Source organism: Lentzea sp. NPDC058436 (assembly GCF_042721515.1).
GTDB lineage: Bacteria > Actinomycetota > Actinomycetes > Mycobacteriales > Pseudonocardiaceae > Lentzea.
This window is the reverse complement of record NZ_JBHXLF010000011.1, coordinates 1-54406: the sequence shown is the minus strand read 5'-3', so window position 1 is coordinate 54406 and position 54406 is coordinate 1. Positions and strand designations below refer to the sequence as shown.

Below are 54406 nucleotides of genomic sequence, written 5' to 3'. Positions count from 1 at the left end.
CAGAACCGGGCGGGTGGGAACAGGTCCGCGTTGGAGTGCCTCTGACCTTGGGACACCACCTCCGTTTCCCGTCGTGCAACGGGGTCTTGCGAAATCACCGCACCGGTCGTCGCGGGCGGAGTACTCGGAGCAGGAGCACGGTGAGGACGGCTCCCGCGGCGGTGACCGAGATGATCACCCACATGTTCGGCCCCTCACCGGAGGCCAAAGTCGCGTTGATGATGCCGCCGGCGGGCTGCGGTTCCGCGAACGACGAGTCGCCCGCGAGACCGGTGCTCTCCAGCAACGTCATGTGCTTCATCACCACGTCGATGCCGGCCTGCGCGAACCCGCGGACCACGTCGTTGCGCGTTCCTGAACGGACCTTCGCGATGAAGGGGAAGATCTGGCCGTGCGCGGCGCGCAACCGGGCGACGAACGCCTGGTCGAACGCGTCGCCTTCGAGCGCGTTGATCTCTTCCATCCACGACTGCTGCGCCGGGTTCGGCACGTCGGGCGTGGTCAGCCCGAATCCCGCGGCCGTCTTCTTGGTCAGCGCGTCCAGCATCATGTGGTCGAGCATGATCATCTTGCCGATCTGCTTGACCCTGGCGTTCGACGCCTTGGTGGCCGTGAGCTCGCCCATGGGCATCTCCCACAGGCCGGCGAGCCGCACCCTGTTGAGCAGTTCGCGGTCGTTCGCGGTGAGCGGTCCGCTCGGGGTGTCCATCACTCCCCCGGTGTCCGCGGGCTGTGCTGCAGCCGTGGCGGAAAGACCGGAGAAGAGGAACAACATCGCAAAGACGGTGGCGAGGGCTCTGGTCATCGTCTTGTCGTCCTCGTTGTCCAAAGGAAGTCGATAGGGGATCAATGAACTGCGGCTGAGCAGTGGGCTCAGTAGCCGGGCGCGGCGGGAGGGGGCGCGGACTGCGGTGTCTGCGCGGTTCCCGAACTGGGGGACGTGCTCGGCGCACTGCTGCTCTTGCTGTTGTTCTGGGCTTTCCCGCCGGTGATCTTGGCGCCGTTCGGCGCGGTGACCCACCACACACCACCCTTGGCCTGGCCCTTCATGTCGCCGGCGACCTTGTCCTCGGCGAACGTGTACTGCGGCCAGCCCTGGATGGTGAGCTGCTTGGTGCCGTCCGGCCTGGTCAGGACCCCCATGGAGATCGGGTCCACACCCGTTGCCATCGGCGTCTTGTCCGCGAGGACCGGCTTCCAGGCCTTCGCGCACTCGCCCTCGCAGTTCGACTTGGACGGCTTGGGGACGTCCTTGTCGTAGCGGTACATGGGCAGACCCTCCGCGTCGATCACGAACCACCCCATCTGCTCGCTGTTGGCGATGAAGTAGTTGTTGTGACCCTCCAGATCAGCGGTTTTGGCCTGCAGGCCGCCCGGTGCGGCCTCCCCTCCGGGAGGGGTCTGGGTGCTGCCGCACGCGGTGAGGGAGATAGCCAGTGCCGCCAGGGCGGTGATGGCTGGTCCACGTCGCATCGGCAGGTCCTTTCTCGGCGGGGTACCGAGGAGTACGGACACGATCCGGCAACGGTTCACGGACTTCGTGAGGAATATTTGCCTCTCGACTTCCGGCGGTTGATGGGGCAAGGATGTCCCCCGTGGCGCGGCATAGACGTCAACGTGAGTTAGACGAACAATCACCAAGACCGGGATCTCTCGAGGAAGAGTTGATCCGTCGGCTGTACGAGGAATTCGGCAGTGCCCTGCTGGGTCACTGCATGAGGTTGACGGGCCATGATCGTCAGTGGGCCGAGGACATCGTGCAGGAAACCCTGGTCAGGGCATGGCGCAACGCTGAGAAACTCGAGCGTGATCCCGTGCTCTTGCGGTCGTGGTTGTTCACGGTGGCAAGGCGGTTGGTCATTGACGACAGGCGCAAGAGAAGCGTCCGTCCGCAGGAGTTCGAACTGACCCCTTCGGACGAGTCGCCTTCCGGAAGCGAAGAGGATCGCACCCTCGCGGCGATCGTCGTGGCGGAGGCGATGAACGGTCTCTCGGAGGAACACAGGGAGGCTATTCTCGAAACATATCTGCGGGACCGCACTGTCGGTGAGGCCGCGGCTGCACTGGGTGTGCCGCCGGGAACGGTCAAGTCGAGGGTGTACTACGCGCTCCGTGCGTTGCGGCGTGCGTTGCACGATCGGGGAGAGACGCGGTGACAACGGCACCAGATCACCTCGACGTCGCCGCCTACGTGCTCGGCATCCTCGATGCCGATGAGGTGGAGGCGTTCGAGAACCACCTGACCGAGTGTCGGCGGTGTGCTCTTGACCTGCGCGACTTCGCGGTGGTGCCGGACCTCATCGACGAGGCCGACGCCGGCGGGATGTTGCGCGGAACGGCCCCGGAACGCCCCGACGGCAAGTCGGTCCGGGTCATGCTCGACGCCGTCGCGGCGCGCAGGAAGCGCCGACGGTGGTTCGTCGCCCAGGGCGTCGCGGCCGCCGCCGCCGGCGTCGTGGCGGTGACGGCCGTGGTCACGACCCTGGTCGTGCGCGGTGGCAACGACGGTTCCAACCAGGCGGCACCCCAGAACCCCGGCACGTCGACGTCGCAGACGCGGGTGGCGAACAACTCCTCCGACAAGTCGATGGAGCTCAAGCACCAGGATCCGAACAGCGGCGTCGGTACGAAGATCACCGCGTCCGACGAGCCGTCCGGTACCGCGATGGACATCGAGATCACCGGCATGTCGGGCCCCGGCAGGGGTTCGCTCGTCGCCGTCGGCCGGGCGGGCCGCGTCGCGCAGGTCACGTCCTGGTACGCCCCGGAACCGGTGGCAGGCGACAAGAAGACCATCAAGCTGGCCGCCAACGTGGCCATGCGGTGGCACGAGATCGCGACGTTCAGGATCGTCGACGAGAACGGCAAAACGCTGCTCGAGGCCGTCGCGTCCTGACGTTTCCCAGCACCAGTCCGCTGCCCCCGCGGGATCCGTGAGATCCTGTGGGGGCAGTTGTCGTTTTCGGGGAAGGCTGTCTACGTGGCAATAGGCCCGTCAGCGGTCGAGCGCTGGCTCGATCTGTCCACAGAGGAGCTGCGCGCTCAGGTCACGCGGCTCGTGTCCGCCCGGCTCCCGGGTGATCACGCTGTGTGGCAGGCGATCCGGCGTCATCCGGCACTGGTCCCCCGCATCCGCGGTGTCCTCTCCGGACTCACGGCCACGGCGGCCGGTACGAAGGACGAGGCCATGCAGAAGGTGTGGATCTCCAAGGCGCGTGCCGCCCTGGACCAGACCACGCCCCCGCCGGTGAAGGCGGCGCGCAAGCCGGTGGTTGAAGAGGTTCCCGTTGAGGAACCCGAAGCGGTGATCGAGCTGCGGGAGCCTGAGCCGCAGCAGCAGAGGCAACCGCACAAGGCCATTCCGACGATGCTCTTCCAGGAACCGAGCTAACCGGTGCGACAGACGGCGTGGCCGGCGCGTTCAGGTGGAGGAGAGCGCTTCGCCGCACCACGACCCGTCCGCGGCTCCACCGGTCGCGTCTAGAGCCACACCACCAGGGGGTCCAGCACAGATGGTCGTCTTCGGATCGTTCATCTCGTTGTCCGGTCTGCTGATCCTGTTGTTCCGCGACGCCCCGATGGGCGGCCTGAGCCCGACGGTCGCCGGCTGGGTGATGATCCCGCTGGGCCTGGTGTTCGCGGGGCTCGGCGTCCTGCGCAACCGCCGCAAGCGCGCCCAGGGCGAGCCTGGCCCGATCGGCAACCCGGTCACGCGCCTCAAGGCGCTGCCGCGGCTGTTCAAGACCTGGCGGAGCGGGAAGTACCCGGAGCTGCCGCGCAGCCAGGTGGTGATGTGGGCGGTGGCGCTGGTCTACCTCGTGTCGCCGATCGACGTCCTGCCGGAGTTCCTTCCGGTGATCGGCGTGACCGACGACGCGGGTGTCCTCGTGTGGCTGCTCAGCAGCCTTTCGATCGCCTCAGGCTCGTACCTGCGCTGGGAGAAGAGCCATGGCGACACGGGTCGCGGGATCGAGGCCCCGTGACGCCTCCTCGCGCATGATCTCCGCCAGGCCGGGCGAGACGTCCGCCACGGCCTGGAAGCCGAGGCGTTCGTAGTACGGCGCGTTCCACGGGATGTCGCGGAACGTCGTCAGCGTGACGGCGCGTTCGGCACGCGTGACGTGCTCGATGAGCGCCGCGCCGATCCCCTGACGTGCGTGCGAGGGGTGCACGCTCACCTGGTGGACGTGCGTGGCGCCGTCGACGTCGCCGATGGCGATGAACGCCACGGGCACGCCTTCAGCGCCGATCGCGACCCAGACCTCGTGGTCGGCGAGGTCCGCGAGGGACATCGGGTCGTCGTCGGCGATCTCGGGCATTCCGGCGTCGCGGAACGGTTCTCCGGACGCGATTTCGATCTGCTGGAGGTACGGCAGTTCGGCTGGTTGGGCGAGACGGATCAACACGCCCGTCATCCTGGTAGGTCGGACGCGGACCTTCCAGCTCAATAACGTTAAAGTCCGACTCGATGCGAACCAAGACAGTGCGCGTCCTCCTGGTCGAGGACGACGATGGCGACGCGGTGCTCGTGGAGGCACTGCTGGAAGAGGCGAACGCGCCTTTCGTCCTGTCGCGCGCCGGCACGCTCGCGGAGGCGGAACGCCTGCTCAACGATGCCGAGTGCGTGCTGCTGGACCTCGGCCTGCCCGACTCGCAGGGTCTCGACGGCCTGCACCGGCTGCTGGCCAAGCCGAACGCGCCGGCGATCCTGGTGCTGACCGGCCTCGACGACGATCGCGAAGGCCTCGCCGCGGTCGCGGCGGGTGCCGAGGACTTCATGGTCAAGGGCAAGGTCGACGGCGAACTGCTGCTGCGCGGCATCCGCTACGCGGTCGAACGCCGCCGCGCCGACGACGCCCAGCGCCTGCTGCGTGAGGCCGAACTGCTCGCCTCCGAGCAGTCCCGCCTGGAACGCGGCCTGCTGCCTCCCCCGCTGCTGCAGAACTCCGACGTCGACCTGGAGGTCCGCTACCAGCCCGGTGGCCAGCGGATGCTGCTCGGCGGCGACTTCTACGACGCGGTCGGCCTGCCCGACGGCACCGTGCACGCGATCATCGGCGACGTCTGCGGCCACGGCCCGGACGAGGCCGCGCTGGGCGTCTGCCTGCGGATCGCCTGGCGTGCGCTCATCCTCTCGGGCGCGCCGGCCGAGAAGGTGCTCAAGACGCTCGACCAGGTGCTCGTCGCGGAACGGCACGGCGAGGGCATCTTCACCACCGCGTGCATGATCACGGTCTCCCCCGACCGCCGGTCCGCCCGCTACTTCCTCGCCGGGCACCCCGAGCCGCTGATGATGGTCGGCAGGCAGATCGTGGACCTGCCGAAGTCGAAGATCGGCGTGCCGCTGGGCGTGCTGACCGACTACGCGTGGACCGGCGTGGACGTGCCGCTGCCGTCCGGCTGGTCACTGGCCTGCTACACGGATGGACTGATCGAGGGCCGGGTACCCGACGACGTCGACCGGCTCGGTGTCGAGCGCCTGTGCGAGATCCTGGACAGACATCTGCAGGACGGCCCCAACTGGATGGACTCGGTCATCGCGGAGGTGACGGAGCTGAACGGCGGGGCGCTCGACGACGACGTGGCCATCCTGCTGCTGAAGGACGGAAAGTGAACCTGCCGCAAAGGCTCCCGGCAAGCCGCCTGCTGGGCGTCATCGTGGTGGTCCTGCTGGCGATGACCGCTGTGGCCATCTCCTCCACGGTCATCGCTCTGGACGTGCTCGGCTCCTCGCGCTCGCGGTCGGTCGACCAGGTCGAACCCGCCGCACGCCGCGCGAACGACCTGAACCGCGCCCTGCTCAACCAGGAGACGGGCGTACGCGGTTACACCCTCACCGGGCAGGACGACTTCCTCACGCCGTACCTGGAGGGGCAGACCGCCGAGGCGGAGGCCGTCACGAGCGTGCGCGACCTCGTCGGCGACGTGAACGGCCGGCTGGGCCGCATCGAGGACCTGGCGGGGCAGTGGCGCTCCGAGTACGCGGAGCAGGCGATCACCGCCATCAAGCTGTCCGGGCCGGTGGCGGGCGTCGCGGGGAACATCGAGCGCGGCAAGGTCCTGTTCGACCAGCTGCGCGCCGAGGTGAACGGGCTGCAGTCCGACATCGGCGGGCTCGGCCGGCAGGCGCGCGCGGACCTGGACCGGGCGGCCGGCGTCGTGATGTGGCTGGTCATCGGCATGGGCGTGCTGCTGGTCGCGGTGATCGGCGGCCTGTCGCTGCTGCTGCACCGCCTGCTGATCGCACCGCTCGCGAACCTCGCCCGCCACACCCGCCAGGTGGCGTCCGGCGACTTCGAGCACGAGATCGACGCGGACGGGCCCAGCGAGACCGTCCAGCTCGGCGAGGACGTCAACGCGATGCGCCGCCGGATCGTGCAGGAGCTCGCGACGCTCGACGCGGCGAAGAGCGAGCTGCAGCGCTCGAACTCGGAGCTGGAGCAGTTCGCCTACGTCGCCTCCCACGACCTGCAGGAACCGCTGCGCAAGGTGGCGTCGTTCTGCCAGCTGCTGCAACGGCGCTACGGCGGCCAGCTCGACGAGCGCGCCGACCAGTACATCGGCTTCGCGGTCGACGGCGCCAAGCGCATGCAGGTGCTGATCAACGACCTGCTGGCGTTCTCCCGCGTCGGCAGGATGACCCGCGAGCAGACGGTGATCGACCTGAACGACCTCGTGCGCCAGGTCGTGGACAGCTACTCCGACCGCATCGAGGAGACCGGGGCTCAGCTCGACATCGCGGAGCTCCCCTCCGTGCGAGGTGAGGCGTCTCTGCTGAGCGCGGTGTTCCAGAACCTGATAAGCAATGCGTTGAAGTTCAAGGGCACCGAGGCGCCCGTCATCTCCGTCGGCGTCGAGCAGGACGGTGGGATGTGGAAGTTCACGGTTCGCGACAACGGCATCGGGATCGAGTCCGAGTACGCTGACCGGATCTTCGTCATCTTCCAGCGCCTGCACCCGAAGGACGCCTATCCGGGCACGGGCATCGGACTGGCGATGTGCCGGAAGATCGTCGAGTTCCACGGCGGCACGATCTGGCTGAAGACCGATGTGGACTCCGGCACCTGCTTCGAGTTCACGCTGCCCGTGGTACCCGAGCTCGTCGCCCAAGCTGCTGAGGAAGTACATGTCTGAACCACTGCTGAACGTGATCGACGTCCTGCTCGTCGAGGACGACCCCGGCGACGCCCTGATGACGCAGGAGGCGTTCGAGCACCACAAGATCCGCAACAAGCTGCACGTGGTGAAGGACGGCGTGGAGGCGCTGGAGTTCCTGCGCCGCGAGGGCCAGTACGAGAACGCGCCGCGTCCGGGCCTGATCCTGCTCGACCTCAACCTGCCCCGCAAGGACGGCCGCGAGGTGCTCAGCGAGGTCAAGGCCGACGCCGAGCTGCGCTCGATCCCCGTCGTCGTGCTGACGACGTCCGAGGCGGAGGAGGACATCCTGCGCAGCTACAGCCTCTACGCCAACGCCTACGTGACGAAGCCGGTCGACTTCGACAGGTTCATCGAGGTCGTCCGGCAGATCGACGACTTCTTCGTCACCGTAGTGAAGCTGCCCCGCTGATCACGGCGGCGCTGAAGTCCAGGCAGGAACGGCAGATCTGCGCTTCCGCACTTGAGAACACAGGTGCGGACTTGCTGCAGAACGAACAGTCGCCGACCTCGCTCACCTGACCAGCCGCGATGCACTCGTCGCAGATCAGGGCGGCCGGTCCGGCCATCATCTTGTCGACGTCGGCGGCGCCGCGTCCGCAGAACCAGCAGCGTTCGGTCCGCTTGGACTGCTCGACGATCTGATGAACGCGCTGATGGCTCATGGTGAGCGCTTCCGCGATCTCGCGCATCGACCCGCCGGCGCGGTGCAGTTTCAGCACGCTGTGGTGGTAGACGGCTTTCGCGATGTCGGCCTGGTCCTGGGCGGCGGCGGAGGCGGTGCCCGCCTTCCGCGCCGCTGCCAGCAGTTCCTCGTCGAGTGTCATGCGTCTACGTTAACTAGACGCGTCTACGCGAACTAGACGCCGTCTAGGTGAACTAGACGATCAGTCGACGCTCCGCACGATCACCGGTTCCTCGTCCGCCTGCACGACCCACTCCTGGGGCTCGCGAGGTTCGGGGAAGACCGGGGCCCAGATCCCCGTCCCACCGGGACGGTGACCCTTCCTCAACTCGAATTCCTCTCGCGTGGTCATGCACTCTGGCTACCCGTCTCAGCGGAACGTATGCCTGACAGCATGGTCGTGATGGCGTCCATGACCCTGCGGGTGGCCTCGTCGAGCACCGCCGCGGTGAGTTCGAGGTCGTAGAGGTCGGACAGGTCGACGGGGGCGCCCGCGACGACGTCGATCTTCTTGCGCGGCAACAACCTCGGCAGGATCGTGCCCTTGGGCAGCAGGTCCTGGGTGCCCCACTCGGCGACCGGCACGACGGGCACGCGGGCCTCCAGTGCCATCCGCGCGACACCGGACTTGCCCTTCATCGGCCAGTTGCCGGGGTCGTCGGTGAACTTGCCCTCGGGGAACACCATGACGCACTCGCCCTCGCGCAGCGCCTCCACGGCGGGCCTCAGCGCCTCTGAGGCCTTCACCGTGCCGCGTTCGACGGGGATGTGGCCTCCCGACCGCATGACCCAGCCGACGACCGGCGTGCGCCACAGGGAGGCCTTCGCGAGCACGCGCGGCACGCGGTCCGACATCAGGGCGAACACGACGGCCGCGACCGTGTCGGCGTTCGACAGGTGGTTGAACGCCAGGATCACGCCGCCGTTGCCCGGCACGTGGTGCTTGCCGCGCACCCGCAGCCGCACGAACAGCACGACGACGGGCCACAGCAGGTCGATCGCCAGCGAGAACCAGAATCCCCTGCCCCTGCGGGGCATCTTCCAGGTCCAGGCGGCCAGCTCGAGCGGTGTCACGCCTGGTATTCGAGCACGCCGGCGTTCTCAGTTCGGGTCAATTCGCCACGTTCGACGAGAACGTCCAGATGAGCGGCCGTCTCGCCGATCGCCAGGACCTGGTTGAACATGTCGAGGTCGTCGAACCGGCGCTGGCGGCGGGTCCAGCCGATCTTGCGGGCGGTCTCGAACGCGCTGCCCGCCACGGCCTTCCCGATCTCCTCCAGCCGTTGCTCGTGGAACCGCAGCAGCTCGTCGACGCGGGCGTGCGAGCTGTCGGTCACCTCGCCGTGCGCGGGCAGCAGCTTGAGGTCCGGCAGCTCGCGGGTGAGCCGCAGGGACGTCATGTAGTCGCCCAGTGGCAGTTCGGGGCGCAGCGGCTCGAACCCGATCGACGGCGTGATGTGCGGCAGCACGTGGTCGCCGGAGAACAGCACCTTCGCGGTGTGGTCGACGAAGACGACGTGGCCGCGCGTGTGGCCGGGCGTCGGGATGACTTCGAGCCTGCGGTGTTCGAGGTCCACGGTGCTGCGGACGAGCCACTCGTCCGGCTCCTCGTAGTCGCGCAGGGCGTCACCGCGGTCGACGTGGTGCATGATCTTGATCCACGTCTCGGCCAGCTCCGCCGCACCCCACTTGCGCAGGTCGGCGACGTGCTGGTCGTCCTGGCCGTGCAGCATGTGGCGCAGGGACGGCTGCTCGCCGAGACCGAGCCCGATCCTGCTGCCGAACGTCCTGCGCAGCGACACCGCCATCGTGAAGTGGTCGCGGTGGACGTGCGTGATGAGGAACCGCCTGATGTCCTCGAAGCCCTTGTCCAGCGTGCCGAGGGCCGCTTCGAGCTGGTCGCGCGCCTCGTCCAGCGCCCAGCCGGAGTCGATCAGGACGAGCCCGTCGCCGTCCTCGATCGCGTAGACGTTGACCGCGCGCAGCCCGTCGTTCGGCAGCGGCAGCGGAATCCGGTGCACACCTGGTGCGACCTCGAACGCGCCCGGCTCACTCCACACGCTCGCCCACCTCGTTGTTAGCGACAGCAACTAATTCTTACCGGATAGTAACCCGGTATTCGGGGTGCTTGTCGATGTACTTCGCCACGAACGGGCACAGTGGGGAGATCTTGACACCCCTGGCCAACACGTCGTCGAGCGCGTACTGCGCGAGCTTGCCGCCGAGGCCCTGGCCGGCGTACGCCTCGTCGACCTCGGTGTGCACGAGGGCGAGGACTCCCCCGACGTCGCGGTACTCCAGGAAGCCGGCGAGCTCTCCGTCGACGTGGATCTCGTAGCGGCTCGCGGCTTCGTTGTTCGTGACCATGTCAACCATCTTGCCCCGGACGATGGAAAATGGCCTGCATGGACGTCTACCTCCTGATCCTGGGTGACCACCTGCCCAACCCCTGCACGGGCGAGGAGGTGTCGCAGGCCGACCGGCTGCGCGCGATGGTCGAGCAGGCGGTGGTGGCGGAGCAGGCGGGGTTCGCGGGCGTCGCGATCGGCGAGCACCACTTCACGCGCTACATCGTGTCCGCGCCCGAGCTGCTGCTGGCGGCGGTGGCGGCGCGGACCAGCACGCTCAGGCTCTCCACGGGCGTGACGCTGCTGGCTCACCGGGACCCGGTGCTGGTCGCGGAGGCGCTGGCGACGCTCGACGTGCTGTCGAACGGGCGGGCCGAGCTGATCGTGGCGCGCGGGGTCGACCAGCAGACCGACGCGGCGTTCGGGGTGCAGCCCGGTGAGCTGCGGGCGCGGTTCGAGGAGCACCTTCGGTTGCTGCTCAAGCTGCTGGAGGAGCCGTCGGTGAGCTGGGACGGGCAGTTCCGGGGACAGCTGGACGACGTGACGACGACGCCGCGTCCGGTGCAGACGCCGCGGCCCACGGTGTGGATCGGGTCGGGGTCGGCGGTCTCGGCGGACCTGGGCGCGGAGCTCGGGATGCCGTTGATGCTCCCGTCGACGCTGCGGGACCCGTCGATCTACCGCGAGGTCGTGCAGCGCTACAAGGAACGCTTTCCCACCGGACGGGTCGGCGTGCCCAGTCACGTGTTCGTGGCGAACGACGACGCGCGGGACCGCTGGCGGCCGCACCTGGCCGAGTACGCGCGGTTCGCGGACCCGTGGCGCGGGGACGGTGACATCGACGTGGACGCGATCATGGACGGCGCGGCGGTGTGCGGGACGCCGGACGAGGTCGCCGCGAGGCTCAACGAGTTGGCGGAGCACCTGTCCATCGACACGCACCTCGTGATGGTCGACATCGGCGGGATGCCGCACGAGTCGGTCATCGAGACGATCCGGTTGTTCGGCGCGGAAGTGCTCCCGAAACTTGTTTAACGTGCGCGGTGCCAAGGGTTAACACAGGCCCGTCACCATTGAGGTGTGGGCATCAACGTCATCGGCATCACGCATCCTGGGCAGGTCGGGGCGCTTCCCGACGGCACGAACGTGCTGGTGCTGGCCGATGACGGCACGTTCGCCGAAGAGTTCCTCGACACCGACCTCGGTGCGCACCAGTTGGTGGTGCGCGCGTTCGGACGCGGGTCGGCGTTTTTCGGGGTGGCGGACAAAGCTCGTGAACTGGGTGCGGATCGGATCCTCTTCGGTGGTGCGCACGACACCGCCGCCTCTTTCACCACCGGAGAGGATCCCGTGCTCGTGCTCGGCGTGCGTCCGCCCGGCGGCCCCATCGCGTGCAACGCGGGGTTCCTGGAATGGCTGGACCGCTGGCCGCGACCCGCTCGCGCCTACCACGGCGACGTCGACCACTGGCTCGCCGAGAACGCGCTGCGCGAAGGCCTGCGCGTCGAACTGGTTTCATGGCTGATGGAACCGACCGTCCCCATGCGACGGAAGTTGACGGCCTAGTCATCTGAAGGCTGAAGACACTGTGCCACCGGTGAAATACCGTTCCTCTGGCCACCGCGCGCTGACGCGCACGCACCGCAGCTGAGAGGTTTCTCAGCGTGCCCACTCGGGGGTAGGGGCACACTGGTTCAGGGTTCATCTCAGGGGAGAACCTGAGCCTTCGGTGCGGCGGCGTCACCGAAGATGGTGCGCACAAGACCCACAGAGGGGAACAGACAGGTGAGCGCGTCCGATGGAGTCGCGGCGAGAGCCGTCGACGTGTGGAAGTCCTATGGGTCCGGCGACGCCGCCGTGACCGCGCTCGCGGGGGTGAGCGTCGACCTGGAGAAGTCCAGGTTCACCGCGATCATGGGCCCGTCCGGTTCGGGCAAGTCGACGTTGATGCACTGCCTCGCGGGGCTGGACGACGTCACGAGCGGTGAGGTGTGGGTCGGTGACACGAAGGTCACCGGGTTGAAGGACCGCGGGCTCACGGAGCTGCGGCGCGACAAGGTCGGCTTCATCTTCCAGCAGTTCAACCTGCTGCCGACGCTGACCGCGGAGGAGAACATCACGCTGCCGCTCGCGATCGGCGGCAAGAAGATCGACAGGGCGTGGTTCGACGTCGTCGTCGACACGGTGGGTCTGAGGGACAGGCTGACCCACCGGCCGACGCAGCTCTCGGGTGGCCAGCAGCAGCGCGTGGCGTGTGCGCGTGCGCTCGTCTCGCGCCCCGACGTGGTCTTCGCGGACGAGCCGACGGGCAACCTGGACTCGCAGTCCGGCGCCGAGGTCCTCGGGTTCCTGCAGCGCTCCGCCCGCGAGTTCGGGCAGACGATCGTGATGGTCACGCACGACGCCAACGCCGCGTCGTACGCCGACCGCGTCGTCTTCCTCAAGGACGGCCACATCGTCCGCGAGCTGCTGTCGCCGTCGGCCGACGAGGTTCTCGACACGATGAAGCACCTCGACTCAGTTGTCGCGGTGCCGCATGTTTAAGGCGACTCTCAAGAGCTTGCTGTCCCGCAAGCTCCGGCTGGTGCTGTCCGCGCTCGCGGTGGTGCTGGGCGTGATGTTCGTGTCCGGTTCGTTCGTCCTGACCGACACGCTCCAGCGGTCGTTCACCGACCTGTTCTCGTCTGCCTTCGCCAACGTGGACGTGTCGGTGTCGCCGAAGGCGGAGAAGGGCAAGCAGCCGGAACCGCTGACGCCGCAGGCGATCGCGGACGTGAAGTCGGTGCCGGGCGTGGCGTCGGCCGTCGGTGACGTGCAGGGCTCCGCGCGGCCGATCGGCAAGAACGGCAAGGTCATCACCACGTCGGGCTCGCCGCGGTTCGGCTTCAACTGGACCGGCACCGGCCAGGAGAAGATCCGCGACGGCAAGGCGCCCGCCGCGGACAACGAGGTGGCGGTCGGCGGTTTCCTCGCCACCACAGGCGGTTTCAAGGTCGGCGACGACATCGCGTTGCTGACGCTGGAGCCCAAGAAGACCTTCAAGATCACCGGCATCTACGAGTACGCGGGCGGACGCGACTCGCTGGGCGGTGAGATCTCGGTGGCGTTCACCGAGCCGGTCGCGCAGCAGTTGTTGCTGGGCAAGAAGGACGTGTTCTCGGGGGTCACCGTCACGGCGGCGCAGGGCACGACCGACGACGCGTTGCGCGACGCCGTCGCGGCCAAGCTCGGCTCGGCCTACGACGTCAAGACCGGCGCGACGCTCGCGAAGGAGCAGGCCGACCAGATCAACGAGGGCCTGAAGTTCTTCAACTACGTGCTGCTCGGGTTCGCCGGCATCGCTTTGTTCGTCGGCATCTTCATCATCCTCAACACGTTCTCCATCATCGTCGCCCAGCGCACGCGGGAACTGGCGCTGCTGCGGTCGATGGGCGCCTCGCGCGGCCAGGTCATCGGGTCCGTGGTGCTGGAGGCGCTGGTGATCGGCCTGATCGCGTCGATCGTCGGCCTGGGGGCCGGCGTCGGCGTGGGGGCGTTGCTGGCCACCATCTTCAGCTCGCTGGGCGGCAGCAGCCTGCAGCTCGCGGGCATCGGCGTGCCGATGTCGGCGATCATCTCGTCGTTCGCGGTGGGCATGATCGTCACCGTGGTCGCGGCGGTCATGCCGGCGCTGCGGGCGTCGCGGATCGCGCCGGTGGCGGCGATGCGGGAGGCGGCGACGCCGGACCGGCCGCTCACCAAGATCACGATCACGGGCGCGCTGGTGGCCGCCGCGGGTGGCACGTCGCTGGCGTTCGGCTTCAACCAGGCCTCGCTGCCGTTGATCTTCGGCGGCATCCTGGTGGCGTTCGTCGGCGTCGCGCTGCTGACCCCGATCCTGTCGAAGCCGATGGTGTCGCTGATCGGCCGCCTGCTGTCGTGGTCGATGCCGGGCCTGCTGGGACGCCGCAACTCCGCGCGCAACCCGCGCCGCACCGCGATCACCGCAGCGGCCCTGATGGTCGGCATCTCGCTGATCACCGGCGTGAGCGTGGTGCTGACGTCGGCGACCAAGTCGATCGAGAAGCTGGCCACCGGTCAGCTGCAGACCGACCTGATCATCTCCGGCGAGGGCCAGATGGAGGGCCAGCCGGCGACGTTCGGGCGGGACGTGCTGACGAAGGTCGAGAAGACCGACGGCGTGAAGTCGGCGGTCGGCTGGTCGCAGGACGGCGTGTTGCAGGGCGAGAACGAGATGTTCGCGGTCGGCGTCACCGACATGCCGGCGATGGCGACCATGTTCGCCCTCAAGCCGAAGTCCGGCACCATCGCGCCGCTGAAGGACGACCAGGTCGCGCTGCCGGAGGAGATGGCGGCCGAGAAGGGCTGGTCGGTCGGCAGCGCGGTCCCGCTGCAACTGGCCAAGGGTGAGGCGCCGCAGACGTTCACGGTCGCGTTCATCTGGACCAAGTCGCAGGTGTTGCAGGGTGCGCTGGTGCTGCCGGAGTCGGCGGGGAAGAACTTCCGCTCCGACCAGATCGTCCAGGCCTTCGTCCAGGTGGCACCGGGCACGAACGCGGTGGACGTGCAGAAGCGCGTCGAGCCGTTGTTCGCGGACAACCCGGAGATCACCGTGCAGGACCGCAGCGCGTTCGTGAAGCAGACGACGGCGCAGTTCGACACGGTGCTGCTGATGATCCAGATCCTGCTGGCGCTGGCGATCCTGATCGCGGTGCTGGGCGTCATCAACACCCTGGCGCTGTCGGTGATCGAGCGGACCCGCGAGCTGGGCCTGTTGCGCGCCATCGGCATGCGGCGGGCGCAGGTGATGCGGATGATCACCGTCGAGTCGGTGGTGATCTCGGTGTTCGGCGCGGTGCTCGGCCTCGCGGTCGGTCTCGCGCTGGGCGTCGCGACCGTGCAGGCGCTCAAGGACCAGGGCATCTCGGAGCTCGGGTTCCCGTGGGCCACGATGGTCCAGTACCTGGTGGTGGCGGCGTTCGTCGGCGTGGTCGCGGCGATCCTGCCGGCGATCAGGGCCGCGCGCCTGAACGTGCTGGACGCGATCGCCTACGAGTAGAACGCGGTGAAGGGGCTGTGCCAGGCCGTCGTCGTGCTGGCACAGCCCCTTTTCTCACGCGTGGGGGCAGGTGTCGCGGTAAGCGGAGATCAGCGTGTTCGGCGCGGGCGCCGGGCACAGGAACTGGTCGTAGCGCACGTCGTCGTCCACGAACCGCTTGAGCCACGACAGCGTGTACTTCCGCACCGTCACGTTGTCGCTGCGGGGCGCCGAGTGGTCACCGCCCCGCAGTTCGAGGAACGCCTTGTCCGGCGCGGCCGTGATCGAGTTGTAGAACGGCGTCGAGTGCTGCGAGTTCGGCGCGGTGGGGTCGTTCTGGCCGCCGAGCACCAGGGTCGGCACCTGGACCGTCGACCAGCTCTTGGTGGTGTGCCACCCGGCCATCGGGATCGAGGCCTGCAGCGCGGGACGGGTCGCGGAGGCCCGCAACGCTCCCCCGCCGCCCATCGAGTGCCCCATCACGGCGAGACGGGACGCGTCGACACGCGGGTTGGTGCGCACCACGTAGTCGAGGGCAGCGAGCAGCTGACGGCCGCGGCTGTCCGGGTCGTCCAGGGTCGACAGGGTGTTGATGGTGACCACCACGAACCCGTAGGACGCCAGCCGCGGGCCGAAGTGCGCGACGGACGTCTGGGTGGCGGTGAAGCCGGGTGAGATGGCGATCGCGCCGAACGTGAGGTCGCTCGTCGGCGTGTAGACGGTGCCGCCGCCGAAGTTCGACTGGCGGGCGACGGCCGCGGACGTCACGGCGAACGTGCCGCGGGAGGCCTCGACGGACGTGGCCGTGGGTGCGGGGCCGCGTTCGTAGGGGTTGGCCGCCGCGGTGGCGACGGCGGGGGCGGTGGCTGGGATCAGCGCCAGGACCAGCGCCGCAAGCAGGGTTTTGGTGCGCACGACGAAGACACCTCGATTGGTTGCAGGGGAACCAAAAGCGACGGCGAGGCTCACGCTACCGCCCGGTAGTCCGGCGTGGATTCGGCCACTCGGATGGTTAACGGGACGTTTCGGCGAACCGCGTTCGACGGTCACGTGCACGGCGTTCGAACGAACGGAGTCGATTCGAGTCGAACCGCGGCGGTTACCGAGCGCAGCGGACCGGGACGTTGTCGTCCTGTCCAGTCACCGTAGAAGCGGTATGCGGCGAATCAGATGGAGCACGAGGGTGATCTATGCCCACCCGCAGACAGTTCCTCGTCCTGAGCTCCACAGCGGCACTCACCGGTCTGCTGTCCGAGACGCCCGCCTTCGCGGCCGACACCGCGCAGCCGTACGCGTCCTACTGGCACCCGGCCACGATCCTGAACTGGGACCCGTCGACCGACCGGGACGCGAAGTACAACCGCAGCACCGTTCCGCTCGCGAAGCGGGTCGTCCCGGCCAGACCGGCCAACGCGCACGCGCACCCGAACGAGGCCAGGGTGCAGGCGCTGGTCGCCTACGCGCCGACGAGCAACAACCCCGCGCAGGGCGCGCTCGACATGAACTACTACGCCACGAACTACTGGCAGTACATCGACGAACTGGTGTTCTGGGGCGGGTCCGCGTCCGAGGGCCTGATCCTCGCGCCCAACCCGACGGTCACGGACGCGGCGCACCGCAACGGTGTCAGGGTGATCGGCAACGTGTTCCTCCCGCCGACCGCGTACGGCGGCCAGATCCAGTGGGTGCGCGACTTCGTGAAGCGCGAGGGCGACCGGTTCCCCGTGGCGGACAAGATGATCCAGGTCGCGCGCCACTACGGGTTCGACGGCTGGTTCCTCAACCAGGAGACCGCCGGCGGCAACACCCAGCTCGCCACCGACATGCGCGACTTCATCGTGTACATGAAGAAGTCCGGGCTGCGGGTCATCTGGTACGACGCGATGACCGACACCGGCAGCGTCAGCTGGCAGAACGCCCTGACCGCGCGCAACAGGACGTTCTTCGAGCAGTCCGACGAGATGTTCCTGAACTTCTGGTGGAGCACGCAGGGTCTCGCGAACTCCGCCGCGCTCGCGCAGCAGATGGGCCGCAGCCCGTACGACCTGGCGTCCGGCGTGGACGTCGAGTCGAACGGCTACAACACGAGCGTCACCTGGGCGAGCGTCTTCCCCGAGAACAGGCCGCACGTGACGTCGCTCGGCTTCTACCGTCCGGAGTGGACGTTCAAGTCCTCGACGAGCCCCGCCGACTTCTACAGCCGCGACAACAGGTTCTGGGTCGGCCAGAACGGCGACCCGTCGAACACCACCACGACGGCGAGCTGGAAGGGCGTCGCCCACTACGTCACCGAGCTGACGCCGATCACGAGCCTGCCGTTCGTCACGAACTTCAACACCGGCCACGGCAGGAAGTTCGCGGTGAACGGCACGGTCCGCTCGACGCAGGCGTGGAACAACCTGTCGTTGCAGGACGTGCTGCCGACGTGGCGGTGGAGCGTCACCGGTACCGGCACGAAGGTCACGCCGTCGCTCGACTGGGACGACCCGTACGACGGCGGCACCGCGCTGAAGATCACCGGCACGCCGCAGTCCGCCAACGACGTCCGGTTGTTCGCGACGTCGCTGAAGCTCACCGGCGCCAGCCAGTTCGAGATCGTCCACCGCACCGGCACCGGTCCGTCGCGGTTGCAGGCCGTGCTGAAGATCGGCACGACCGAACAGGTGCTCGACCTCGGCGGGGTCAGCGGGGCGTGGCGGCGCAGCGTCTTCCCGCTCGGCGAGCACTCCGGCGCGACGCTCACGGAGATCTCGCTGCGGGTGCTGCCAGGGGCCGCGGTCACCGCGCTGATCGGCCGGATCGGCGTGACGAACCCGGTCCTGACGCCACCCGCGGCGCCGTCGAACGTCCAGACCGAGCAGGTGAGCCGCACCAACGCCACGACGGTGTCGGCGCGACTCACCTGGACCCGTGCCTCTGGTGCGAGGCAGTACCGCGTCTACAAGTGGACAGGTTCCGAACGGATCTTCCTGGGCGGCACGACGAACGACGCGTACTTCGTGCCCGCGATCCCGCTCAGCAGCGGCGAGACCGCGCAGATCGAGGTGGAGGCGGTCAGCGAGGCGTTCGACGTCTCGCCTCCCGCAACGATCTCGATCACTGGTACACCCTGACGTAGTCCAGCACCATGTCCTGCGGCAGCTGCGTCCCGGCCCCCGGCGGGCCGGGCCAGTCGCCGCCCACCGCGTTGTTGATGATCAGGAAGAACGGGTGGTCGTAGACCCACGGCCCCCGCGTCGTCTCCAGCACCTCCCGGTCGACGGTGAAGAACCTGTTGCCGTCCACGGAGAACGTCATGTGGCTGGAGTCCCACTCGACCGCGAACGTCCGGAACGCGCTGGAAGCCGGTTGGCCGAGCTCCAACGGCGATCCGTAACCACCCGCGCCGAAGTACGCGGGTGCGTGCAGCGTCGAGTACACGCGGTTCGGCTCCTTGCCGACGTGTTCCATGATGTCGATCTCGCCGGTGTAGGGCCACGGCCTGCCCTGGTCGAAGAAGTCCGCGCCCAGCATCCAGAACGCCGGCCACAGCCCCTGCGTCGACGACACCTTGATCCGCGCTTCGACGCGGCCGTAGGTGAACTTGAACTTGCCGTAGGTGTTGAGCCGCGCGGACGTGTACTGGCAGGTCCCGCTGCCGCTCACCGGGTCCACCGGGCACGCGCTGCCCGGCGTGACCTCGCGCCGTGCCTGCAACACCAGGTTGCCGTTGCCGTCGTGCCGGGCGTTGTTGTTGTTCGTGTAGTACTGCAGCTCGTTGTTCACGCCCGGCCCGGTTTCCGGCGTCCACTTGGAGGCGTCCGGCCCGGTGCCCGCGGGCGCGTTGAACTCGTCGGCCCACACCAGCCGGCCGGGGAACGACGGGTTCGGCGGCAACGGCGGCGGCGTGATCGGCGCGCCGCCCGTGCCGTAGACCTGGAACTCCCACAGCGAGTAGCCGTAGCCGTTCGACCTGGCCGTGCCGTACATCCGCACGTACCGGCCGGTGCCGCTGACCATCAGCGTCTCCTTGAAGCCACGACCGGTGGTGGTCGAGTAGATCTGCCGCCAGTTCGCGTTGTCGTCGGACACCTCCAGGCGGTACGCGGTCGCGAACGCCGGGTCCCACTGCAGCACGACCTTCGAGATCTGGGCGGTGGCACCGAGGTCGACGGAGATCCAGCCGGGGTCGACCCAGCCGTTCACCGGGCTCGTCGCCCAGCGCGAGGCGGGATCGCGGTCGAACGCCCTGGCCGGCGAGCACTGCCAGCAGTTCCCGTCGTCCTGGAACGTCGAGGCGGCACCGGTCTTGCCGTACGAGAGCAGGGTCTCCGCGGCGCTCCCGCGCGTGCCGAACACCTGGAACTCCCACAGCGAGTAGCCGTACTGCGTCGCTCGCGCGGTCAGGTCCAGCCGCACGTACCGGCCGGTGCCGCTGACCGGGAGCGTCTCGGTGCCGCCCGGTCCCGTCGTGGTCCGGCGCAGTTCCTGCCAGCTGGTGCCGTCGGCGGAGATGCTGAGCGTGTAGGCCCGCGCGCTCGCGGCCTCCCAGGCGAGCACCACCTGGTCGACCCTCGCGGACGAGCCGAGGTCGATCTGGATCCACTGCGGATCGCTGAACGCGCTGGACCAGCGGGTGCCGAGATCACCGTCGACGGCGGAGGCCGCGCCGAAGGCGATGTTCTCGCTGCTGGAGACGGTGACCGGGCGGTTCTGGGAGATCAGCGGGCCAGCGGCCGCGGCCTGCACTGGAACGATCAGGGCCGCGGCGACCAGTGCCGCGGCGAGTAGAGGGAGTCTTCCGCGTTGAAGCCTTCCTGACATGGGTGCTCCTGGGGCCGGAGAACGTGAGGTGAGGGCGAGAGAGCGCTCTCTTGCGACAGGAGTTCAAGGCCGAGCGTCGGGGCACCGATAGCGCCGTGTCAAGAAAACCGGGACTTCTGAACGTTTCTTGCGGATTGACGGCCGATTACGGGCTGCGCCATGCTCGTTGTGCGTGAGAGCGCTCTCCCAATCCTGCTGCGGAGAGGAAAGCTTCAATGAGGAAGCGTCTGTTCCACATAGCCGCCGTCATCGGACTGATAGCCACCGCGCTCAGCATTCCCGTTGCGGCACAAGGAGAACCCGTTCGCGTGGCCGAGTTCCTCGCGGAGTGCCCCATCAGTCACCGGTTGCCGGACGACCCGATCGTCCTGCCGAACCTCGCCGGTGCCTCGCACATGCACGACTTCTTCGGCAACCACTCGACGAACGCCCGGTCCACCCAGCAGTCGCTGGAGGGGCAGACCGGGAACTGCAACCCGGTCGCGGACATCTCGTCGTACTGGGTGCCGACGCTCTACCGGGACAACACGGCGATCGCACCGACCGGCGTGACCTTCTACTACCTCGGTGAAGGCGTGAACAACCCCGCGGCGATCCAGCCGACGCCGTACGGGTTGAAGATCGTCGCGGGCAACGCGAAAGCCACGGGTGATGCCGACAGCATCGCGCGCTGGTCCTGCCTGCACGCCGGGCACGTCAACCCGTCCAAGAACTTCGTGACCTGCCCGGCGGGCACGATGCTGGAGACGTACCTGGACTTCCCGCAGTGCTGGGACGGCCGCAACCTCGACTCGGCCGACCACAAGTCCCACATGTCCTACCCGGTCGCGGGCGGCTGCCCGTCGAGCCACCCCGTCTCGGTGCCGAAGCTCCGCATGGTGCTGCGGTATCCGGTGAACGGCAGCACCGCTGGACTGCGACTCGCTTCCGGCACAGGACAGACGATGCACGGCGACTTCTTCAACGTGTGGCCGCGGGCCGAGATGGAACGCCGCGTCCGCAACTGCATCAACGTGGTGATCAAGTGCGACCACAACGGCAACCACGGATGACAGTGCTCCTGCTGGCAGGCCTTCTCGCGGCCTGCCAGCAGGCTCCACCCCCGCCACCGGCGCCGGTCGCGCAGAACGGTTACGGCGCAACGGAACGCGCGTTCGTCGAGCTCGCCATCGCGACCGACGAGCAGGCCCTGAAACTCCTCGACCTCACCGACCGGCCGGAGCTGAAGGAGAACCGGACGATCGAGCTGACCGAACTGAGGAAGCTCCTCGACGCGCCGTACGTGAACAACCACGCCGGGCACGACATGCCGGGCATGCCGACCGACGCCGAGATCCAGCTCGCCTCGACCAGCCAGGACGCCCTGAGGCAGTTCGTGCACACCCACCTCACCGAGTCGCTGGAGGTCGTGCGCTCGGCGGGTTCGGCCATCACCCACCCGCCGACCGCCGAGGTCGTGAAACTCATGGAGAGCCACCGCACCGCGGAACTGGCGGCCGGGTGAAGCGCGTGACGCTGGAGGAGGTGGCGCGGATGGCCGGGGTGTCGCGCGCGACCGCGTCGAGAGTCGTCAACGGCGCCTCCAGCGTCGACGAGTCACTGCGCCACGCCGTCCAGAAAGCCATCTCCACCACGGGGTACCTGCCGAACATCGCCGCGCGGTCGCTCGTCACGCGCCGGGCGGCCGCGATCGGGTTGCTGCTGCCCGACGAACACCGCATGACCGGCGACCCGCACCTCGCGAGCGTCGTCAGCGGCGTCACGAGGGTGGTCCGGCCGCTCGGCATCCACCTGGTGCTGATGATGACCGGCCCCGGCACCCGCGCGCAGGCGCTGAGCGACCTGCGGTGCGGGCGGCTCGACGGCGTGATCCTCGTGCACACCGACCCGGCGGACCCGATGCCCGGCCAGCTGATCGCGGCCGGACTGCCGGTGGTGCTCGCCGGCCGTCCGCTCAGGCCGATGCCGATCACGTACGTCGACGTGAACCAGACAGCGGGTGCCGCACTGGCAGGACGCCGGCTGAAGTCGTTGCACTGCAAGCGGATCGCGACGATCACCGGCCCGCAGGACACGCCTGCCGGGCAGGACCGGCTCGCCGGGTTCCTCGCCGAGGTGCCGGATGCCGTGGTGGTGCACGGGGACTTCACCCGGCAGTCCGGGATCACCGCGATGGAGAAGCTGCTCCGCTGCTGCCCGGACGTGGACGGCGTGTTCATCGCGTCGGACCTGATGGCGAACGGCGCTATCCCCGTCCTGCACCGCGGCGGCCGCAAGGTCCCGGAGGACGTGGCCGTCGTCGGGTTCGACGACAGCAGCGCCGCGCTGACGTCCGAACCCGAGCTCACGACCGTGCGTCAGCCGATCACCGACATGGCCGCGGAGATGGCGCGGCAGCTGCTGCGCCAGATCGCCGAGCCGCGCTCCCCCGCCACCTCGGTGGTCTTCGAACCCTCGCTGGTGGTGCGGGACAGCGGCTGATCACGTGCGCTGGCGCACCGGCATGTCCCGCGCGATCGCCCACGTCCCGGCCAGTGCGATCACGAACGACGCCACCAGCGCCGCGTACCAGCCGGAGCCGAGGAGGTCCGGCAGCTCGTCGACGTACGGCAGGTTGCCCGATCCCGGGAACCGCACGCGCGTCGCGACCACCAGCGCCAGCCCGACCGGGAGGACGAAGACGCCGCCGGGGCCGAACCTGTCGAACGCCGCCGCGCAGAGCATGCCGACCGCGAACCACACCAGGTACATCAGGAAGTACGCGAGCTGGGTGCCGTGCGCGTCCCCGCGCCAGTCCATGAGCGAGTAGATCCCGCCCTCCACGAGGAACCCGACCCACTCCAGCAGCGTCATCGCGACCGCGAGCACGACGGAGAACCCGGACGCCGCAAGGAAGAACTCACGCCGGGTGCGTCCGTGCGCGACGGCGATCGGCAGCATGTTGTGGATCACGTAGACCCCGATCCACAACAGGAACCAGGGACCCACCTGGGAGGCGACGATGTTCCACGCGCTGATCTCGACGTGCCGGAAGATCGAGACGACGAACGTCAGCGCCAGCACGAACGCGAACGTGCCGCCCGCGACCATCGCGCAGAACGAGGTGAGCGTGACGACCATGTGCCGGAAGATCTTCACCGCTTCCCCCCGACCGGTTCGGTGAGGTGGACGAACAGGTCCTGCAACGCGATCGGCCCGAGCTCCAGGCCGAGCTGACGCGCCCGGACCAGCTGCTCGTCGTCCAGCGCCCCGTAGACCATCGCGGCCTTGGTGCGTCCCAGCGACTTCTCGCCGAGCACGGTCATCCCGGCCGTGAACTCGTCGACGTCGGAGGCGTTCCCGGTGACCTCGGTGCCGCGCGAGCGCAGCACGTCGGCCTCCTCCCGCAGCACCAGCCGGCCGGCGTCGATGATCACGACCTCCTCCAGCAGCGAGGACAGCTCCTCGATGAGGTGCGTGGAGATGATGATCGTGCGCGGGTGCGCCATGAAGTCGTTGAGCAGCGTGTCGTAGAACGCGTACCGCGTCGGCGTGTCCATGCCGAGGTGCGACTCGTCGAGCATCGTCAGCGGCGAGCGGCTGGCGAGCCCGATCACGACGCCGAGCGCCGAGCGCTGCCCCAGCGACAGTTCGCCGACCTTGGTCTTCAGCCCGATCTTGAACAGATCCGCGAGCCGCAACGCGTAGTCGTTGTCCCACGTGTCGCGCCAGGCCGCGCCGTACTCCAGCACGTACGAGACCTTGTCGCCCTTGTCCGCGGCGTCGGCGGAGTGCCGGACCAGGCACACCTGGCGCATCGCGGCGGCGTTCTCGAAGACCGGCACGCCGTCGAGCTGAACGGATCCTGAAGGCTTGCGGTAACCCGCCAGCGCCGACATCAGGCTGGTCTTGCCCGAGCCGTTGCGACCGAGCAGGCCGTAGATCTTGTTGCCGGACAACGTGAAGCTCATGTCGTCGATGGCGGTCACGTCGCCGTAGCGGACCGTTAAGCCCTGCACCTCTACTCGCATCACACGCCCCCGTTGTTCTCGTGCTGCTCGATCCGGCGGATGACCTCGGCAAGCGGGATGCCGATCGCCCGCGCCTCCGCGACCATCGGGTCCACGACCTCGCCGAAGAAGGTCTCCCGCCCCTGTGCCCGCAGCATGTCGCGAGCCTGCGTGCTCACGAACATCCCGATCCCCCTCTTCTTGTAGAGCACCTGCTCGTCCACGAGCTGCTGGAACGCCTTCGCGGCGGTCGCCGGGTTGATCCGGTAGTAGGCGGCGTACTGGTTGGTCGACATGACCTGCTCGTCCGCCTTCAACGCCCCGCTGAGCACGTCCGCCTTGATCCGGTCGGCGATCTGCCGGTAGATCGGGCTCCGGTCGTCGAACATGGCTTACTTCCTCGGTTCGTTACTCATGTAATGAACCATAGCAGTGACGGGGTAGGATCGGCCACGTGGTCGGGGTCGCGATTCTGTGCGCGGTGCTCGCGGCGGGGTGCAGCGCACTCGGCGCGATGTGGCAGCACGCCGGTGTGCGGGAGACGACCGACCTGAAGCTCACGTCGGCGCTGCAACTCGTGCGGTCACGCCGGTGGGTCAACGGGTTCCTGGTGCTGTTCGCGTGCGCCGTCCTGCAGGTCGTCGCGCTGTCGCTGGCCCCGGTCTCGGTGGTCGCGCCGCTGAACGCCCTGGCCATCCCGATCATCGCGGTGGTCCGCGCCCGCCGGCTGAGCGGAATGCTCGCGGTCGCGGTGATGGTGGCGACGGTCGGCATCGTGGTGTTCGTGACCATCACGGCGGGCGAGGCGGTACCCACCCAGGTGACGCCGAAGGTCGCGTTGCAGGCGGGCCAGCTCGTGGTCGCGGGCGTGCTGGTGTGCGTGGTCGCGGCGACGTTCACCGCCGGGGCCATCAGGGCGCTGGCGCTCTCCGTGGGCGCCGGGATCTCGTACGGGCTGGTCGCCGTGCTGGTCAGGGACGTCACGACGTCCCTTCCGACGGTCGAATGGGTGTCGCTCGGCGGGCTGGTCGTCGCGTTCCTCACCGGCGCCTGGTTCATCCAGCTCGGCTACGCCTCCGGGCCACCAGACCTCGTCGTGGCCGGTCAGACCGTCGTGAACCCGATCGTGGCGGCGTGGATCGGCATCAAGCTGCTCGGCGAGGGCACCGGCATGAGCGCGGTGTCGCAGGCGGGGCTGGTGGTGAGCGCGCTGGCCGCGGTCACGGGCACCGTCGTGCTGGCCTACTACCACCGTGTCAAGGTCGAGGCATGAACTTCGTCGTCACGGGTGGCAGTGGAGCACTGGGCCGTCATGTCGTCGCCGCCCTGCCGGGAGCGCGGCCGGTCTCGCGGTCGAGCGGCACCGATCTCGTGCGAGGCACAGGGCTGGGCGCGTTGCGCGCCGACGTGGTGGTGCACTGCGCGACGTCGTTCCGGCACGAGGTGAGGATGGCTCGGGCGGTGCTGGACTCGCGGCCCTCGCACCTCGTGTACATCTCGATCGTGGGGTGCAACGAGGTGCCGCTCCCCTACTACCGGCAGAAGCTGGCCGCCGAGCGGTTGATCATCGATTCCGGTGTCCCGTACACGATCCTGCGGGCGACGCAGTTCCACTCGTTGCTGTGCAAGATGTTCGAGAGCGCGTCGAAGCTGCCGTGGATGCCCGTGCCGGGGTTCCGCTTCCAGCCGGTCGACGAGGCCGAGGTCGGTCTGGAACTGGCGGCGCTGGCTCAGGCACCGCCCGCGGGCAAGGCGCCGGAGATGGGGGGTCCGGAGATCCGTGAGGCCGCCGACTTCGCACGGATGTACCTGGCAGCGAAGGGGAAGCACCGCAGGCTCGTGGAGCTGAAGGTGCCGGGAGCGACGTATCGCGCCTACCGCGCGGGCGGGAACCTGACTCCCGACCGCGCGGTAGGACAACGAACTTTCTCGGCCTATCTCAACGGATAGAGGCCGGACGGAGGTCCGTCCAGTTCTCCTCGACGTAGGCCAGGCACGCCTCGCGGCTCTCCTCGCCGAACACCCTGGTCCACCCGGCGGGCACGTCCGCGAACGTCGGCCACAGCGAGTGCTGCTCTTCTTCGTTGACCAGCACGAAGAAACGGCCCTGCGGGTCCTCGAACGGGTTGGTCATGACGGTCCTTCCTGGTGGAACTACTTGACTGCCTGGAGCTTCGGTTCTGCCTGCTGCTGCGCGACCCGCCGGAGGACGGAGTCGAGGATCTCGCCGACGCGCACGGCCGTGTTGGACAGCAACGACGACGTGATGCCGTGCGTGTGTTCGGTGCCGCCCTGAAGATAGATGCCGCCGCGCACGGTGTCGTCCGTGACGAGGCGGTAGTCGCGCGTCACCCTCAACCGGCCGCGCTCGTCGCGTTCGCAGTGGCGGCCGAGGTCGCCGAGCAACCTGGCGGGGTTCGCCGGCCGGTAGCCCGTGGCGTAGACGATCACGTCGGCGTCGATCGGCAGCTGGCCGCCGTCCGCGAGCGACTCGACCACGCACTTGCCGTCGGCGGTGACGTCGGTGAGCCGGGAGGTGTTGTGCAGCAACAACCTCTGCCTGCCGACGACCTTCTCCCGGTACACCCGGCGGTACAGCTCCTCGATCAGGTCGCCGTCGACCACGCCGTAGTTCGTGTTGGCGTGGTAGCCCATGAGCCTGGTCTTGACGTCCTCCGGCGCGGAGTAGAAGTCGTCCACCGCGGCGGGGTCGAAGATCCGGTTCGCGAACGAGCTGTCGTCGGCGGGGCTGTAGCCGTACCGCGCGAAGACGCCGTGCACCTCGGCCTCGGGGAACCGGTCGTGGAAGAACGCCACGGCCTCGGCCGCGCTCTGCCCGGCGCCGACCACGACGACCTGGCGCGGGTCGTCGAGCGTGTCGACGCGCGTGAGCAGGTCCTTGTTGTGCCAGATCCGCTCGCCCGCCTCGATGCCGTCCGGCAGGTTGGCCTCAAGACCGGTCGCCAGCACCAGGTTGCGCGTCCTGACCTGCTGGTTGCCCGCGGTGAACTCGAACCCGTCACCGGTGGCGCGGACCTGCGAGACCTCGGCGTCGTAGGACACGTGGTGCTCGACCCGTTCCGCGGCCCACTCGAAGTAGTCGTGGAACTCCTTGCGCAGCGGGAAGAGGTTCTTGTGGTTGACGAAGTCGATCAACCGCCCGCGGTCGCGCAGGTAGCAGAGGAAGCTGAACCCGCTGGTGGGGTTGCGCAGGGTGACAAGATCCTTGAGGAACGAGACCTGCATGGTCGCGTCCTCGAGCAGCATCCCCCGGTGCCAGCCGAACCGCTGCTGTCGTTCGAAGAAGCGGGCTCTGACAGGAAGTTCGTGTTCCTCCACGGCGATCGCGAGAGCGAGGTTGGACGGCCCGAAGCCAATTCCGGCCAGGTCTAACACCGGTTCCATCGCGATCCTCTCATGGCACTCCACGGTGGCGTAAAGTAACCCTAACTTAACTAAGGTATGCCTTAGCTAGTACATTCGGACGTGATCCACGTCGCTGGAGCGCGGTTCGAGTCCGTGTCGAGGACGATTCGGGCATTACTCCCCAGCAAAGTGCTCGCCGTCAGCCCGAACATGTCGTGGAACACATCGCTGAAGTGGCTGGGTGAGGCGAAACCGGCCTCCGCGGACGCCCTGGTGAGGTCCGCGCCCGCGGCCACCGCGGCGGCGACGCGCAACATGCGCGCCCACAACCGGTAGCGGCGGAAACTCGTGCCCGCGTGCGCCGAGAAGAGGTGCAGGAACCGTGACGTGGAAAGACTGAGCTCGGCGGCGACCTGAGGCGCGCTCAGATCGGGATGCCGTCGCAGGACGTCCAACGCGGTGCGGACGCGGTCGTCGCCGAGGTCCGGTTCCAGGTACAGGAACAGCATCCGGCCGTCCGAGACCACCTGGTGGCGCGTCCTCGGTGGGATGAGCGCGCTGCGGACCTCCCGCTCGTCGTCACCGACGCGGAGCAGGAACGGCGCGTCGACGCCGAGCGCGAAGCAGTGCACGGAGCCGGAGTGCGGGTCGAGGCGCAGCGACGGGCCCAGGTAGGCAGCCTGGCCGGGCCAGATCCAGATCGTGGGCCGCTCCCGCGGGCAGCACGTTTCCGGAAGCGCGGCATCGGTCACGCGCTCGATGATTCCACGTGTGCGGACAAGACGAACGAGGCTGGGCCAGGGGTTGCTGGTGCTGGCGGGCCTGATCAACGTGGTGCCCGGCGCCGGCGCGGTGGCACCGGAGTCGATGCCGGCGGCCTACGGAGTGGAGATCGAGGGCGTGGACCTGGAGGTGCTCCTGCGGCATCGGGCGGTGCTGCTCGCGCTGGTCGGCGTGCTCGCGATCGTGTCCGCGTTCCGCCCGGCCCTGCGCCCGGCCGCGATCACCGGCAACGCGGTCAGCATGGGCACGTTCCTGCTGCTCGTGCTGACCACACCGGCGGTGAACCAGCAGGTCGTGAGGGTGGCGCAGGTGGACGCCGCTGCTCTGGTCGTCCTGGCCGCCGGTGCGGTGCTGACGTGGAACCGGCCCGGTCGTCGTGAGGGCGCGGAGAATCCACGACGACCGGGCCGGAGTTCAGGAGCTACGAGCGGGTGATCAGGTCCCGGAACCACCGCGCGCTCTGCTTCGGGGTGCGCCGCTGGGTCTCGTAGTCGACGTGGACGATGCCGAACCGCTTGCCGTACCCGTAACCCCACTCGAAGTTGTCCATCAACGACCAGGCCAGGTACCCGCGCACGTCCGCCCCGGCCCGCACGGCGGCGGCCACGGCGGCGATGTGCGACCTCAGGTACTCGACGCGGTCGGCGTCGGCGACGTGGCCGTCCTCGACGTCCAGGTCGTCGAACGCCGCGCCGTTCTCGGTGATCACCATCGGAACGCCGTAGTGCTCGTGCAGCCGCACCAGCAGCTGTGTGAAGCCCTCCGGCACGATCTCCCAGTCCATCGCGGTGACCGGGCGGCCCTGCGGCACCACCTCGGACACGGCCGGGTCGTCGGTCGCCCTGTGCACGTGCGAGGTGTAGTAGTTCACGCCGAACACGTCCAGCGGCGTCGAGATGATCTCCAGGTCGCCGTCGCGCACCGGGATCTCGGCGCCGCGCGCGGCGATGTCGGCCAGCACGTCCTCCGGATAACGCCCGTGCACCAACGGATCCATGTAGATCCGGGTGCCGAGGCCGTCGGCGCGACGGGCCGCGTCCACGTCACGCGGGTCGTCCGAGGCGGCCGAGTGCGTGCCCATGTTCAGCGTGATGCCCAACGAAGTCACGCCGCGGGAACGAAGCTCCTGCGCCGCCAGGCCGTGACCCAGCAACAGGTGGTGAGTGGCGCGCATCGCCTCGGCGAAGTTCGTGCGGCCCGGCGCGTGCCTGCCGGTGTCGTAACCGAGCATGGCCGAGCACCACGGTTCGTTCAGCGTCGTCCAGGTCGGCACGCGGTCGCCCAGCGCGTCGTGCACCAGGCCCGCGAACTCGGCGAAGCGGTGGGCGGTGTCGCGGTGCGGCCAGCCGCCCGCGTCCTCCAGCTCCTGCGGCAGGTCCCAGTGGTACAGCGTGAGCCACGGGTCCACGCCCTTGTCCAGCAGCTCGTCGACGAGCCGGGAGTAGAAGTCGACGCCCTTGGCGTTCACCGGGCCGCGGCCGCCGGGCTGGATGCGCGGCCACGACACGGAGAAGCGGTACTTGTCGACGCCCAGACCCGCGATCATCTCCACGTCGGCCGGCATGCGGTGGTAGTGGTCGCAGGCCACGTCGCCGGTCTCGCCGTTCACGACGGCGCCGGGACGACGGGAGAACGTGTCCCAGATGGACAGTGTCCTGCCGTCCTCGTCCCACGCGCCCTCGATCTGGTACGCGGAAGTGGCCACGCCCCAGAAGAAGTCGCCGGGCAGACCCTCGGTGATGTCAGACATGCACGCCCTCCAGCCAGCACGCGACGCGCCGGGTGTCCTCGGCGGACTCCAGCGCCGGCATCCGTTCGCCGCACACGTCCATCGCGGACGGGCACCGCGGGTGGAACGGGCAGCCGGCCGGCATCGAGCGCAGGTCCGGCGGTGAGCCCGGAATGCCCTTCAGCTCACGGCGAGGGCCGCGCAGCGCCGGGAACGACGACAGCAGGCCCTGACTGTACGGGTGCTTGGCGGCCCGGTAGATCTCGGCGGCCGGCGCCTCCTCGACCACGCGCCCGCCGTACATGATCGCGATGCGGTCGGAGAACTCCACCAGCAGCGAGATGTCGTGCGTGATGAAGATGATCGAGAAGCCGAGCGTCTCGCGCAGCCGCATCATCTGGCCGAGGATCTGCCGCTGCACCACCACGTCGAGCGCGGTCGTCGGTTCGTCCATGATGACGATCTCCGGTTCCAGCGCGAGTGCCATCGCGATCATCACGCGCTGCCGCATGCCACCGGAGAGCTGGTGCGGGTACGCCCCCAGCCGGTCGGTCGGGATGCCCACCAGTCCCAGCAGTTCCTTGGCCCGCGCGGTGCGTTCCGGCCGCTTCATCTCCGGCCGGTGGGTGCGCAGGACGTCGTCGAGCTGCGTGGCGACCGAGATGACGGGGTTCAGGGCGTTCATCGCGCCCTGGAACACGATCGAGATCTCGCTCCAGCGCAGGACCTGCAGCTCCTTGTCGCTGAGCGACAGCAGGTCCTTGCCCTTGAAGAACACCTCGCCCGACGGCGTGTGCCCCGGCGGTTGCAGCAGGCGGGTCGCGGCGTAGGCCAGCGTGGACTTGCCGCTGCCGCTCTCCCCCGCGAGGCCGAGCACCTCGCCCTTGTTCAGCGTCAGCGAGACGTTGTGCACGGCACGGAGGGTGCCGTAGTCCACCGAGAGATCGCGGATCTCCAGCACCGGGCTCATGCGCGCACCTTCCGCAGCCGGGGATTCGCGTACTCGTCGATCCCGAAGTTGATCAGCGCCAGCGCCGTGCCCAGCAACGCGATGCACAGGCCGGCGGGGACGAACCACCACCACGCGCCCAGGCCGAGCGCCTGGTTGCTCTGCGCCCAGAACAGGATCGTGCCCCAGTTCCAGGTCGACAGCGAGATGACGCCGACGAACGACAGCGTGATCTGCAGCATGACCGCGAAGATCACCGTGCCGACGAAGCCGGACGCGATCACCGCCATCAGGTTCGGCAGCACCTCGAACACGATGATGCGCCAGGTCGACTCACCGGACGCCCGCGCGGCCTCCACGAAGTCCCTGCGGCGCAACGACATCGTCTGGGCGCGCAGCACCCGCGCGCCCCAGGCCCACGCCGTCAGCGAGATCACCGCGGCGATCAGCACGGTGTCCGCCGAGGGCAGCATCGAGGCCACGATGATGATCAGCGGCAGCGCCGGGATCACCAGGAAGACGTTGGCCAGCATCGACAACGCCTCGTCGGCCGCACCGCCGAGGAACCCGGAGGTCACGCCGACCAGGATCGACAGCAGGGTCGCGAGCACACCGCACACCAGCCCGACGACCATCACTCCCCTGGTGCCCACGAGCACCTGGGAGAAGATGTCCTGACCGGTCATGGTCGTGCCGAACCAGTGCGACCCCGACGGCGGCGACAGCAGGTCGTCGCTCATCGCGGACGGGTCGTACGGCGCGACCCACGAGCCGATCACGGCGATCAGCGTGAAGAAGCCCAGGATGCCCAGGCCCAGCTTGGTCTTGAAGTTCATCCGTCAGCCCTCCCGCCGCGTGCGCGGGTCCAGCAGCAGGTAGCCGATGTCCGCGAGCAGGTTCGCCACCAGCACCGCCAGTGTGATCACCAGGAACACGCCCTGCATCAACGGGTAGTCCTTCGCGCCGATGCCCTGGAACAGCACGTAACCCAGGCCCGGGTAGGAGAACACCATCTCGACCAGCAGGGCGCCGCCGACGATGAACCCGAGCGACAGCGCGAAACCGGAGATCGACGGCAGCACGGCGTTGCGCGCGGCGTAGGCGAACATGATCCGCTTCTGCGTGAGTCCCTTGGCCCGCGCGACGAGCACGTAGTCCTCGGCCGTCACGGTCACCATCATGTTGCGCATGCCGAGGATCCAGCCGGCCACCGAGCTCACGACGATCGTGACGCCGGGCAGCACCGCGTGTTCCAGAACACTGCCGATGAACTCGCCGGAGAACTCCGGCACGAGCCCCGGCGCGTAACCGCCGGACGCCGGGAACAGCGGCCACGTCACGGAGAACAGCGAGATCGCGATCAGGCCGAGCCAGAAGTACGGGATCGACGACAGGAACGTCGTGACCGGAATGAGGTTGTCCATCCACGACCCGCGCTTCCAGCCCGCGTACACGCCCAGCAGGGTGCCGAGGATGAACGCGATCACGGTGGTCACGCCGACCAGGCCGAGCGTCCACGGCATCGACTGCGCGAGCACGTCCGCCACCGGGGTCGGGAAGAACGTGAACGACAGCCCCAGGTCGCCCTGGAAGAGCGAGCCCCAGTAGTCGACGTACTGCTGCCAGATCGACTTGTTGTCGTCGAGTCCGAAGAGGATGTACAGAGACGCCATCGCGTCGCTGTTCAGCCGGCCGCCGAGCTTGGTGATCATCGCCTGCACCGGGTCACCGGGAAGCATGCGCGGCAGCAGGAAGTTCGCCGTGATCGCCGCCCACAGGGTCACCAAGTAGAACAGCGCGCGGCGCAAGAGGAACGTCATGCCGCCGCCTCCACGTACAACCAGCACGCCGCCCAGTGCCCGTAGGAGTCGACCTCGGTGCGCGGGGGTGCCTCGGTCCAGCACCGGGTCTGCACCTTGGGACAGCGCGGCGCGAACGGGCAGCCGGTAGAGACCTGCGTGGACTCCACGGCCGGCGCGTCCAGCGCGACGACGGACCGTTCGGGGTCGGGCGCGGACTCGATCAGCAGCTGCGTGTACGGGTGGGCCGGCCGTTGCGTCACGGTCTCGCTGTCGCCGCCCTCGACGATCTGCCCGCCGTACATCACGAACGTCTCGTCCGCGAAGTAGCGCGCCGACGCGATGTCGTGCGTGATGTAGAGGACCGCGAGCTTCAGCCGTTCCTTCAGGTCCAGCAACAGGTTCAGCACGCCGAGCCGGATGGAGACGTCCAACATGGACACCGGTTCGTCTGCGAGCAGCACCTCGGGGTGCGCGGCGAGCGCGCGGGCGATCGCGACGCGTTGCCGCTGCCCGCCCGAGAGCTCGTGCGGGTACCGCGAGGCGAAGTCTGCGGGCAGGTTCACCCGCTGCAACAGCTCCTCCACCGTCTCCGGCCGCTTGTGGATCTTCAGCGGCCGGGTCAGGTGGTAGCGGATCGTGTGGATCGGGTTGAGCGATGCGAAGGGGTCCTGGAACACCATCTGGACCTTGCGCCGGTACTCCCGGACCCTTCGCACCTTCTCGCCGTCCAGCAGGATCTCGCCGGAGGTGGGTTCCACGAGCCGCGCGAGCAGCTTCGCCACCGTCGACTTGCCTGATCCGGATTCGCCGACGAGGGCGGTCACGCGCCCGCGGCGCAGGACGATGGAGACGTCCTGCACCGCACGCACGCGCTTGTAGGTCTTGACCAGACCTTTCGCTTCAAGCGCGACTTCGTTCATTTAGGATCCCGCAGGCTTCAGCTTCATGACGATCTGGAGGGCGTTGGGCAGGGTCGCCTGCGGCGGACCGTACGGGTCCTCCTCGGACGGCCAGCCGACCCAGCTCTTCGTGCTGTACTCCGCGCCGATCGGACCCGCGGAGGTCGGGATCATCGGCACCTGCTCGACCATGATCTTCTGCAGCACCGCGAGGGCCTTGGCCCGCGCAGCGTCGTCGGGCGCGTTCGCGTACTCGGCCAGCGCCGTCGTCGCCTCGGGGCTGTTGTAGCGGCCGAAGTTGACCGCCGCGGTCTGCCCGATCGGCTTGATCTCCGCGCCGTCCATGATGTTCTGGTACATCTCGTACGGCGTGGCACCGGTGTTGGTCCAGCGCAGCGAGCCCTGGAACGAGCCGTTGGCGAAGTCGGTCGTCCACGCGTCCGCGGTCTGCGTGCGCACGGTCGCCTCGATGCCGATCTTCTTCAGGTCGCCCTTGATGATGTCGAGCACCGTCAGGTAGTCCGACCAGCCGGACGGGTTCGTGAGCTCGATCGTGACGGGCTTGCCGTCCGGGGCCTGGAGCACGTCGCCCGCGTACTTGAAGCCGGCGGACGTGAGCTTGCTCTTCGCGCCCTCGACGTCGATCTTGAACTTCGCGTCCTTGTACTCCGGCGCGAGGAACGAGTCACCGGCGGGCAACGGCATGCCGGTCTTCGACTCGAGCTTCGGGAAGAGCCTCGCCTCACCCTTGACGAAGATCGCCTCGCGGTCGATCACGTCGCTCATCGCCGACCGCAGCGCGGGGTTGTCGAACGGCGCGACCGTCGTGTTCAGCCACAGGCCGTGAATGCCGAGACCGGCGGGGAACCAGAGCTTGTGGTTCGCCGGGTCCTTGTCCACGTAAAGCTTTTGGTAGTCCGGGATGAAGACGTAGGACCACTGGCTCGCACCCGACGCCAACGCCGTCGTCTGCGCCGTGTTGTCGTTGTACGACGTGTACTGGATCTCCGGAACCTTCGGCAGTTCCTGCCAGTACTCGGCACGCCGCGCGATCGTGACGGTCTGCGAGGTGAACGACTTCAGCTCGTACGGACCGGTGCCGACGGGCTTCGGGTTCGTGTAGGTCGTCGGGTCGTCGACGGTGCTCCACACGTGCTGCGGGATCACCATCGCGCTGATGACCTTGTTGCGCGTCACGAACTGCGGGCTCGCGAACGCGACCTCGACCTTGCCGTCCGGCGTCGCCGTGGCGGTCTCGACCTTGAGCGAGTCGCGGTTGTTGAGCGCCGGCCACTTCTTCAGGATCTCGAACGAGAAGGCGACGTCAGCGGCCGTGAGCGGCTTGCCGTCGGACCACTTCACGTTCTCCCGGATCGTGAAGGTGACCTTCTTGTAGTCGGGCGTCCAGTCCCACTTCGTCGCGAGCCACGGCACCGGGTCCTGGGCAGGGCGCGTGTTGTTCACGAACGCCAGCGGCTCGTAGATCTGGTAGCGGTAGCCCAGCGAACCCGCCGCCGACGTGGGCAGGAAGGGGTTGTGGTTCTCGGTCAGCGGCCCGTTGGGCATGCCCACGGTCAACACGCCGGAGGCCTTGGTGGCGCCACCGGAGGAGCAACCCGTCGCCGCGAGCGCCAGTGCCAACGCGACGATGATTGTTCTGCGCATGGGGGAATCTCCCGATACGGAGCATGAGAGCGCTCTCTCATGCGTACGGCGAACTCGCCAGGCCGCGTCCGGTGGCCTGGCGTGTCCGTTCAGTTGTGGTGGAGCGGGGTTCGGGTCAGGGCGCGGATTCGCGCACGATCAACGAGGTCGGCAGCACCAGCGGGTGGTCGGGCATCGGCTGTCCCTCGAGCGTGGAGAGCAGCATCCGCGCGGCGGCGGCACCCATCTCCTGCAGCGGCTGGCGGATCGTCGTCAGCCGGGGTTCGGTGTGTCCCGCGACCGGGACGTCGTCGAAACCGACCACGGACACGTCGCCGGGGACGGTCCTGCCGGATTCTCGCAGTGCCCGCAGCACACCGACCGCCGAGAGGTCGTTCTGCGCGAACACGGCGTCGAACGGGATTCCACTCGCCACGAGCTTGTCCACGGCGACTTCACCACCTTCCGTGGTGAAGTCGCCGTCGACGACGAGGTCCGGGTGCAGCGTCAGGCCCGCTTCCGCCAAAGCGAGCCGGAACCCGTCCAGCCTCGCCTGAGTGCACCCGAAGTGCGGTGGTCCGGTGACGACGGCGAACCTGCGGCGGCCTGCCGCGACGAGATGCCGTGCGACATCCGCGCCTCCCTGCCGGTTCGTCGTCGTCACCGAAGGGAACTCCGGGTGCGAACCGCGGTCGTCGATCATGACGACCGGCAGCCCCGCCCGGTAGAGCGTGGAGATGTAGTGCAGCGCGTCCGGCGGCTCGACGACCAGCAGACCGTCGAAAGCGTTGGCGGACACGTGGTTCGCGAACTGGTTCAACGACTCGGGCCCGCGGTTCAGCGTGTAGAGCAGCAACCCGTACCCGTCGGCCTCAAGGGTGTCGACGATGCCCTGCAGGACCTCGCCCATCCACGGCCACGTGAGCGAGGGCGCCAGCATCGCGACGGTCCGGGTACGCCCACGGGCCAGCCCGACGGCACGGGCACTGGGCACGTACCCGATCTCGTCGATGACCTTGCGAACGCGCTGCGCCGTGGAGGCGTCCACGTCCGGCTTGCCGTTCAGCACGCGTGACACGGTCGCTTTGGACACCTGGGCGCGTTGGGCGACCTCTGCGATCGTGACACGCATGCCGAACTTCCTTCCGCCGCCTCCTGAAACCGGTTCCGTAACCGGTTCCGACGAGGTGTGACGGAGTCAACAGCCTCCCCTCAGCATTAGTCAAGACTCTTGCCGGAAGTTCGTGAGAGCGTTTCCACAACCCAGATCATCACCGCAGGTAGGACACCGTCGAGTGACTCGAAATGAGATCCCTTGATCGATTCGTCCTTCCGTGTTCAGCTGCTCTGTTCGGAGTACCCGTTGCGTCTCAACTGATCGGGCAGAATCTGGGCATGGGGGTTGTGACAGCGGTCAGCCGCAACGAGGAGTACACGTTCACCAAGCCCACCCGCACGAGCATCACGTTGCTCGCGGGCCTGGGCGTGGAAGGTGACGTCCACCAGGGCGTCACGGTCAAACACCGGTCACGGGTCGCACAGGACCCGACCCAGCCGAACCTGCGCCAGGTCCACCTGATGCACGCCGAACTGTTCGACGAGCTCAGCACCAAGGGCTACTCCGTGGCGCCGGGCGAGATCGGCGAGAACGTCACCACACGGGGCCTCGACCTGCTCGGCCTTCCCACGGGCACCCTGCTGCACCTGGGGCCTGAGGCCGTGGTGGAGGTGACGGGCCTGCGCAACCCGTGCCTGCAGATCGACCACTTCTCGAAAGGGCTCCTGAAGGAAGTGGTGGGCAAGGGTCCGGACGGGGAGCTGATCCGGCGCGCGGGGATCATGTCGATCGTCCTCGTGGGCGGGGTGGTCAGCCCAGGGGACGAGATCCGCGTCGAGTTGCCGGCGGAGCCGCACCGGCCGCTGGAGAAGGTCTAGGCACCGCGCGAGCGAGGCGGGCGTCGCCAGCAGGAACCGGCGCCCGCCCGACGCGTGATGCCAACCAAGCGCACGCGCCCGAGCAAGGCGACCACGCACGCAGCCCGACGCGCGGTGCCAACCGGACAGCCGACCGCGCATGCAGCCTGGCGCAGCGAGCCGTCCGAACGTGGATGCGATGGTCAGCGGTGCACACCCGCACTGGCGATTGGGGCTTGACCTTGAGGGGCGGGGTGCTGCCCCTAGTCCCCGAAGTGCTCGTCCAAGATCACCGAGATGGTCCGAGGCGCCTCCACCACGGCCAGATGCGCCGCATCCCCCACCACGTACAACTCCGAATCCACCAACTCATCAGCGATCCGCCGAACCAACTCAGTGGGCGTCGCATGATCCTGCGCAGCAGCGATCACCACGGTGGGCACGTCGATCTTCGCCAAATCCCCCCGAAGATCCATGTCCCGAACCGCCTCCAGACAGGCGACGTAGGAAGACAGATCAACCCCCAGCAACCCGTCCCGAAACCGATCAACGACCGAAGCAGAACACCCAGGCGTGAACCACCGCGCCACCACGGAATCCACGACAGCCGGCATCCCCCCAGCGGCGAGCAACGCCAGACGGGACTCCAACCGCCCCTTGTCCGGCACCCACGCGGTGGTGCACACCAACGCCAGCCGCGAGATCCGGTCGGTGTGCGCGGCGAGCCACATCCCGACCATCCCGCCGAGCGACACGCCGCAGTAGTACACCTGGCGCAATCCCAAGTGGTCCAACACTTCCACGACGTCGGCGGCGAGGTCCTCGATCGTGCAGGGCCCCGGGACCGGCGCGCTCCCGCCGTGGCCGCGGTGGTCGAAGCGCAGCAGCCGGAACGGGAGCGCGAAGTCGTCCCACAGCGAAGTGGTCGTGCCGAGTGCGTTGCCGAGCATCAGCACCGGCGCGTCCTCCGGCCCGGTCAGCGTGTGCGCGAGCACGGCGTCACCTCCTCGCAGGGCCCCGACATCAGCGAGTCTGCCTGGGCTTTTCGCGGCTCGCACGACGAATCGCGCGGACACCTCCAGATCAGTCGACAACCACCGGCCTGGCCCCCGCCGAAACACTGTTACGGGGAGCAGAATGGTGGTTTGTCTCAGCCGCCTAACGCACCGGGAAGCCGATGAACTCCGTTGCTCCGTTCACGCACGAAGCCCTGTTCTACCGGGACGAGGACGACTTCCTCGCCGGTACGGCCAGATTCGTGGCGGACGGCGTCGACCACGGCGAGCCGGTGCTGGTCGCGGTGCCCGAGGCGAGCATCGCCCCGTTGCGCGAACGGCTGGGCGTCCTCGCCGACCAGGTGCACTTCATCGACATGACCGAGGCCGGCCGCAACCCCGGCCGGATCATCCCCGGTGTGCTGATGGCGTTCAGCGCGAGCACGCAGCTGCGCTTCCGCATGGTCGGCGAGCCGATGTGGCCCGGCCGCACCGAGCTCGAGTACCCGGCGTGCGTGCAGCACGAGGTGTTGATCAACACGGTGTTCGAGGGGCGGCAGGGCGTGATCCTGTGCCCGTACGACGCGACGGCGCTGCCCGGCCGGGTGCTGCAGGACGCGCGGCGCACCCATCCCGTGGTGATCGACGGCGAGCGGCGGGTCGCGAGTGAGTGGTACACCGACCCGGCGGCGCTGACCGACCTCTACAACGTGCCGCTGCCGCCGCCTCCTCTCGGCGCCGAGGAGCACCCGTTCTCCGTCGGCACGCTTGCGCACGTGCGCAAGCTCGTGTCGGCGTACGCGCACGGGCTGCGCCACGAACAGATCGAGGACCTGGTGCTCGCGGTGAACGAGCTCGCGACGAACAGCATCCTGCACGCGTCGGGTCGCGGGGTGCTGCGGATGTGGCGTGAGGGCGACGCCGTGGTGTGCGAGGTGAGCGACACGGGCGCCGGGTTCCCGCCCTCGTTCACCGGCCTGTCCGGCTTCGGGATCGTGATGGTGAACCTGTTGTGTGACCTGGTTCGCACCCACACGAGTCACAGCGGTACCACCGTTCGAGTGTACTTGGGGCGGTAGCGAGTCACCGCCATCTCATCGCAATGCGCATGACACGCGGACCTGTTTTCCTTGCACAGCTATGACAGACCACCTCTCCCCCCTCGACATCGCCTTCCTCGCAATGGAGGGTGACGCCAACCCGTTGCACCTCGGCGCGGTCGCGACCTTCGCTCCGTCCACCGCGGTGCACCCGGCCCGCATCGCCGCCGTGCTCTGCGAACGGGCACAAGAGATTCCGCGCCTGCGGCAACGCGCCCGCACGTCGTTGCTCGGTGGCGCGCGCTGGGTGGAGGACCCCGGTTTCGCGCCGGAGGACCACGTCTTCACGCACCACGTGCGCGGCCGCGACCGGTTCGCCACGCTGGTCTCGCACCTCATGGCGCAGCCGCTCGACCTGGCCCGCCCGCCGTGGGAGATGCACGTGATCACCGGCCTCGCGGGCGGCAGGTTCGCCGTGGTCGCGAAGCTGCACCACTCGTTGTGCGACGGCATGAAGGCCGTCGGCCTGGGAATCCAGCTCTTCGACCCGTCCCGGCTGTCCATTCCGGACGCTCCGGAGCCGATCGCGAAGTCGATCATCCCCTCGCTGCCGTCGCTGCGCGGGATCAAGGACACGATCGACATAGCGTCGAGCGTGCTGCTCAACACGCGCCCGCCGACGCTGAACTCGCCGGTGCTCACCGCGTCCGCCCGGCCACGCCGCGTGGTGATGTCGCGCCTGGATCTCGCGGACGTGCACCGAATCAGGCGCACCCACGGCGGCACGGTGAACGACGTGCTGCTCGCGCTCGTCACAGGTGCGTTGCGCCACTGGCTTTCCGCGCACGACAGCGCCGGCCCCGGCTCGGTGGTGCGCGCGCTGATCCCGGTTAACCAGCGCTCACGCACCGGCGACGGCGGCTCCGGCAACCAGATCTCCGGCTTCCTCGTCTCCCTGCCCGTCGGCGAGACGGATCCGGCCGAACGGCTGCGGAACATCCGCGCGCAGATGGAGTCCGCGAAGGCGGCGGGCCCCGACCGGGGCGCGGGCGCGCTGCCGCTGCTCGCCGACAAGGTGCCGCCGCTGGTGCACCGCCTGGCCGCGCCGGTGATGGGCCGCTGCGCTCCCCTGCTGTTCGACACGCTGGTCACCTCGGTGCCGCTGCCGTCCGTGCCGCTCGCTCTCGACGGCGCCGCGCTGTGCGAGATGTACCCGGTCGCGCCCGTCGCACCGGGCCACGCGGTCGGTGTCGCGCTGTCGGTCTACAAGTCGTCGGTGCACGTCTGCCTGAACACCAACCAGTCGTGGATGTCGGACGCGCACTGGCTCGACGGCGTGCTGCGCCGGGAGCTCGCGGCGTTGCAGCAGGTGCGCGAGCTGGTGGGTTTGCCGAGGTAGGAGCACGGGCACACCTGTTCTCATGAGCAACACCGTGGTCCTCGACGTGGACGGCACCCTGGTCGACACCAACTACCACCACACGGTGGCGTGGTTGCGCGCCTTCCGCAGCGCGGACGTCACCGTGCCGGGTTGGCGCGTGCACCGCGCGATCGGCATGGGCGGCGACAAGCTGGTGGCCGCCGTCGCCGGGGACAAGGTCGAGGACGACCACGGCGACGCGCTGCGCACGGCCTGGGAGCGCTACTTCGACGAGATGCTGGACGAGATCCAGCCGATCGAGGGCGCGCACCGCCTCATCCGCTCCGCGACCGACCTGGGCCTCGCCGTCGTGCTCGCGAGCTCCGGCAAGAGCAAGCACGTCGAGCACTACCTGAAGCTCCTCGACCCCGGCGACGTCGCGTGGACGACCTCGGACGACGTCGACGACAGCAAGCCGGAGCCGGACCTGATCGAGGTGGCGTTGCGCGAGGCCGGCAGCGAGCGCGCGGTCGTCATCGGCGACTCGGTGTGGGACTGCGAGGCCGCGAAGCGCGCTGGGCTGCCGTCGATCGGGCTGCTCACCGGAGGGTTCGGGGAGGACGAGCTGATCGACCGCGGCGCCTCGGCGGTGTACGCGGACCTGGACACGCTGCGGGCGGAGCTGTCCGACCTGCCGTTCGCCGTGGTGGACGACCCGAAGGCCTAGGGCTGGGGAGCCGCGGACGGCGTCGGGGCCTCCGAGGACTTCTTGCGGTTCTTCTTCTCCTTGCTCGGCTTCGTCGACTCCTCGACCGGTTCCTCCGAGGTCGGCTCCACCACGGGGGTCGACACCACACCACCGGCACCGGGCACCGCCACGCCGGGTACACCGGGAGCGTCCGAAACGGACGGGGTCTGCACCACGGTCACGGTCGACGGGGTCACCGTCACCACACGGGTCTGCTCCTGCGGCACGGCCGGCCGGTCCGCGGCGGGAGCCTCGCTGCCGCCGGCGAGGTTCGCCACGACCACGGCCGCCATCGCGCTGACGGCGACCGCCGCGGCCGCGATGGCCACGCGCTTGCCGCGCCGGGACCGCTGCTCGGGCACGTCCGGGGCGACGGCCGCGTCCGGCAGCAGCGCAGGCAACCCGCGGCTGGCCTCGAAAGCGGCCTGCAACGAGTCCGCGCACTGCGAGGCGGTCGGGCGCCGCGCGGGGTCCATGTCCGTCATCGCCGAGAGCAACGACTCCCAGGCGGGCGGCAGGTCGACGGGGATCCGCGGCGACCGCGCCAGCCTCGCGAGCGCGGCCTCGGCGTCACCACCGGGGTACTCGCTCCGCCCGGTCAGGCACTCCAGCAGCACCAGCCCGAGCGAGTAGACGTCGGCGGGCGGCCCGACCTCGGCGCCGCGGACCTGTTCCGGCGACAGGTAGCCGGCGGTGCCGACGAGCACGCCGGACGTCGTCACCCGCGTCACCTCTGCCACCAGCGCGAGGCCGAAGTCCGCCAGGTACGCCTGCTTCTCCGTGTCGTCGAGCAGGATGTTGGACGGCTTGATGTCGCGGTGCACGACGCCCAGTCCGTGCACGTGGTCCAGCACGACGGCGATCTGGCTGCCCACCCGCGCCACGAACCGGGGCGGCAGCGGTTCGCGCATGCGCTGGCGCAGCGTTCCGCCGGTGATCTCGCGCATCACGAAGTACGGGCGGCGCGACACGCTGCCGGACGCGTACACCGGGATGACGCCGGGACACTCCAGCGTCGCCAGCATCGAGGCCTCGCGCTGCAGGCGCAGTTCGTCGTCGGGCAGACCGGGGCCGGTGAAGATCTTGACGGCGACCGAGGAGGTGGTCGAACGGTCGTACGCGCGGTAGACCTCGGCCATCCCACCCGAGCCGAGCAGTGAACCGATCACGTAGCGGTCGTCGACCACCGCTCCCGTGAGGTCACCGTCCCAGCGCTCGCTCATGAGCCTCCGCTTCGTCGCACCGGCAAACTATCGGGTCGAGTGGAATCTCGGCTACCCGGTCGAACCTGACGATCACACGACGATCAGCCCGGCTTCGATCTCCCGGACGACCGCCACGTCCCGTTCGAGCTGGTCGACGTCGGTCGTCGCCAGCACTACCGAACCCAACGACGTCCACAGGTCATCGGTACGCGGAACCATGGAACCTTCGCGATACGCCAGCGCATCACTCTGGTAACTCGGCAGAAGTGAGGACAGCTCGTCAAAACGCACCGAGTTGCCGAGCTCCCCGGCGGCCGGCGACGAGACATACACCGACTTCACGTGCTGGCGCCGCGAGTAACTGCGAACCGAGTCGCCGTCGACGCGGTGCCGCACCATGCGCGTGACCTGGTTCTCCCCCGTGCCGAGCAACGTCAGCTCCTGCCGCTCGGCCTCGGCGAGCCGCGCGCCGATGTCGATCAGGCGCGGCCCCTTCGGGGTGACCATGACGGCCACGTGCGCGGGACCGTTGCGCACACCTGTCGCGTCGAGCACCTCGCGGACGTAGTCGGCCAGCAGGCGGACCACGGGATCGCCGGACGCGACGAGGGTGTTCGACAGGTAGATGCCGAGGCGGTCGCCTCGCCGTTCCTTGGCGTAGCGCCACACCGCGACCAGTCCGTGCTCGCCGTCGATCGAGTAGGTGTCGACCTCGTACTCCGAGCCCACCGCGAGTTCCTGCACGAGCACCTTGTCGTTGCGGGCGTTCCGCTCGTTAACGCATTTCAGCACGCGGTGGAATTTCGCACGCCAGTCCTCACCGGGCTCGGCGATCAACACGTCGCCCGCGCCGCCGCACTTCTGCGACTTCAGCACGAACGGCGAGTTCTCCAGGCCCTCGCGCCGCAGCCACGCGGCCACCTCGTCGACGCGGTCCGAGCTGATCTGGCGCAGGTGCGGCAGCTCGGCGGTGCGCAGCGCCACGCCCATCTGCCACTTGTCGCTGCGGGCGGACGAGAGCGTCAGGACGTTCGACCGACCAGGCTCGACCAGTTCGGACAACGTCTCCGCGGCCTCGACGCCGGACTCGGCGCCCGCGACGACGGCGATCGGGTCGTGCACGGCCAGCTTCGCGGCGAGCTCGTCGAGGTCGTGCAGCACGTGGACCTCGCTGTAGTCGTCGGGGTTCCACGTCGGCGCGAGCCACGGGGAGGGTCTGCCCGCCGTCAGCACGGCGATCGCGTCGACACCACGCCGCGCGAACGCGGGGGCGATTCCCCGGCCCTCCGCGAACGGATCCACCACCACGATGCTGCGCCCGGCCATCGCTGTCCTCCCCTGAGCGACTCTGCTGAATGCAGGAACACAACCGGGGTGGTGCGAGCGGGCATTCCTGTCTCGATTGGGACGAGACGACCGTCACTCGAACCGCAGTTCCTCCCTGACCGCGGCGGTGACGAGGCAGCCGGACGTGGCCCGCCACACCCGGCCGAGGCGGACGCGGAGGTCGGTGCCACCGCTCAGCGCCTGCGCGACGAACTGCAGCCCGAGCAGCTCGGCCACGATCTGCTCGGCCGCGTGCCGCACGTTCACCTCGGGCCGGAGCTCACCGCGTTCGCGCGCGAGTGACAGCAGGTCGCGCACGACGGTGACCCAGCCGATCACCTGCGCGGCCGCCGCGACGTCGAAGAACACGGCCTCCCGCAACAACTTCGCGCTCACCCGCACCGTCAGGTCGGTCTCCAGCCTGCGGACGAACTCGAACGACATCGCGATCAGCGCCTGCACCGGCGACGGCTCGACGGCGAGCACCTCGTCGCGCAACCGGTGCCACAGCAGGGACTGCTCCTCGATGATCGCGACGCCGAGCGCCTCTTTGGAGCGGAAGTGGCAGTACAGCGCGCCTTTCGACACGTCGGCCCTGGAGCACACGGAGGTGAGGCTGGAGCCGGCGAACCCGTCGCGGTCGAACACCTCCGCCGCGGCCCGCAGCAGTCTCGTCCTCGTGTGCACGGCTCTCTCGCGTTGCGCGCTCATCCCCCGGCCCGCGCGAGACCGGTCGCGACGGCGGAGGCCAGCGTGTCGGGCAGGTGCCGGTACTGCTCGATCTCCCCGAGGTGCACGGAGAGCACGGTGGTGAAGCGCGACTCCACCGTCTCGCCGGTGGCCTGGACCCGCCAGCGCGCCGAGCCGATCACCGCCGCGTCTCCCCCGTCGACGAGCACCTGCCGCGCCGAGAGCTTCTCCAGGCGCAACGTGGCGAACAGGGTCAGGAACTGCGCCTCGACCTCACGCCGGGAGCGCGTGCCGAAGGTCCACCGGGCGCCGTTCGGTTCGGGCGCCTCCCATTCCACGGCCGGCGCGCACAACCGCGCGATGCCGGGTGCGTCCTGTGCCGCGAGCCTGGCCAGGAACACCTGCACCACTTCGACCGTCGAGAGCATTTCCTCACACTAGCTCGACTGACTAATAACGGGCGCGCACACCCCATTGGACCAGTTGCGTTTCCTCCGAACAACCGATCAAGTCATTGCATAGTTGCCTGAACTTTCAACGACCGTCGGTATCACCGCAATGCACGGCCCGGACTCGCGGACTTTGCGGCACTGTGGACGCCGTACCCCCGTCATCTCAGTGAAACGGAGCAGAACCGTGCTCAAGGCAGCCCCCCAAGCCCACGAGCACCAGGCCACCCCGCCGATCACCGCCCTGATTCCCCAGGCACGGCGAGAACAGGGCCTCACCCAGCGCGCACTCGCGGACCTGTTGTGCGAGATCTCACAAAACGACAGCGTGACGCGTGAAGAAGTGTCGAGGTGGGAGCGCGGTAAACGCATTCCCGGCCCGTACTGGCGCGCCTGGATCAGCGCGGCGCTCGACGTGCCGCACGCCGAGGTCGACCGAGCAGCGGTCGCCGAACGCGAATACCGGAGGACCAAGACCGACGACCGCACCAACCAGCGGGTGAATACTTCGTGATACTCGGCCGGCCGCGCCGAAAAGTGTCCTGAATTGTCATTCCCGCCGCACACCAGGTGACGAGTTCACTCCGCGCCGGCGTGCGCCCGGAGGTCGTCCACGAACCGGCTGAGCAGCCGCCCGAACGTCGTCTTGTCCTCCTCGGACCAGTCGGCGACGGCGCCGGTGAACCAGCCGAGGACGGCCTCCAGGTAGCGCCCGGCCGCCGCCCCACCCGCGTCCGTCAGCTCGACGAGACGCGCGCGCTGGTCGTCCGGATCGACGACGCGACGGACCAGATCGGCGCTCTCCAGGTCGTGCAGGTGCCTCGTGACGTGCGGGCCGACGACCTGCATCCGCGCGGCGATCTCCCCCACCCGCAACGGCCGGCCGGCCATCCGCAGCGTGATCAGCACGGTCAGGCCGGGGCGGTCCAGCGGGAGGCCGACCTGCTCCATCGCCCGCTCGACCAGCCGGCTGCGGTTGAGCACGGTGCCCAGTTGCATCAGTTGCGGCAGCAGCGCCGCGGGGTCCAGGGCCTCGCTCATCTCACACCTTACTTACCTAACTTAGGTATACGCTTGCCTCAGTCGCTCGCAACCGTAGCGATCATCGCGGCCTGAAAAATGATACCTAAGTTAGTTATCTGGAGGGACCATGAGCTCAGTCCTGATCTCCGGCGCCAGCATCGCCGGCCCCGCGCTCGCGTTCTGGCTGCGGCGGCACGGCTTCGACGTGACCGTCGTGGAGAAGTCCCACACCCTGCGCGGCGGCGGCTACCCGATCGACATCCGCGGCACGGCGTTGGAGGTGGTCTCCCGGATGGGCCTGCTCCCCCGGCTCCGCGAGGCCCACGTGAACACGCGCCGGATCACGTTCCTCGACGCCGACGGCACCGAGGCCGCGTCGCTGCGCCCCGAGTCGCTCATCGGTGGAGACGGCACCGACCTGGAGGTCCGGCGCGGCGACCTCGCCGAGATCCTCCACGAGACCGTGCGCGACGACGTGGAGTTCCTGTTCGACAACACCATCGTGACCATGGACGAGCACTCCGGCGGCGTGGACGTGAGGTTCCGCAGCGGCCTCCAACGCACCTATGACCACGTCATCGGCGCCGATGGGCTGCACTCGACCGTGCGCGCGCTGACGTTCGGTCCGGAGGAGCAGTTCCACCGCTACCTCGGCTACTGCTTCGCGGGCTTCACCCTGCCCAACCACCTCGGCCTGCGGCAGGAGGCCCTGATGTGGAACGAACCCGGCCGCGCCGCCGCCCTGTACGCGGTGGGAGCGGCCGAGAACGTGCACGGCTTCCTGAGCTTCGCGCGCGCCGAGGCCCCGTTCGGCGCGTTCCGCGACCCGCAGGCCCAGCGCGACCTGGTGGCGTCGGTCTTCGCCGACGACGGCTGGGAGGTGCCGCACCTGGTCAAGGCGATGCACGCGGCCGACGACCTGTTCTTCGACACGGTCAGCCAGATCCGCATGCCCAGCTGGTCGTCCGGCCGCGTCGCACTGGTCGGTGACGCCGCCTACGCCCCGTCGTTCCTCACGGGCCAAGGGTCGAGCCTCGCACTCGTGGGCGCCTACGTGCTGGCGGGCAACATGGCCGACTTCGGCGTGTACGAGCGCACGATCAGGCCGTTCGTCGAGGCGAACCAGGGCCTGGTCGACGTGGGCGACGCGGAGCTGTTCCCCGGCACCGCTGAGGCCCTGGCCACCCGCAACACCGCCCTGCGCTCCCGCGAGACGATCCCCGCCGAGGCCGCGCGTCCCGAACACTCGGCGCTGACGCTCCCCGACTTCGGCTAGCCACAACACTTGCAGCCACACCACTGGCCGCGTGAGTTCGTGTCGGTCGTCCGGTCACCTCTTCGGGTCAACCGCCGAAGGCGATTCGGGCCGAAGCGGTGGCCGGACGACCGACTTCCCGACGAACTCACCGCCGCCTGCGGAGCAGCGGCCATAAAACACAGACAGGTTCTCCACAGGCGACTCACAGGATCCGGCCGCACTCTGAGTCGCATGACGGACAACCACGACCGCGGCCTCCAGTTCGACCTCGCCACGCTCATCGGGCGCAGGCGGGCGTTGTCGCTGCTCGGCGGCGCGGGCCTCACGCTCGTGGCCTGCGCCCCGTCGACCACCACCGCGACGTCGACCACCACGACCGGCTCGTCCACCACCACCGCCGCCGACGGCTCGCCGCTGGAGGCGATCCCCGAGGAGACCGCCGGCCCGTTCCCCGGCGACGGCTCCAACGGCCCGAACGCGTTGACGCAGAGCGGAATCGTGCGTTCGGACATCCGCTCCAGCTTCGGGTCCTCGACCCGCACGGCGGAGGGCGTGCAGCTGACCATCGACCTCACCGTGCGGAAGGAGGACGGCACGGCGTTCGCGGGCGCCGCGGTGTACCTGTGGCACTGCGACATCAACGGCGACTACTCGATGTACTCGGACCGCGTGAAGGACGAGAACTTCCTGCGCGGCGTCCAGGAGGCCGACTCCTCGGGGAAGCTGAAGTTCGTCAGCGTCTTCCCCGGCGCGTACTCCGGGCGCTGGCCGCACATCCACTTCGAGGTCTACCCGAGCCTCGCCGAGGCGACCAAGGCCGGCAACAAGATCACGACCTCGCAGCTCGCGTTGCCCGAGACGACGTGCAAGGAGGTCTACGGCACGACCGGCTACACGCAGAGCGTCCGGAACATGTCGCGGACGTCGCTGGACCAGGACATGGTGTTCCGCGACGGCACGGACCAGCAGATGGCCGCCATGTCGGGCAACGCCCAGTCCGGCTACACCGCCTCACTGACCTTCGCGGTGGAGGGCTAGCCACAGCTCCGCGCGCAGCCCCGGCGAGTCGAGCGACCGGCCGAGGGCCTGCTCGGCCCGCCGCACCCGGTTCCTCAGGGTGTGGCGGTGGACCGCGAGCTCCGCCGCCGCGGGATCCCACGAACCGTGGTGCGCCAGCCAGACCCGTAGCGTTTCGCGGGTCTCGGTGTCGAGCGGCCCGAGCAACGCGTTCGCGAACCCGTCGGGGACCACCAGGGTTCCCGCCAGGTCCTCGAACCTGCGCACACCCGCCCTGCGCGCCTGCTGAGCCTCGCGGTAGCCGCGCGCGACCCCGCTCCAGTCCACTTCGGACGAAGCGTGGCCGTCGTTCTCCTGTACCAGCACCACGATCCGACCCTCGTGCTCGGCCCAGAACCCGTCTTCCGGCGGCTCGTCGGCGAGGTAGACGCGGAAGCGCTCTGGCAGGCCGTCGACCGGGATCCCGTTCAGCAGCAACAGGAACTGGCCCGCGCGCAGTTCGCGCCGGGCGGCGTCGACGGCGTCGTTCTGCGCCAGGGCGAGGGTGAGCAGCGAGGCCGCCGTGTTCACGATGCCCGGATCCGGGTGCGCGGCGCCGACCGCCAGCACGCCTCGGGCACGGCTCCCGAGCACCTGCAGGAACATGTGCACGCCGTCGAGCTCGAACGCGGCGCTGGCCAGTCCGCCCGCGGTCCTCAGACGGGCGAGGTCGCCGCCGAGATCCGGCACGAGACGCGGGTTGTGGGCGTGGACGGGTGCCCCCTCCGCGTCGAGCAGGACCACCCAGCCGTCGATCCACTGCCCGAGCCGCCGCACCACTCCCGCCACCCCACCGCGCACGGCCGCCCGGCTCAACGCCCGCTGCGCCTCGCTCAGCCGCGTCAGCGCCGCGTACTCGTCCGCCGCGACCGCTTTCGACACCGCCTTGCTGATCGCGATGAACGGCACCTCGCGCGGCACCTCGACGAGCCCCAGGCCGGCCTTCTCCGCCGCTTCCACCAGCGTGGACGGAACCACGTCGTGCCCCAGTCCCGTGCCGAAGCCGAGCCCGACCACCTCCGCGCGCACGAGCCGTTCGACGTACTCGGCGCCGACCACCGCCAGACCGGTCGTCAGCAGCAGCTCGCCGCCCTCCAGGAACGGCGTCGGGTCGGCGAGCTCGGTGCCGTGCACCCAGCCGACCGGCTTCGACACATCACCGGCCAGCACGGGCAGCGCCAGCTTCCCCGCCAGTTCCCGCAGCGTGATGGGCATGTGCCAGTTTGTACAACCATCTCTGCCAAGATCGCCATTTCAGACACTGCGCACCGCGCTGACCAGGGCCATGCTGAGCACATGACCCGACTGCGCACCGCGATCCCCGGTCCCAAGTCGCTGGAACTCCAGGCGCGGCGCAAGGCCGCCGTCGCCTCCGGGGTCGGCTCGACGCTGCCCGCCTACATCGACTCCGCCGACGACGGCCTGCTGATCGACGTCGACGGCAACCAGCTCATCGACCTCGGCTCCGGCATCGCCGTCACGAACGTCGGCAACCCCGCGCCCGCCGTCGCCGAGGCGGTGCACGCGCAGATCGACAGGTTCAGCCACACCTGCTTCATGATCACGCCCTACGAGAGCTACCTCGACGTCTGCGAGGCGTTGAACGAGCTCACGCCCGGCGACCACGAGAAGCGGTCGGTGCTGTTCAACTCCGGCGCGGAGGCCGTCGAGAACGCGGTCAAGATCGCCAGGCACGTCACCGGCAGGCAGGCCGTCGTGGTGTTCGACCACGGCTACCACGGCCGCACGAACCTCACGATGGCGTTGACCGCCAAGAACATGCCGTACAAGCACCGCTTCGGCCCGTTCGCGCCCGAGGTCTACCGCGTGCCGGGGTCCTACCCGCTGCACGACGGCCTGACCGGTCCCGAAGCGGCCGCCAGGGCGATCGCCGCCGTCGAGAAGCAGGTCGGCGCGGACAACACCGCCGCCGTCGTGATCGAGCCGATCCAGGGCGAGGGCGGGTTCATCGACCCCGCCGAGGGCTTCCTGCCGGCGATCGCCGACTGGTGCCGTGAGCGCGGCGTGCTGTTCGTCGCCGACGAGATCCAGACGGGCTTCTGCCGCACCGGGTCGTGGTTCGCGCTCGACCACGAGGGCGTGGTGCCGGACCTGATCACCACGGCCAAGGGCATCGCGGGCGGCCTGCCGCTCGCCGCCGTCACCGGTCGCGCCGAGATCATGGACGCCGTGCACGTCGGCGGCCTCGGCGGCACCTACGGCGGCAACCCCGTGGCGTGCGCCGCCGCGCTGGGCGCGATCCGCACGCTGCGCGAGCGCGACCTCAACGCGGCCGCCCGCCGCATCGAGGAGACCGTGCTGGGCCGGCTCCGGGCGATCGCGGAGAAGACCGACGTCATCGCGGACATCCGCGGCCGTGGCGCGATGCTCGCCATCGAGTTCACCGAACGCACGCCCGACGTCGCCGCGCGCGTCGCGAAGATGTGCCACGAACAGGGTGTCGTCGTGCTGACGTGCGGCACCTACGGCAACGTGATCCGCCTGCTGCCCCCTCTGGTCATCCCGGACGACCTGCTCGCCGAAGGTCTCGACGTGCTCGAAGGAGCCCTGCTCGCATGATCGACTTCCACACCGCCGACGACGTCGAGAACGCCGTCGCCCAGGCCTTCGCCGTCGCCCCGGAACTCGCCGCGCTGCCCGCGCACCGCCGTGCGTCCGCTTTGGACCACGTCTCGCGCCGGCTGGCCGAACGCGCGGAGGAGTTCGCGCAGGCCATCCACGACGACTCGGGCAAGCCGCTGAAGTGGGCCCGGATCGAGGTGACCCGCGCGATCTCCACGTTCCGCTGGGCTTCGGAGGAGGCCCGCCGGTTCTCCGGTGAGCTGCAGCGCCTCGACACCGACCCGTCCGCCGAGGGCCGCCTCGCGCTGGTCCGCCGGGTGCCGCGCGGTCCGGTGCTGGGCATCGCGCCGTTCAACTTCCCGCTGAACCTGGTGGCGCACAAGGTGGCTCCCGCCATCGCCGTCGGCGCCCCGATCGTGCTGAAGCCCGCGCCTGCCACCCCGAAGGTGGCGTTCCTGCTCGGCGAACTGCTGGCAGAGACCGACCTGCCCGCCGGCGCGTTCTCGATCCTGCACCTGTCCAATGAGGACACCGCGGCGCTCGTCGAGGACCCGCGCCTGCCCGTGGTGTCGTTCACCGGGTCCGGCCCGGTCGGCTGGGGCATCAAGGAACGCGTGCCGCGCAAGCACGTGACGCTCGAACTCGGCGGCAACGCGGCCGCGATCGTGGCGCCGGACTGGCAGGACGTCGAGTTCGCGGCGCAACGCATCGCCACGTTCGCGATGTACCAGGCGGGCCAGTCGTGCATCTCGGTGCAGCGCGTCTTCGTGCACACCGACCTCTACGACGCGGTGTCGGAAGCCGTGGTGCAGCACGTGAACAAGCTCGACGTGGCGAACGACGTCGGCCCGCTGATCAACGACGCCGCCGCCGACCGCGTCGAGGCGTGGGTCGAGGAGTCCTCGGCCACGGTCCTGACCGGCGGCACCCGCGACGGCCGCACCTACGCGCCCACCGTGCTGACGGACGTGCCGGAGGACTCGAAGGTCAACGCCGAGGAGGTGTTCGGCCCTGTCGTGACGCTGACGCGCGTGGACAGCGTCGACGAGGCGTTCGACCGCGTGAACGCGTCCCAGTACGGCCTGCAGGCGGGCCTGTTCACGACCGACGTGCGACTCGCTTTCCGCGCGGCGCAACGACTCCAGGTCGGTGGCGTGATCGTCGGCGACGTGCCGAGCTACCGGGCGGACCAGATGCCGTACGGCGGCGTGAAGGAGTCGGGCATCGGCCGCGAGGGCCTGCGCGCGGCCATGGAGGACCTGACCGAGCAGCGCGTGCTCGTGCTGACCGGCCTGGAGCTGTAGCAGGGCCAGTCCTCCGACGAATGGGTCGTACTTGACCTTGACTGCGATGATCTGCGCGTGGCCGTCACGATCAGGGATGTCGCTCGCCAGGCTCAGGTGTCCGTCTCGACGGTCTCGCGCGCGCTCAGCGCACCGGGCCTGGTCAAGGAGGCCACCCGCCAACGGGTCCTGGAGGTCGTAGCGGGCCTCGGCTACCAGCCGAACCGCGCGGCCCGCAGCCTGATCACCGGTCGCACCGGCAACCTCGGCATCGTGGTGCCCGACCTGCTCAACCCGTTCTTCCCGTCGGTCCTGCGGGGCGTCCAGACGAGGGCGGGCGAGGCGGGCACCTCGGTGTTCTTCACCGACAGCAGGGAAGACCCCGAGACCGAGGCCGAACTGGTGCGCACGATGTCGGCGCAGGTCGACGGCGTCGTGCTGTGCGCCTCACTGCTCCCCGACGCCACGATCGTGGACCTGGCCGCGCAGACCCCACTGGTGCTGATCAACCGAATCGTGCCGGGCGTCTCGTCGGTCCTGATGGACAGCGCCTCGGGCATGGACCAGCTCGTCGCGCACCTGGAGTCGTTGGGCCACAAGCACTACGTCTACCTGGGCGGCCCGGCGGCGGCGTGGTCGAACAACCGCAGGATCCAGGGCCTGGCCGGCCGCGCCCACCTGCTCGGCTCGTTCGACCCGAACTTCGACGGCGGCTACAAGGCAGCGGAACAAGCACTCAGGACGGGCGCCACGGCGTTCATCGCCTACAACGACCTCATCGCCCTGGGCGCACTCGCCTACCTGGCGGAACACGACGTGAAGGTGCCGGACCAGGTCAGCGTCACCGGTTTCGACGACATCCTCTACGCCACCATGTGCTCGCCAGCCCTCACGACGGTCCACATGCCGACCGAGGACGCGGGAGAGGTCGCCGTTGACCTGCTCGCCACTCTCCTCGACGGCGGACCCGCCGAGCACCGGGAACTCCCGACGACACTCGTAGTGCGCGGAAGCACGGCCAAACCTCGGATGTCGGTCTGACTCCCGGTACCAACACCGGAACCTGGTGGAGACCCTGCCCGCCGTCCACCGGTAGGACGGATCTCGTCAGGCGTGAATCACCCAATCGACGCGAACGCATTCATCACGGTGAACACGCGACCACGTCGAGTGATCTCTAGTCGTACCCGCGAACGTGCCCGTCCTCGTCGGCGAGAATTTCGTAGCCGTCCATGCCAAGCTCCTTCCTGTACTTCCCGACCCACAAACAGTAGAGCCTCAACCGCGTCCTGTGGAGTGAATTTACGCCGCAACCGGGGTAGTCCACGCTAACCCAAAGGAGTCGCAGGGACACCATGCTCACCGCAATCATCACAGCAACGGCCCTGCTCCTCCCGACACCCCCCACCAGCACCGATCCGGTGACAACAACCCTGCACACCATCAACGCCCACCGCGCAAAGCACGGCGCGCCACCCCTCTCACTCGATTCCGAAGTGTCAAGAACGGCGCAAGAATGGGCAGACCACCTCCAGACCACAAACCGATTCGAACACCGACCTCACAACCCCTATGGCGAGAACATCTACGAGACCGGCCGCAACCGATCAATCGATTCAGCGGCAGCAGACGCTCTCAAGGACTGGTACCGCGAATCGCACCGCTACGACTACGACAGGGAGATGACGCAGTCGAACGTCGACCTCTCCGTCCTGCACTTCACCGCGATGGTCTGGAAGTCGTCGGACCGCCTGGGCGTGGGCCTGGCACGGGGCACCAACGGCACCTACGTGGTCCTCAACTTCGCGGAACGAGGCAACACCCTGAACCGCTTCCGGGCGAACGTGGGCGCGCCGGTCGTGATCGGCGTGAGGGTGACGGGGTGACGGCCGGAGGGTGGGAGGGCTGGCAGGCGGGGCAGGGGCGGGGCAGGCAGGGGTGCGGGCGGGACGAGGGGCGGGGCAGGCAGGGGTGCGGGCGGGGCGAGGGGTGGGGCAGGCAGGGGTGCGGGCGGGGCGAGGGGTGGCCGGGTGAGGTAGGCGGACGCGCGGGCGAGGTGATCGCGGGCCGAGGGCAGGCGAGGTGTCCGGAGGCCAGGCTGGCGGTGTAGAGCAGGGGTGAGCGATGGCCCGCAGGGCCGAAGGCGAGCCGCACGATCGACGAGATGCCGCAGGCGGGCCGCATGATCGCTGCGATGCCGCAGGCGAGCCGTGTGATCGGTGCGATGCCGCAGGCGAGCCGTCTTTACCAAGAGGAACCGGCGGTGGGGTCCCATCACGAGTCGCG

Annotated in this window: 59 protein-coding genes; 29 read left to right on the top strand and 30 right to left on the bottom strand. The window is 68.9% G+C overall.

Translation table 11 applies throughout. The annotated features are described in order from the left end of the window. Positions 1–94 precede the first annotated feature (94 nt). Together ACFWN2_RS31070 and ACFWN2_RS31065 are read right to left on the bottom strand one after the other, a co-directional pair. Positions 95–829, bottom strand: a complete 735-nt coding sequence (locus ACFWN2_RS31070; RefSeq protein ID WP_382433449.1) for a DUF4142 domain-containing protein — start codon at positions 827–829, stop codon at positions 95–97. 44 nt (positions 830–873) lie between these two features. Beyond that, a complete protein-coding gene (locus ACFWN2_RS31065) occupies positions 874–1473 on the bottom strand; it encodes a hypothetical protein (RefSeq protein ID WP_382433447.1) in 600 nt (199 codons plus the stop codon). 113 nt (positions 1474–1586) lie between these two features. Here ACFWN2_RS31065 and ACFWN2_RS31060 point away from each other — a divergent pair, with 113 nt between their 5' ends. From ACFWN2_RS31060 to ACFWN2_RS31045, 4 genes are all read left to right on the top strand, one after another. Continuing rightward, a complete protein-coding gene (locus tag ACFWN2_RS31060) occupies positions 1587–2156 on the top strand; it encodes a sigma-70 family RNA polymerase sigma factor (protein ID WP_045315736.1) in 570 nt (189 codons plus the stop codon). Next, entirely contained in the window at positions 2153–2896 is a 744-nt protein-coding gene (locus ACFWN2_RS31055; RefSeq protein ID WP_382433445.1) for an anti-sigma factor family protein, read from the top strand. The genes ACFWN2_RS31060 and ACFWN2_RS31055 overlap by 4 nt, the downstream gene beginning before the upstream one ends. 84 nt (positions 2897–2980) lie before the next feature. Next, positions 2981–3391 carry a hypothetical protein gene (locus ACFWN2_RS31050; protein ID WP_382433443.1) on the top strand — a complete coding sequence of 137 codons (411 nt, stop codon included), beginning with the start codon at positions 2981–2983 and terminating at the stop codon, positions 3389–3391. Positions 3392–3512: 121 nt separating this feature from the next. Beyond that, positions 3513–3983, top strand: coding sequence for a YkvA family protein (locus ACFWN2_RS31045; RefSeq protein ID WP_382433441.1), 471 nt, complete (start codon positions 3513–3515; stop codon positions 3981–3983). Here the strand turns inward: ACFWN2_RS31045 and ACFWN2_RS31040 are convergent. Next, positions 3918–4403, bottom strand: coding sequence for a GNAT family N-acetyltransferase (locus tag ACFWN2_RS31040; protein ID WP_382433702.1), 486 nt, complete (start codon positions 4401–4403; stop codon positions 3918–3920). The genes ACFWN2_RS31045 and ACFWN2_RS31040 overlap by 66 nt on opposite strands. 65 nt (positions 4404–4468) lie before the next feature. On the opposite strand from ACFWN2_RS31040, the gene ACFWN2_RS31035 reads away from it, so the two are divergent. Genes ACFWN2_RS31035 through ACFWN2_RS31025 form a run of 3 tightly spaced genes read left to right on the top strand, consistent with a single transcriptional unit; the run spans position 4469 to position 7567 of the window. Continuing rightward, positions 4469–5614: a PP2C family protein-serine/threonine phosphatase gene (locus ACFWN2_RS31035; protein WP_382433439.1), complete on the top strand. Its 1146-nt coding sequence runs from the start codon at positions 4469–4471 to the stop codon at positions 5612–5614. After that, positions 5611–7134 carry an ATP-binding protein gene (locus ACFWN2_RS31030; protein WP_382433437.1) on the top strand — a complete coding sequence of 508 codons (1524 nt, stop codon included), beginning with the start codon at positions 5611–5613 and terminating at the stop codon, positions 7132–7134. The genes ACFWN2_RS31035 and ACFWN2_RS31030 overlap by 4 nt, the downstream gene beginning before the upstream one ends. Continuing rightward, complete coding sequence (locus ACFWN2_RS31025) at positions 7127–7567, top strand: response regulator (RefSeq protein WP_382433435.1); 441 nt, start codon at positions 7127–7129, stop codon at positions 7565–7567. Before ACFWN2_RS31030 ends, ACFWN2_RS31025 begins: the two co-directional genes overlap by 8 nt. On the opposite strand, the gene ACFWN2_RS31020 is transcribed toward ACFWN2_RS31025, so the two are convergent. Genes ACFWN2_RS31020 through ACFWN2_RS31000 form a run of 5 tightly spaced genes read right to left on the bottom strand, consistent with a single transcriptional unit; the run spans position 7542 to position 10207 of the window. Then, on the bottom strand, positions 7542–7982 hold the full coding sequence (locus ACFWN2_RS31020) for a ClpX C4-type zinc finger protein (protein WP_382433433.1): 441 nt from the start codon (positions 7980–7982) through the stop codon (positions 7542–7544). The genes ACFWN2_RS31025 and ACFWN2_RS31020 overlap by 26 nt on opposite strands. 60 nt (positions 7983–8042) lie before the next feature. Then, complete coding sequence (locus ACFWN2_RS31015) at positions 8043–8168, bottom strand: hypothetical protein (protein ID WP_382433431.1); 126 nt, start codon at positions 8166–8168, stop codon at positions 8043–8045. 20 nt (positions 8169–8188) lie between these two features. Continuing rightward, positions 8189–8914 carry a lysophospholipid acyltransferase family protein gene (locus ACFWN2_RS31010; RefSeq protein ID WP_382433429.1) on the bottom strand — a complete coding sequence of 242 codons (726 nt, stop codon included), beginning with the start codon at positions 8912–8914 and terminating at the stop codon, positions 8189–8191. Next, a complete protein-coding gene (locus ACFWN2_RS31005) occupies positions 8911–9900 on the bottom strand; it encodes an MBL fold metallo-hydrolase (RefSeq protein ID WP_382433427.1) in 990 nt (329 codons plus the stop codon). Before ACFWN2_RS31005 ends, ACFWN2_RS31010 begins: the two co-directional genes overlap by 4 nt. 37 nt (positions 9901–9937) lie before the next feature. After that, positions 9938–10207: a GNAT family N-acetyltransferase gene (locus ACFWN2_RS31000; RefSeq protein WP_382433425.1), complete on the bottom strand. Its 270-nt coding sequence runs from the start codon at positions 10205–10207 to the stop codon at positions 9938–9940. A 38-nt stretch (positions 10208–10245) separates the two neighbouring features. On the opposite strand from ACFWN2_RS31000, the gene ACFWN2_RS30995 reads away from it, so the two are divergent. The 4 genes from ACFWN2_RS30995 (at position 10246) to ACFWN2_RS30980 (ending at position 15247) form a co-directional block, all read left to right on the top strand. After that, positions 10246–11223 carry an LLM class flavin-dependent oxidoreductase gene (locus tag ACFWN2_RS30995; protein WP_382433423.1) on the top strand — a complete coding sequence of 326 codons (978 nt, stop codon included), beginning with the start codon at positions 10246–10248 and terminating at the stop codon, positions 11221–11223. Between the two features lie 45 nt (positions 11224–11268). Then, complete coding sequence (locus ACFWN2_RS30990; RefSeq protein ID WP_382433421.1) at positions 11269–11754, top strand: hypothetical protein; 486 nt, start codon at positions 11269–11271, stop codon at positions 11752–11754. Positions 11755–11937: 183 nt separating this feature from the next. Next, a complete protein-coding gene (locus tag ACFWN2_RS30985) occupies positions 11938–12732 on the top strand; it encodes an ABC transporter ATP-binding protein (protein ID WP_382433419.1) in 795 nt (264 codons plus the stop codon). Beyond that, positions 12725–15247, top strand: a complete 2523-nt coding sequence (locus ACFWN2_RS30980) for an ABC transporter permease (RefSeq protein WP_382433417.1) — start codon at positions 12725–12727, stop codon at positions 15245–15247. The genes ACFWN2_RS30985 and ACFWN2_RS30980 overlap by 8 nt, the downstream gene beginning before the upstream one ends. A gap of 54 nt (positions 15248–15301) precedes the next feature. Here the strand turns inward: ACFWN2_RS30980 and ACFWN2_RS30975 are convergent, their stop codons facing one another. After that, a complete protein-coding gene (locus ACFWN2_RS30975; RefSeq protein ID WP_382433415.1) occupies positions 15302–16141 on the bottom strand; it encodes a dienelactone hydrolase family protein in 840 nt (279 codons plus the stop codon). 275 nt (positions 16142–16416) lie between these two features. On the opposite strand from ACFWN2_RS30975, the gene ACFWN2_RS30970 reads away from it, so the two are divergent. Beyond that, positions 16417–18339, top strand: a complete 1923-nt coding sequence (locus tag ACFWN2_RS30970) for a hypothetical protein (protein WP_382433413.1) — start codon at positions 16417–16419, stop codon at positions 18337–18339. Here ACFWN2_RS30970 and ACFWN2_RS30965 read toward each other — a convergent pair. Further along, a complete protein-coding gene (locus ACFWN2_RS30965; protein ID WP_382433411.1) occupies positions 18323–20029 on the bottom strand; it encodes a discoidin domain-containing protein in 1707 nt (568 codons plus the stop codon). The two genes, ACFWN2_RS30970 and ACFWN2_RS30965, sit on opposite strands and share 17 nt — an antisense overlap. A gap of 215 nt (positions 20030–20244) precedes the next feature. Here ACFWN2_RS30965 and ACFWN2_RS30960 point away from each other — a divergent pair, with 215 nt between their 5' ends. From ACFWN2_RS30960 to ACFWN2_RS30950, 3 genes are read left to right on the top strand one after another with little or no spacing between them, the layout of a single operon-like run. Further along, positions 20245–21081: a DUF1996 domain-containing protein gene (locus ACFWN2_RS30960; RefSeq protein ID WP_382433409.1), complete on the top strand. Its 837-nt coding sequence runs from the start codon at positions 20245–20247 to the stop codon at positions 21079–21081. Continuing rightward, complete coding sequence (locus ACFWN2_RS30955; protein ID WP_382433407.1) at positions 21078–21533, top strand: hypothetical protein; 456 nt, start codon at positions 21078–21080, stop codon at positions 21531–21533. The genes ACFWN2_RS30960 and ACFWN2_RS30955 overlap by 4 nt, the downstream gene beginning before the upstream one ends. 5 nt (positions 21534–21538) lie before the next feature. Continuing rightward, positions 21539–22510, top strand: a complete 972-nt coding sequence (locus tag ACFWN2_RS30950; RefSeq protein ID WP_382433405.1) for a LacI family DNA-binding transcriptional regulator — start codon at positions 21539–21541, stop codon at positions 22508–22510. Here the strand turns inward: ACFWN2_RS30950 and ACFWN2_RS30945 are convergent, their stop codons facing one another. Genes ACFWN2_RS30945 through ACFWN2_RS30935 form a run of 3 tightly spaced genes read right to left on the bottom strand, consistent with a single transcriptional unit; the run spans position 22511 to position 24407 of the window. Beyond that, positions 22511–23167 carry a hypothetical protein gene (locus tag ACFWN2_RS30945; RefSeq protein WP_382433403.1) on the bottom strand — a complete coding sequence of 219 codons (657 nt, stop codon included), beginning with the start codon at positions 23165–23167 and terminating at the stop codon, positions 22511–22513. Further along, a complete protein-coding gene (locus ACFWN2_RS30940) occupies positions 23164–24039 on the bottom strand; it encodes an ATP-binding cassette domain-containing protein (protein ID WP_382433401.1) in 876 nt (291 codons plus the stop codon). The genes ACFWN2_RS30945 and ACFWN2_RS30940 overlap by 4 nt, the downstream gene beginning before the upstream one ends. Beyond that, positions 24039–24407, bottom strand: coding sequence for a GntR family transcriptional regulator (locus ACFWN2_RS30935; RefSeq protein WP_382433399.1), 369 nt, complete (start codon positions 24405–24407; stop codon positions 24039–24041). The genes ACFWN2_RS30940 and ACFWN2_RS30935 overlap by 1 nt, the downstream gene beginning before the upstream one ends. Before the next feature lie 65 nt (positions 24408–24472). On the opposite strand from ACFWN2_RS30935, the gene ACFWN2_RS30930 reads away from it, so the two are divergent. Then, positions 24473–25291 (top strand): hypothetical protein, encoded by an 819-nt coding sequence (locus ACFWN2_RS30930; RefSeq protein WP_382433397.1) that lies wholly within the window; start codon positions 24473–24475, stop codon positions 25289–25291. Continuing rightward, positions 25288–25968 carry an SDR family oxidoreductase gene (locus ACFWN2_RS30925; protein WP_382433395.1) on the top strand — a complete coding sequence of 227 codons (681 nt, stop codon included), beginning with the start codon at positions 25288–25290 and terminating at the stop codon, positions 25966–25968. The genes ACFWN2_RS30930 and ACFWN2_RS30925 overlap by 4 nt, the downstream gene beginning before the upstream one ends. Here ACFWN2_RS30925 and ACFWN2_RS30920 read toward each other — a convergent pair. The 3 genes from ACFWN2_RS30920 to ACFWN2_RS30910 all read right to left on the bottom strand — a co-directional run bounded on the left by ACFWN2_RS30920 (position 25958) and on the right by ACFWN2_RS30910 (position 28136). After that, positions 25958–26152 (bottom strand): MbtH family protein, encoded by a 195-nt coding sequence (locus ACFWN2_RS30920; protein WP_382433393.1) that lies wholly within the window; start codon positions 26150–26152, stop codon positions 25958–25960. The two genes, ACFWN2_RS30925 and ACFWN2_RS30920, sit on opposite strands and share 11 nt — an antisense overlap. 20 nt (positions 26153–26172) lie before the next feature. Beyond that, positions 26173–27423 (bottom strand): lysine N(6)-hydroxylase/L-ornithine N(5)-oxygenase family protein, encoded by a 1251-nt coding sequence (locus ACFWN2_RS30915; RefSeq protein ID WP_382433391.1) that lies wholly within the window; start codon positions 27421–27423, stop codon positions 26173–26175. Positions 27424–27485: 62 nt separating this feature from the next. Continuing rightward, positions 27486–28136 (bottom strand): helix-turn-helix domain-containing protein, encoded by a 651-nt coding sequence (locus ACFWN2_RS30910; protein ID WP_382433389.1) that lies wholly within the window; start codon positions 28134–28136, stop codon positions 27486–27488. A 19-nt stretch (positions 28137–28155) separates the two neighbouring features. On the opposite strand from ACFWN2_RS30910, the gene ACFWN2_RS30905 reads away from it, so the two are divergent. Beyond that, the gene (locus ACFWN2_RS30905; protein WP_382433387.1) at positions 28156–28602 is read left to right on the top strand and encodes a hypothetical protein; all 447 of its coding nucleotides are present in this window, start codon (positions 28156–28158) and stop codon (positions 28600–28602) included. On the opposite strand, the gene ACFWN2_RS30900 is transcribed toward ACFWN2_RS30905, so the two are convergent. The 7 genes from ACFWN2_RS30900 to ACFWN2_RS30870 all read right to left on the bottom strand — a co-directional run bounded on the left by ACFWN2_RS30900 (position 28589) and on the right by ACFWN2_RS30870 (position 36322). Further along, on the bottom strand, positions 28589–29917 hold the full coding sequence (locus ACFWN2_RS30900) for a GH1 family beta-glucosidase (protein ID WP_382433385.1): 1329 nt from the start codon (positions 29915–29917) through the stop codon (positions 28589–28591). The genes ACFWN2_RS30905 and ACFWN2_RS30900 overlap by 14 nt on opposite strands. Then, on the bottom strand, positions 29910–30866 hold the full coding sequence (locus tag ACFWN2_RS30895) for an ABC transporter ATP-binding protein (RefSeq protein ID WP_382433383.1): 957 nt from the start codon (positions 30864–30866) through the stop codon (positions 29910–29912). The genes ACFWN2_RS30900 and ACFWN2_RS30895 overlap by 8 nt, the downstream gene beginning before the upstream one ends. Then, positions 30863–31681 (bottom strand): ABC transporter permease, encoded by an 819-nt coding sequence (locus ACFWN2_RS30890; RefSeq protein WP_382433381.1) that lies wholly within the window; start codon positions 31679–31681, stop codon positions 30863–30865. The genes ACFWN2_RS30895 and ACFWN2_RS30890 overlap by 4 nt, the downstream gene beginning before the upstream one ends. Positions 31682–31684: 3 nt before the next feature. Next, on the bottom strand, positions 31685–32665 hold the full coding sequence (locus tag ACFWN2_RS30885; RefSeq protein ID WP_382433379.1) for an ABC transporter permease: 981 nt from the start codon (positions 32663–32665) through the stop codon (positions 31685–31687). After that, entirely contained in the window at positions 32662–33567 is a 906-nt protein-coding gene (locus ACFWN2_RS30880) for an ABC transporter ATP-binding protein (protein WP_382433377.1), read from the bottom strand. The genes ACFWN2_RS30885 and ACFWN2_RS30880 overlap by 4 nt, the downstream gene beginning before the upstream one ends. Then, positions 33568–35211, bottom strand: a complete 1644-nt coding sequence (locus ACFWN2_RS30875) for an ABC transporter substrate-binding protein (RefSeq protein ID WP_382433375.1) — start codon at positions 35209–35211, stop codon at positions 33568–33570. It lies immediately after the preceding gene. A gap of 115 nt (positions 35212–35326) precedes the next feature. Beyond that, positions 35327–36322: a LacI family DNA-binding transcriptional regulator gene (locus ACFWN2_RS30870; protein ID WP_089916669.1), complete on the bottom strand. Its 996-nt coding sequence runs from the start codon at positions 36320–36322 to the stop codon at positions 35327–35329. A 263-nt stretch (positions 36323–36585) separates the two neighbouring features. Here ACFWN2_RS30870 and ACFWN2_RS30865 point away from each other — a divergent pair, with 263 nt between their 5' ends. After that, positions 36586–37125: an MOSC domain-containing protein gene (locus tag ACFWN2_RS30865; RefSeq protein WP_382433372.1), complete on the top strand. Its 540-nt coding sequence runs from the start codon at positions 36586–36588 to the stop codon at positions 37123–37125. 242 nt (positions 37126–37367) lie between these two features. Here ACFWN2_RS30865 and ACFWN2_RS30860 read toward each other — a convergent pair whose 3' ends face one another. Next, the gene (locus ACFWN2_RS30860) at positions 37368–38099 is read right to left on the bottom strand and encodes an alpha/beta fold hydrolase (protein ID WP_382433370.1); all 732 of its coding nucleotides are present in this window, start codon (positions 38097–38099) and stop codon (positions 37368–37370) included. A gap of 182 nt (positions 38100–38281) precedes the next feature. Here ACFWN2_RS30860 and ACFWN2_RS30855 point away from each other — a divergent pair, with 182 nt between their 5' ends. The 3 genes from ACFWN2_RS30855 (at position 38282) to ACFWN2_RS30845 (ending at position 41226) form a co-directional block, all read left to right on the top strand. Further along, the gene (locus ACFWN2_RS30855) at positions 38282–39178 is read left to right on the top strand and encodes an anti-sigma factor RsbA family regulatory protein (RefSeq protein ID WP_382433368.1); all 897 of its coding nucleotides are present in this window, start codon (positions 38282–38284) and stop codon (positions 39176–39178) included. A gap of 61 nt (positions 39179–39239) precedes the next feature. Further along, complete coding sequence (locus ACFWN2_RS30850) at positions 39240–40538, top strand: wax ester/triacylglycerol synthase family O-acyltransferase (protein WP_382433366.1); 1299 nt, start codon at positions 39240–39242, stop codon at positions 40536–40538. Between the two features lie 22 nt (positions 40539–40560). Beyond that, entirely contained in the window at positions 40561–41226 is a 666-nt protein-coding gene (locus ACFWN2_RS30845; protein ID WP_382433364.1) for an HAD family hydrolase, read from the top strand. On the opposite strand, the gene ACFWN2_RS30840 is transcribed toward ACFWN2_RS30845, so the two are convergent. From ACFWN2_RS30840 to ACFWN2_RS30825, 4 genes are all read right to left on the bottom strand, one after another. Continuing rightward, positions 41223–42470 carry a serine/threonine-protein kinase gene (locus tag ACFWN2_RS30840; protein ID WP_382433362.1) on the bottom strand — a complete coding sequence of 416 codons (1248 nt, stop codon included), beginning with the start codon at positions 42468–42470 and terminating at the stop codon, positions 41223–41225. The two genes, ACFWN2_RS30845 and ACFWN2_RS30840, sit on opposite strands and share 4 nt — an antisense overlap. Before the next feature lie 72 nt (positions 42471–42542). Beyond that, positions 42543–43778: an ATP-grasp domain-containing protein gene (locus tag ACFWN2_RS30835; RefSeq protein ID WP_382433360.1), complete on the bottom strand. Its 1236-nt coding sequence runs from the start codon at positions 43776–43778 to the stop codon at positions 42543–42545. A 93-nt stretch (positions 43779–43871) separates the two neighbouring features. Continuing rightward, the gene (locus ACFWN2_RS30830; protein ID WP_382433358.1) at positions 43872–44465 is read right to left on the bottom strand and encodes a ScbR family autoregulator-binding transcription factor; all 594 of its coding nucleotides are present in this window, start codon (positions 44463–44465) and stop codon (positions 43872–43874) included. Positions 44466–44485: 20 nt separating this feature from the next. Further along, positions 44486–44896 (bottom strand): nuclear transport factor 2 family protein, encoded by a 411-nt coding sequence (locus tag ACFWN2_RS30825; protein ID WP_382433356.1) that lies wholly within the window; start codon positions 44894–44896, stop codon positions 44486–44488. A 208-nt stretch (positions 44897–45104) separates the two neighbouring features. On the opposite strand from ACFWN2_RS30825, the gene ACFWN2_RS30820 reads away from it, so the two are divergent. Next, entirely contained in the window at positions 45105–45431 is a 327-nt protein-coding gene (locus ACFWN2_RS30820; protein ID WP_382433354.1) for a helix-turn-helix transcriptional regulator, read from the top strand. 65 nt (positions 45432–45496) lie between these two features. Here ACFWN2_RS30820 and ACFWN2_RS30815 read toward each other — a convergent pair whose 3' ends face one another. Beyond that, positions 45497–45958, bottom strand: coding sequence for a MarR family winged helix-turn-helix transcriptional regulator (locus ACFWN2_RS30815; RefSeq protein WP_382433352.1), 462 nt, complete (start codon positions 45956–45958; stop codon positions 45497–45499). Between the two features lie 109 nt (positions 45959–46067). On the opposite strand from ACFWN2_RS30815, the gene ACFWN2_RS30810 reads away from it, so the two are divergent. Then, a complete protein-coding gene (locus ACFWN2_RS30810; protein WP_382433350.1) occupies positions 46068–47216 on the top strand; it encodes an FAD-dependent monooxygenase in 1149 nt (382 codons plus the stop codon). Positions 47217–47429: 213 nt separating this feature from the next. Then, positions 47430–48236: an intradiol ring-cleavage dioxygenase gene (locus ACFWN2_RS30805; RefSeq protein ID WP_382433348.1), complete on the top strand. Its 807-nt coding sequence runs from the start codon at positions 47430–47432 to the stop codon at positions 48234–48236. On the opposite strand, the gene ACFWN2_RS30800 is transcribed toward ACFWN2_RS30805, so the two are convergent. Further along, a complete protein-coding gene (locus ACFWN2_RS30800; protein ID WP_382433346.1) occupies positions 48210–49469 on the bottom strand; it encodes a PucR family transcriptional regulator in 1260 nt (419 codons plus the stop codon). The genes ACFWN2_RS30805 and ACFWN2_RS30800 overlap by 27 nt on opposite strands. 81 nt (positions 49470–49550) lie before the next feature. Between ACFWN2_RS30800 and gabT the strand changes: the two genes are divergently transcribed. The 4 genes from gabT to ACFWN2_RS30780 all read left to right on the top strand — a co-directional run bounded on the left by gabT (position 49551) and on the right by ACFWN2_RS30780 (position 54006). Further along, positions 49551–50834, top strand: coding sequence for a 4-aminobutyrate--2-oxoglutarate transaminase (gene gabT, locus ACFWN2_RS30795; RefSeq protein ID WP_382433344.1), 1284 nt, complete (start codon positions 49551–49553; stop codon positions 50832–50834). Further along, on the top strand, positions 50729–52141 hold the full coding sequence (locus ACFWN2_RS30790) for an aldehyde dehydrogenase family protein (protein ID WP_382433342.1): 1413 nt from the start codon (positions 50729–50731) through the stop codon (positions 52139–52141). The genes gabT and ACFWN2_RS30790 overlap by 106 nt, the downstream gene beginning before the upstream one ends. A 57-nt stretch (positions 52142–52198) precedes the next feature. Further along, positions 52199–53161 carry a LacI family DNA-binding transcriptional regulator gene (locus ACFWN2_RS30785; RefSeq protein ID WP_382433340.1) on the top strand — a complete coding sequence of 321 codons (963 nt, stop codon included), beginning with the start codon at positions 52199–52201 and terminating at the stop codon, positions 53159–53161. Between the two features lie 314 nt (positions 53162–53475). Beyond that, complete coding sequence (locus tag ACFWN2_RS30780) at positions 53476–54006, top strand: CAP family protein (RefSeq protein WP_382433338.1); 531 nt, start codon at positions 53476–53478, stop codon at positions 54004–54006. Positions 54007–54406 lie beyond the last annotated feature (400 nt).

Bases quoted from the DNA above. Each gene is read 5' to 3' on its own strand.
- ACFWN2_RS30835 (WP_382433360.1), bottom strand. From the start codon at position 43,778: ATGGCCGGGCGCAGCATCGTGGTGGTGGATCCGTTCGCGGAGGGCCGG.
- ACFWN2_RS30885 (WP_382433379.1), bottom strand. From the start codon at position 32,665: ATGACGTTCCTCTTGCGCCGCGCGCTGTTCTACTTGGTGACCCTGTGG.
- ACFWN2_RS30880 (WP_382433377.1), bottom strand. From the start codon at position 33,567: ATGAACGAAGTCGCGCTTGAAGCGAAAGGTCTGGTCAAGACCTACAAG.
- ACFWN2_RS30935 (WP_382433399.1), bottom strand. From the start codon at position 24,407: ATGTTCGACGACCGGAGCCCGATCTACCGGCAGATCGCCGACCGGATC.
- ACFWN2_RS30850 (WP_382433366.1), top strand. From the start codon at position 39,240: ATGACAGACCACCTCTCCCCCCTCGACATCGCCTTCCTCGCAATGGAG.
- ACFWN2_RS30895 (WP_382433383.1), bottom strand. From the start codon at position 30,866: ATGAGCCCGGTGCTGGAGATCCGCGATCTCTCGGTGGACTACGGCACC.
- ACFWN2_RS30810 (WP_382433350.1), top strand. From the start codon at position 46,068: ATGAGCTCAGTCCTGATCTCCGGCGCCAGCATCGCCGGCCCCGCGCTC.
- ACFWN2_RS30870 (WP_089916669.1), bottom strand. From the start codon at position 36,322: ATGCGTGTCACGATCGCAGAGGTCGCCCAACGCGCCCAGGTGTCCAAA.
- ACFWN2_RS30995 (WP_382433423.1), top strand. From the start codon at position 10,246: ATGGACGTCTACCTCCTGATCCTGGGTGACCACCTGCCCAACCCCTGC.
- ACFWN2_RS31000 (WP_382433425.1), bottom strand. From the start codon at position 10,207: ATGGTCACGAACAACGAAGCCGCGAGCCGCTACGAGATCCACGTCGAC.
- ACFWN2_RS30825 (WP_382433356.1), bottom strand. From the start codon at position 44,896: ATGCTCTCGACGGTCGAAGTGGTGCAGGTGTTCCTGGCCAGGCTCGCG.
- ACFWN2_RS30805 (WP_382433348.1), top strand. From the start codon at position 47,430: ATGACGGACAACCACGACCGCGGCCTCCAGTTCGACCTCGCCACGCTC.
- ACFWN2_RS30890 (WP_382433381.1), bottom strand. From the start codon at position 31,681: ATGAACTTCAAGACCAAGCTGGGCCTGGGCATCCTGGGCTTCTTCACG.
- ACFWN2_RS31060 (WP_045315736.1), top strand. From the start codon at position 1,587: ATGTCCCCCGTGGCGCGGCATAGACGTCAACGTGAGTTAGACGAACAA.
- ACFWN2_RS30920 (WP_382433393.1), bottom strand. From the start codon at position 26,152: ATGACCAACCCGTTCGAGGACCCGCAGGGCCGTTTCTTCGTGCTGGTC.
- ACFWN2_RS31065 (WP_382433447.1), bottom strand. From the start codon at position 1,473: ATGCGACGTGGACCAGCCATCACCGCCCTGGCGGCACTGGCTATCTCC.
- ACFWN2_RS30875 (WP_382433375.1), bottom strand. From the start codon at position 35,211: ATGCGCAGAACAATCATCGTCGCGTTGGCACTGGCGCTCGCGGCGACG.
- ACFWN2_RS30815 (WP_382433352.1), bottom strand. From the start codon at position 45,958: ATGAGCGAGGCCCTGGACCCCGCGGCGCTGCTGCCGCAACTGATGCAA.
- ACFWN2_RS30985 (WP_382433419.1), top strand. From the start codon at position 11,938: ATGGTGCGCACAAGACCCACAGAGGGGAACAGACAGGTGAGCGCGTCC.
- ACFWN2_RS30915 (WP_382433391.1), bottom strand. From the start codon at position 27,423: ATGGAACCGGTGTTAGACCTGGCCGGAATTGGCTTCGGGCCGTCCAAC.
- ACFWN2_RS30800 (WP_382433346.1), bottom strand. From the start codon at position 49,469: ATGCCCATCACGCTGCGGGAACTGGCGGGGAAGCTGGCGCTGCCCGTG.
- ACFWN2_RS30865 (WP_382433372.1), top strand. From the start codon at position 36,586: ATGGGGGTTGTGACAGCGGTCAGCCGCAACGAGGAGTACACGTTCACC.
- ACFWN2_RS30840 (WP_382433362.1), bottom strand. From the start codon at position 42,470: ATGAGCGAGCGCTGGGACGGTGACCTCACGGGAGCGGTGGTCGACGAC.
- ACFWN2_RS30845 (WP_382433364.1), top strand. From the start codon at position 40,561: ATGAGCAACACCGTGGTCCTCGACGTGGACGGCACCCTGGTCGACACC.
- ACFWN2_RS30970 (WP_382433413.1), top strand. From the start codon at position 16,417: ATGCCCACCCGCAGACAGTTCCTCGTCCTGAGCTCCACAGCGGCACTC.
- ACFWN2_RS31025 (WP_382433435.1), top strand. From the start codon at position 7,127: ATGTCTGAACCACTGCTGAACGTGATCGACGTCCTGCTCGTCGAGGAC.
- ACFWN2_RS30780 (WP_382433338.1), top strand. From the start codon at position 53,476: ATGCTCACCGCAATCATCACAGCAACGGCCCTGCTCCTCCCGACACCC.
- ACFWN2_RS30855 (WP_382433368.1), top strand. From the start codon at position 38,282: ATGAACTCCGTTGCTCCGTTCACGCACGAAGCCCTGTTCTACCGGGAC.
- ACFWN2_RS30940 (WP_382433401.1), bottom strand. From the start codon at position 24,039: ATGCGAGTAGAGGTGCAGGGCTTAACGGTCCGCTACGGCGACGTGACC.
- ACFWN2_RS30980 (WP_382433417.1), top strand. From the start codon at position 12,725: ATGTTTAAGGCGACTCTCAAGAGCTTGCTGTCCCGCAAGCTCCGGCTG.
- ACFWN2_RS30960 (WP_382433409.1), top strand. From the start codon at position 20,245: ATGAGGAAGCGTCTGTTCCACATAGCCGCCGTCATCGGACTGATAGCC.
- gabT (WP_382433344.1), top strand. From the start codon at position 49,551: ATGACCCGACTGCGCACCGCGATCCCCGGTCCCAAGTCGCTGGAACTC.
- ACFWN2_RS31035 (WP_382433439.1), top strand. From the start codon at position 4,469: ATGCGAACCAAGACAGTGCGCGTCCTCCTGGTCGAGGACGACGATGGC.
- ACFWN2_RS31045 (WP_382433441.1), top strand. From the start codon at position 3,513: ATGGTCGTCTTCGGATCGTTCATCTCGTTGTCCGGTCTGCTGATCCTG.
- ACFWN2_RS30965 (WP_382433411.1), bottom strand. From the start codon at position 20,029: ATGTCAGGAAGGCTTCAACGCGGAAGACTCCCTCTACTCGCCGCGGCA.
- ACFWN2_RS30900 (WP_382433385.1), bottom strand. From the start codon at position 29,917: ATGTCTGACATCACCGAGGGTCTGCCCGGCGACTTCTTCTGGGGCGTG.
- ACFWN2_RS30925 (WP_382433395.1), top strand. From the start codon at position 25,288: ATGAACTTCGTCGTCACGGGTGGCAGTGGAGCACTGGGCCGTCATGTC.
- ACFWN2_RS31020 (WP_382433433.1), bottom strand. From the start codon at position 7,982: ATGACACTCGACGAGGAACTGCTGGCAGCGGCGCGGAAGGCGGGCACC.
- ACFWN2_RS30955 (WP_382433407.1), top strand. From the start codon at position 21,078: ATGACAGTGCTCCTGCTGGCAGGCCTTCTCGCGGCCTGCCAGCAGGCT.